At 30.8% G+C, this 57,671-nt stretch carries 50 protein-coding genes (1 of these 50 cut by a window edge); 38 read left to right on the top strand and 12 right to left on the bottom strand.

Going from position 1 to position 57,671, the window contains the following annotated elements; all coding sequences use genetic code 11:
• Positions 1-345: the 5' end (the start) of a multidrug effflux MFS transporter gene (locus tag D1815_RS05540; protein ID WP_035084096.1), read on the bottom strand. 858 nt of this gene lie to the left of the window's left edge; the window shows 345 of its 1,203 coding nt (coding positions 1-345); its start codon is at positions 343-345; its stop codon lies beyond the left edge, outside the window.
• A gap of 118 nt (positions 346-463) precedes the next feature.
• On the opposite strand from D1815_RS05540, the gene D1815_RS23565 reads away from it, so the two are divergent.
• From D1815_RS23565 to D1815_RS05530, 3 genes are all read left to right on the top strand, one after another.
• Positions 464-637 (top strand): hypothetical protein, encoded by a 174-nt coding sequence (locus D1815_RS23565; RefSeq protein ID WP_158594447.1) that lies wholly within the window; start codon positions 464-466, stop codon positions 635-637.
• 117 nt (positions 638-754) lie between these two features.
• A complete protein-coding gene (locus D1815_RS05535) occupies positions 755-1,180 on the top strand; it encodes a hypothetical protein (RefSeq protein WP_120650368.1) in 426 nt (141 codons plus the stop codon).
• Between the two features lie 90 nt (positions 1,181-1,270).
• Positions 1,271-1,840 (top strand): DUF4251 domain-containing protein, encoded by a 570-nt coding sequence (locus tag D1815_RS05530; RefSeq protein WP_158594448.1) that lies wholly within the window; start codon positions 1,271-1,273, stop codon positions 1,838-1,840.
• A 69-nt stretch (positions 1,841-1,909) separates the two neighbouring features.
• Here D1815_RS05530 and D1815_RS05525 read toward each other — a convergent pair whose 3' ends face one another.
• Genes D1815_RS05525 through D1815_RS05515 form a run of 3 tightly spaced genes read right to left on the bottom strand, consistent with a single transcriptional unit; the run spans position 1,910 to position 4,793 of the window.
• Entirely contained in the window at positions 1,910-2,755 is an 846-nt protein-coding gene (locus D1815_RS05525; protein ID WP_118386256.1) for a tetratricopeptide repeat protein, read from the bottom strand.
• Positions 2,727-3,854 (bottom strand): hypothetical protein, encoded by a 1,128-nt coding sequence (locus D1815_RS05520; protein ID WP_118386255.1) that lies wholly within the window; start codon positions 3,852-3,854, stop codon positions 2,727-2,729. The genes D1815_RS05525 and D1815_RS05520 overlap by 29 nt, the downstream gene beginning before the upstream one ends.
• 39 nt (positions 3,855-3,893) lie before the next feature.
• A complete protein-coding gene (locus D1815_RS05515; RefSeq protein ID WP_118386254.1) occupies positions 3,894-4,793 on the bottom strand; it encodes an EamA family transporter in 900 nt (299 codons plus the stop codon).
• A 331-nt stretch (positions 4,794-5,124) separates the two neighbouring features.
• On the opposite strand from D1815_RS05515, the gene D1815_RS05510 reads away from it, so the two are divergent.
• The 5 genes from D1815_RS05510 (at position 5,125) to D1815_RS05490 (ending at position 11,051) form a co-directional block, all read left to right on the top strand.
• On the top strand, positions 5,125-7,326 hold the full coding sequence (locus D1815_RS05510) for a T9SS type A sorting domain-containing protein (RefSeq protein ID WP_118386253.1): 2,202 nt from the start codon (positions 5,125-5,127) through the stop codon (positions 7,324-7,326).
• 158 nt (positions 7,327-7,484) lie between these two features.
• Positions 7,485-8,543: an AraC family transcriptional regulator gene (locus tag D1815_RS05505; RefSeq protein WP_120650570.1), complete on the top strand. Its 1,059-nt coding sequence runs from the start codon at positions 7,485-7,487 to the stop codon at positions 8,541-8,543.
• Between the two features lie 116 nt (positions 8,544-8,659).
• Positions 8,660-9,073 (top strand): nuclear transport factor 2 family protein, encoded by a 414-nt coding sequence (locus tag D1815_RS05500; RefSeq protein ID WP_118386251.1) that lies wholly within the window; start codon positions 8,660-8,662, stop codon positions 9,071-9,073.
• Between the two features lie 159 nt (positions 9,074-9,232).
• The gene (locus tag D1815_RS05495) at positions 9,233-9,805 is read left to right on the top strand and encodes a TetR/AcrR family transcriptional regulator (RefSeq protein ID WP_118386250.1); all 573 of its coding nucleotides are present in this window, start codon (positions 9,233-9,235) and stop codon (positions 9,803-9,805) included.
• 103 nt (positions 9,806-9,908) lie between these two features.
• The gene (locus tag D1815_RS05490) at positions 9,909-11,051 is read left to right on the top strand and encodes an MBL fold metallo-hydrolase (protein ID WP_233557672.1); all 1,143 of its coding nucleotides are present in this window, start codon (positions 9,909-9,911) and stop codon (positions 11,049-11,051) included.
• A 16-nt stretch (positions 11,052-11,067) separates the two neighbouring features.
• Here D1815_RS05490 and D1815_RS05485 read toward each other — a convergent pair whose 3' ends face one another.
• Positions 11,068-11,679: a DEAD/DEAH box helicase gene (locus D1815_RS05485; protein WP_118386249.1), complete on the bottom strand. Its 612-nt coding sequence runs from the start codon at positions 11,677-11,679 to the stop codon at positions 11,068-11,070.
• A gap of 298 nt (positions 11,680-11,977) precedes the next feature.
• On the opposite strand from D1815_RS05485, the gene D1815_RS05480 reads away from it, so the two are divergent.
• The 5 genes from D1815_RS05480 to D1815_RS05460 all read left to right on the top strand — a co-directional run bounded on the left by D1815_RS05480 (position 11,978) and on the right by D1815_RS05460 (position 17,329).
• Positions 11,978-12,832, top strand: a complete 855-nt coding sequence (locus D1815_RS05480; protein ID WP_118386248.1) for an AraC family transcriptional regulator — start codon at positions 11,978-11,980, stop codon at positions 12,830-12,832.
• 102 nt (positions 12,833-12,934) lie between these two features.
• Positions 12,935-13,270: a nuclear transport factor 2 family protein gene (locus D1815_RS05475; protein ID WP_027391428.1), complete on the top strand. Its 336-nt coding sequence runs from the start codon at positions 12,935-12,937 to the stop codon at positions 13,268-13,270.
• Positions 13,271-13,290: 20 nt separating this feature from the next.
• A complete protein-coding gene (locus tag D1815_RS05470) occupies positions 13,291-14,142 on the top strand; it encodes an enoyl-CoA hydratase/isomerase family protein (RefSeq protein WP_027391429.1) in 852 nt (283 codons plus the stop codon).
• Positions 14,143-14,216: 74 nt separating this feature from the next.
• Entirely contained in the window at positions 14,217-15,170 is a 954-nt protein-coding gene (locus D1815_RS05465; protein ID WP_118386247.1) for a 2OG-Fe(II) oxygenase, read from the top strand.
• A gap of 233 nt (positions 15,171-15,403) precedes the next feature.
• Positions 15,404-17,329, top strand: coding sequence for a hypothetical protein (locus tag D1815_RS05460; RefSeq protein WP_118386246.1), 1,926 nt, complete (start codon positions 15,404-15,406; stop codon positions 17,327-17,329).
• A 161-nt stretch (positions 17,330-17,490) separates the two neighbouring features.
• Here the strand turns inward: D1815_RS05460 and D1815_RS05455 are convergent, their stop codons facing one another.
• A complete protein-coding gene (locus D1815_RS05455) occupies positions 17,491-19,059 on the bottom strand; it encodes a lytic polysaccharide monooxygenase (RefSeq protein WP_158594490.1) in 1,569 nt (522 codons plus the stop codon).
• Positions 19,060-19,757: 698 nt separating this feature from the next.
• Here D1815_RS05455 and D1815_RS05450 point away from each other — a divergent pair.
• The 3 genes from D1815_RS05450 (at position 19,758) to D1815_RS05440 (ending at position 22,837) form a co-directional block, all read left to right on the top strand.
• On the top strand, positions 19,758-20,783 hold the full coding sequence (locus D1815_RS05450; RefSeq protein ID WP_118386245.1) for a sensor histidine kinase: 1,026 nt from the start codon (positions 19,758-19,760) through the stop codon (positions 20,781-20,783).
• Between the two features lie 14 nt (positions 20,784-20,797).
• Positions 20,798-21,556 (top strand): LytTR family DNA-binding domain-containing protein, encoded by a 759-nt coding sequence (locus D1815_RS05445; protein ID WP_118386244.1) that lies wholly within the window; start codon positions 20,798-20,800, stop codon positions 21,554-21,556.
• 114 nt (positions 21,557-21,670) lie between these two features.
• On the top strand, positions 21,671-22,837 hold the full coding sequence (locus D1815_RS05440) for an aspartyl protease family protein (protein ID WP_118386243.1): 1,167 nt from the start codon (positions 21,671-21,673) through the stop codon (positions 22,835-22,837).
• A 162-nt stretch (positions 22,838-22,999) separates the two neighbouring features.
• Here D1815_RS05440 and D1815_RS05435 read toward each other — a convergent pair whose 3' ends face one another.
• Both D1815_RS05435 and D1815_RS05430 read right to left on the bottom strand, forming a co-directional pair.
• Complete coding sequence (locus D1815_RS05435) at positions 23,000-23,695, bottom strand: LytTR family DNA-binding domain-containing protein (protein WP_027391435.1); 696 nt, start codon at positions 23,693-23,695, stop codon at positions 23,000-23,002.
• Between the two features lies 1 nt (position 23,696).
• Complete coding sequence (locus D1815_RS05430) at positions 23,697-24,689, bottom strand: sensor histidine kinase (RefSeq protein WP_118386242.1); 993 nt, start codon at positions 24,687-24,689, stop codon at positions 23,697-23,699.
• 176 nt (positions 24,690-24,865) lie between these two features.
• On the opposite strand from D1815_RS05430, the gene D1815_RS05425 reads away from it, so the two are divergent.
• The 4 genes from D1815_RS05425 (at position 24,866) to D1815_RS05410 (ending at position 31,283) form a co-directional block, all read left to right on the top strand.
• Positions 24,866-26,107, top strand: a complete 1,242-nt coding sequence (locus tag D1815_RS05425; protein WP_118386241.1) for a serine hydrolase — start codon at positions 24,866-24,868, stop codon at positions 26,105-26,107.
• Between the two features lie 63 nt (positions 26,108-26,170).
• On the top strand, positions 26,171-28,156 hold the full coding sequence (locus tag D1815_RS05420; RefSeq protein WP_118386240.1) for a serine hydrolase: 1,986 nt from the start codon (positions 26,171-26,173) through the stop codon (positions 28,154-28,156).
• A gap of 107 nt (positions 28,157-28,263) precedes the next feature.
• Positions 28,264-30,567, top strand: a complete 2,304-nt coding sequence (locus D1815_RS05415; protein ID WP_118386239.1) for a S41 family peptidase — start codon at positions 28,264-28,266, stop codon at positions 30,565-30,567.
• A 116-nt stretch (positions 30,568-30,683) separates the two neighbouring features.
• Positions 30,684-31,283 (top strand): DUF6642 family protein, encoded by a 600-nt coding sequence (locus D1815_RS05410; RefSeq protein WP_027391439.1) that lies wholly within the window; start codon positions 30,684-30,686, stop codon positions 31,281-31,283.
• A 79-nt stretch (positions 31,284-31,362) separates the two neighbouring features.
• On the opposite strand, the gene D1815_RS05405 is transcribed toward D1815_RS05410, so the two are convergent.
• On the bottom strand, positions 31,363-32,274 hold the full coding sequence (locus D1815_RS05405) for an NAD(P)/FAD-dependent oxidoreductase (protein WP_118386238.1): 912 nt from the start codon (positions 32,272-32,274) through the stop codon (positions 31,363-31,365).
• 210 nt (positions 32,275-32,484) lie between these two features.
• Positions 32,485-33,042: a TetR/AcrR family transcriptional regulator gene (locus D1815_RS05400; protein WP_118386237.1), complete on the bottom strand. Its 558-nt coding sequence runs from the start codon at positions 33,040-33,042 to the stop codon at positions 32,485-32,487.
• Between the two features lie 330 nt (positions 33,043-33,372).
• Here D1815_RS05400 and D1815_RS23890 point away from each other — a divergent pair, with 330 nt between their 5' ends.
• Entirely contained in the window at positions 33,373-34,305 is a 933-nt protein-coding gene (locus tag D1815_RS23890; RefSeq protein ID WP_233557610.1) for a nuclear transport factor 2 family protein, read from the top strand.
• A 276-nt stretch (positions 34,306-34,581) separates the two neighbouring features.
• Here D1815_RS23890 and D1815_RS05390 read toward each other — a convergent pair whose 3' ends face one another.
• Positions 34,582-36,666, bottom strand: coding sequence for a helix-turn-helix domain-containing protein (locus tag D1815_RS05390; protein ID WP_118386236.1), 2,085 nt, complete (start codon positions 36,664-36,666; stop codon positions 34,582-34,584).
• A 226-nt stretch (positions 36,667-36,892) separates the two neighbouring features.
• Here D1815_RS05390 and D1815_RS05385 point away from each other — a divergent pair, with 226 nt between their 5' ends.
• From D1815_RS05385 to D1815_RS05335, 11 genes are all read left to right on the top strand, one after another.
• Entirely contained in the window at positions 36,893-37,480 is a 588-nt protein-coding gene (locus D1815_RS05385; RefSeq protein WP_118386235.1) for an ankyrin repeat domain-containing protein, read from the top strand.
• Between the two features lie 74 nt (positions 37,481-37,554).
• Positions 37,555-38,652, top strand: a complete 1,098-nt coding sequence (locus D1815_RS05380) for an acyltransferase family protein (RefSeq protein ID WP_118386234.1) — start codon at positions 37,555-37,557, stop codon at positions 38,650-38,652.
• Positions 38,653-38,721: 69 nt separating this feature from the next.
• The gene (locus D1815_RS05375; RefSeq protein WP_118386233.1) at positions 38,722-39,189 is read left to right on the top strand and encodes a thioredoxin family protein; all 468 of its coding nucleotides are present in this window, start codon (positions 38,722-38,724) and stop codon (positions 39,187-39,189) included.
• Between the two features lie 38 nt (positions 39,190-39,227).
• Complete coding sequence (locus D1815_RS05370) at positions 39,228-39,815, top strand: hypothetical protein (protein WP_118386232.1); 588 nt, start codon at positions 39,228-39,230, stop codon at positions 39,813-39,815.
• Between the two features lie 92 nt (positions 39,816-39,907).
• Positions 39,908-40,510, top strand: coding sequence for a hypothetical protein (locus D1815_RS05365; RefSeq protein WP_118386231.1), 603 nt, complete (start codon positions 39,908-39,910; stop codon positions 40,508-40,510).
• Between the two features lie 180 nt (positions 40,511-40,690).
• Positions 40,691-41,254 (top strand): hypothetical protein, encoded by a 564-nt coding sequence (locus D1815_RS05360; RefSeq protein ID WP_118386230.1) that lies wholly within the window; start codon positions 40,691-40,693, stop codon positions 41,252-41,254.
• 83 nt (positions 41,255-41,337) lie between these two features.
• On the top strand, positions 41,338-42,018 hold the full coding sequence (locus D1815_RS05355) for a DUF4386 domain-containing protein (RefSeq protein WP_118386229.1): 681 nt from the start codon (positions 41,338-41,340) through the stop codon (positions 42,016-42,018).
• A 155-nt stretch (positions 42,019-42,173) separates the two neighbouring features.
• Positions 42,174-42,875, top strand: coding sequence for a DUF4386 domain-containing protein (locus D1815_RS05350; RefSeq protein ID WP_118386228.1), 702 nt, complete (start codon positions 42,174-42,176; stop codon positions 42,873-42,875).
• Positions 42,876-43,114: 239 nt separating this feature from the next.
• Positions 43,115-43,789, top strand: coding sequence for a DUF6624 domain-containing protein (locus D1815_RS05345; RefSeq protein WP_118386227.1), 675 nt, complete (start codon positions 43,115-43,117; stop codon positions 43,787-43,789).
• Positions 43,790-43,794: 5 nt separating this feature from the next.
• Positions 43,795-44,757: an NAD(P)-dependent alcohol dehydrogenase gene (locus tag D1815_RS05340; RefSeq protein ID WP_118386226.1), complete on the top strand. Its 963-nt coding sequence runs from the start codon at positions 43,795-43,797 to the stop codon at positions 44,755-44,757.
• Positions 44,758-44,789: 32 nt separating this feature from the next.
• Positions 44,790-45,647 carry an alpha/beta fold hydrolase gene (locus D1815_RS05335; RefSeq protein ID WP_118386225.1) on the top strand — a complete coding sequence of 286 codons (858 nt, stop codon included), beginning with the start codon at positions 44,790-44,792 and terminating at the stop codon, positions 45,645-45,647.
• 1,496 nt (positions 45,648-47,143) lie between these two features.
• Here D1815_RS05335 and D1815_RS05325 read toward each other — a convergent pair.
• Positions 47,144-47,440: a hypothetical protein gene (locus tag D1815_RS05325; RefSeq protein WP_205486655.1), complete on the bottom strand. Its 297-nt coding sequence runs from the start codon at positions 47,438-47,440 to the stop codon at positions 47,144-47,146.
• 186 nt (positions 47,441-47,626) lie between these two features.
• On the opposite strand from D1815_RS05325, the gene D1815_RS05320 reads away from it, so the two are divergent.
• The 6 genes from D1815_RS05320 (at position 47,627) to D1815_RS05295 (ending at position 57,596) form a co-directional block, all read left to right on the top strand.
• Positions 47,627-47,851 (top strand): helix-turn-helix transcriptional regulator, encoded by a 225-nt coding sequence (locus D1815_RS05320; protein WP_118386222.1) that lies wholly within the window; start codon positions 47,627-47,629, stop codon positions 47,849-47,851.
• Complete coding sequence (locus tag D1815_RS05315) at positions 47,851-48,924, top strand: DNA cytosine methyltransferase (protein WP_199726781.1); 1,074 nt, start codon at positions 47,851-47,853, stop codon at positions 48,922-48,924. Before D1815_RS05320 ends, D1815_RS05315 begins: the two co-directional genes overlap by 1 nt.
• Positions 48,914-51,814 carry an ATP-binding protein gene (locus D1815_RS05310; RefSeq protein WP_118386221.1) on the top strand — a complete coding sequence of 967 codons (2,901 nt, stop codon included), beginning with the start codon at positions 48,914-48,916 and terminating at the stop codon, positions 51,812-51,814. Before D1815_RS05315 ends, D1815_RS05310 begins: the two co-directional genes overlap by 11 nt.
• A gap of 1 nt (position 51,815) precedes the next feature.
• Positions 51,816-53,366, top strand: a complete 1,551-nt coding sequence (locus tag D1815_RS05305; protein WP_118386220.1) for a response regulator receiver domain — start codon at positions 51,816-51,818, stop codon at positions 53,364-53,366.
• 1,235 nt (positions 53,367-54,601) lie between these two features.
• Complete coding sequence (locus tag D1815_RS05300) at positions 54,602-56,878, top strand: lytic polysaccharide monooxygenase (RefSeq protein WP_233557614.1); 2,277 nt, start codon at positions 54,602-54,604, stop codon at positions 56,876-56,878.
• A 211-nt stretch (positions 56,879-57,089) separates the two neighbouring features.
• Positions 57,090-57,596, top strand: coding sequence for a hypothetical protein (locus D1815_RS05295; protein WP_118386219.1), 507 nt, complete (start codon positions 57,090-57,092; stop codon positions 57,594-57,596).
• Positions 57,597-57,671: the final 75 nt, after the last annotated feature.

The raw sequence follows: 57,671 nt of genomic DNA, 5'->3' as shown, positions 1-57,671 counted from the left end.
TGCGGAGAGTCCTATACCTTGTAAAATCCTACCCGCTATCATAACAGCTAAATTAGTTGCGTTGATACACATAAAACTCGCTATTACAAATAGTAATAAGCCGATATAAACTATTGGTTTTCTTCCTAAGCTGTCTGATATTGGCCCAAAAATAAGAGGCCCTATACCGAGGCCTAAAAATATCATAGTAATTAATAGTTGATTGTCTGATAGTTCTGTAGTACCAATATTAATACCTATAATATCTAATGCTGGTAATAGCGCATCTATTGCTAAAGCAACAATAGACATGAGCGATGCCATTAAGACAATAAATTCTAATTGCGCATATTTTTTAAAAAGCATCCGGCAAAAGTAATTTATTTAGTGATGTAGTCTCACATTTAATACCGCTATTTAACCTTTATTTAGGAGCATTTTTTCTATTTTCTAATAAGGTAGAATTTATTGTATATTGGTTTGTATGAAATTGTTTAACGCACAACGTAAAAATCTAATGACAGGTAAAGGGATACAAAAATATTTAGTATACGCTGTAGGGGAGATTATTTTAGTAGTAATTGGTATACTAATCGCAGTGAGTATCAACAATGCTAATGAAATTAGAAAAACCAAAAACAATCTAAATAATATTTAAATAGCCTATCAAGAAGATTTAAAAATAGACACATTAACGGTAGGTCGTGTTCTGGATTTATTAGAAGCTAGGAAACAAACTTTTGATCAATTTCTAAGCGATACGGTAACTATCGAAATGTATAAAAAGAATCCGTCTGCTATGGGGTTAGTTTTGAATTACAGTCCATTCGAACTACAACAAAAAGGTATCAGATTACTTGAAAAGTTCGAAAGCACATCCGAAACTGATAGTCTCGTAACTATGATAGTTGCTAATCACAATGGTTTTGATACTTTATTAAGGGAAACACATATACGAATAGGTAGTGATGTAACTGACAATATGGATTTTTTAAAATATAATCACCCTTGGATTGGTGATCTGTTACAAGGTAAATTAGAAAATATCGAAATGTATAATTATTATATAAGTGATACTTACAAAGCCAGATTGGCTATTCATAATGTACTAGTGTATGGAAATTTAAAACCTATTCTAGATCAATACATGAAAAGTTCAAAAACAATTCTAAGTAAAATAGAAGAAAGGATAAAGGATTAGTGGATATTCTATTGTTGAATTGTAGTTTAAAATTCGTAAATTACGGTATAGATTTTGATGTTAATTTATTGTAAAACAAATAAGTATATTATGAGGGCTGTAGTTTTTTTGTTAATGTTAGGAGGTTTTTTGATAGGGTGTAGTAGTTCAAAAAAAACTGTAGAGTCGACTGCTCAGAGTAAAGCTTTAGAAGCACTGATTGCTAAAAAGTCATTTAATATTCAGTCGGACTGGATGTATCCTTTAGCTACATCTAGTATGAATGTTATAGCTAATAGTGGATTGTTACCTCCAGGAAGTACAGTTAATGGGATTAGTTTAATTGGCAACCCCAATCATATAAAATTTCATGGAGATAGTATTTCTATGGACTTACCATTTTATGGAGAGCGTCAATTACCTGGTCAGTATACACGTAATGAAGGTGGTATTGTGTTTAATGGAGTTCCTGATAGATATGAGGTTACAAAAGATGAAAAACGGCAAAGACATATAATTAAATTTACTGTTAAGAATAACAGGGAATCTTATAGAGTTATGGTAACATTATATCCAAACTGGACTTCCAATATAAATATTAATAGTAGCCACCGCACATCTATCCGGTACAGAGGAGATGTATCTACTTTGGAAAAAGATAATGGATTGGTTACCAATTAAATTATACAGTTTTTAGATAAGGGATTTGGTAATTATTCGAAAGTATTATCGTACTATTGTTTTTTTGGACTAGATATTAGTTAGTAGCTCCTCTATATCTTCTTTATATGTTTGATAAAACTCTTCTACATATGGCCTTCTGCTATTATAACCTTGAGCTAAAAGTTCCCTTGACTTATTCAGTGTTTTTTTTATTTCTAATGAGTTTTTTCCTAAAGCTTTAAGAGTCTTTGCTTTCCAATACATTAGATCTGCATTTTTATTATATTGGATACCTAGCTCAAATTTCCCTAAAGCTTTTTCTAGTTCTCCTGTTTCAAAATATGTAATTCCATAATACATAAATGCTCTGCTCTCTATATAATTTATATCTCCAGATTTTGATTCATGATCAAAGAATTTTTTAAAATACTCTTGAGCTTTAGGGTACTCCTTTTTCATCAAATAAGCGACACCTCTCATAAAATCAATATTTTCAGACTGCGGATAATCTACAAAGTTGGGAGTTAATGCGTCTAGTTCATCAAAGTCCTTAATTGCATTATCATAATCTCTATAAAAGTATAAGTATAAATATCCCCTATATCCTTGCCAAGATTCTGGATCCAGCTCCACGGCTTTTTTATACTTCTTCATAGTCTCAGTATTAATACCACGTTTTACTCTGGGAGCACCCATTTCTCTATGAGGATCAGAGAAGGTAGTGTCTAAAATAATAGCTTCTTGGATATGAAAATGTTCTTCTGGCGTGCCTTGATAATATCCTCCTTTTAAGCCTTCTATAAATTGTTTTGCGTATTTCTGAGAAACCGTCTCAGAAAACTCTTTTTTATATAATTTAGGTGGTTGACTACAAGAACTAATAAATAGTGCTAGACAAAATCCACTAAGGTAAAATATCTTGAATCTTTCCATTGTTTAAAATAAAGGTTATATAAAAGTAAGAATCTCTTTTTTTGTTTCTAATAATACATGGTTTCCATTCTTTTACTTCAGAAAGGATATTATATAGGTGCATACTAGTTTCTTCGGGAAACTGTTTTTTATTGTATTCGAAATCAGCAGATTGATCTGTAGTAAATTTACCAGCTTCTCCTTTACAATTAATAACAAACCTAAAAGTCAAGTAGCCAGATTGGTCCCTTAGCTTGTTAATATCTAGTTTACTAAAGATCAATCTTTTTAAACTTCCTTTTCCACCAATAAATCCAGCTCTATCATTTCCTCCATTATAATAATCTGCTATGAATTCTTGATCAGTACATAGTTCTAACTCTTTATCTTTATCTATGGTTTTATTAAAATCAATATAACCAACACGCTTTATGTTGTGTTTAGAAAGAACGTTAAATTCTGAAGGTAATAATTGCTCTACCAAAACTCTTTCCATCTTAAAAGCATCCGTTGTTAATGTGGAGGAATACAGGCCTAAATCCTGAACGTAAATATTACGAGAGTGAAAATTTGTAACGCTTTTTTGGTTTTCTCCATATACGGTAGTATCTATAATATTCAATGCAATAATTTTAGCAGGTTTTGAAGCTATCATAGTATCTTTGACCATAGTGATGGTTTTGCTCATATCAACATATCGGGACTTTTCATTCACAAGTTTTGACCTATAGTGGACAGTGTCTTTATCAAAAGTGAGGTAGAAATTCTTGTTTTGTTCCGGATATACAGCTGTAAGTGTATCTTTACCATAAATACGTTCTGCACTAACTTCTATCATGTGATTTCCTTGAATATTAAATTGGTTAGAAGATTGCATTTTAAAAGAAGGACCGTATATTTCTCGACTATAGGTACTATCGTTAATTTTTTTGGTTACAGAGTAGTCAATATATGTTCTTACGTTTTGTTGATCTTTTAAATATAAATTTCTATAATATTTATTTACGACACCCGTATTTTCAACTCCTTTCGGAATAAAAAAACGTTCATTAGTAAGTGAAGTTTTATTACAAGAATAACATATAACGCATAATAACAGCAATAAAAGCTTTTGGTACATTGAATTGGTATTGGTTGATTACTAAAGGTAGGTCTAATTTTATGAATACAAAATTAAAAATACACCAATCATAATACCGAATAAAGGGATTAGTTTTTTTCTCTTATTTTTTTCTTTAAAGACAATACCGCCAATAACAACAGCGATTAGTATTTGGCTTCTTTTTATAGCGGATAATAACATGATCAACGCCTCTGGATCTTGTAATGCTTTAAAATAAAAATAATCTGCTGCTTGTAGCAATATTCCAACAGCTACAATAGTCCATCGAAAAGTGAATTTCTTTCGTTTTTCTGAATTATTAAACCAAGTAAAGGATAAAATTACCAATAAAATTATAACAGTATAAAAACAAAACCAAAACTGTAAAGTTTGAGGTGTTAGTATTAAATCCTGAATTAAAAATTTATCATACAAACCACTAGAAGCTCCTAGAAATGTAGCACCGATAATGGCAAAAATCCATTTATTTCGTTTAAAATTAATCCCTTCCTTTTTACCTATTTTAGAATATAAGATTACTGAAAATATAATTAGAAAGAAACCAATCCATTGCAAGAAATTTGGGCGCTCTTGATAAATTAGAATGGCTCCTATGAAAGTAAAAAAAGGTCCAGCAGAACGTATTGGAGTAACGATGGTGATAGGTAGGTGTTTTAAAGCTTGATATGCCAGAATCCAGGAAGAAGCCATAATCATGGATTTTATAAAAATAAAACCATGGATTTGCCAAGGAATGCTATTAATATAAAAGCCTATCTGTTTCGTGAAATTTGGATAAAACTGTGAACCAATAAAAAAAGGTAATAACACTAAAAAACCAGATCCAATGGTACCAAGAAGCACAGGAAAAACCTCATTTCCTTGTACTGCGTGTTTTTTACATAAGTTGTGTAAACCTAAAAATAGTGCTGCTAATAAACCTAAATACATCCACATGCCGCGAATATAAGTTATTAGTAAATTTTATGAATAATTAGGTTTATATATTTCAAATTCCTTTGATTAATACTAAGAATTATTTCCTTTCATTTTTATTCTTTTTTCGATAAAATCGAAAAATACCATTAAACGACAATCGTTAAAATAACTGTAGGAATTATACTTCTGTTATTTTTTATATAACATAATTATGAATATTGTATTTTTTTAAGAATTATTTTGATATTTATTCAATTTAATGAATATATTTGCGGCATCAAACCAATTTATTATTCACGCATAATACTTTTTAACTATTTAACACAAATCAATTAATTAAAACCTTACAATGAAAACTCAACTAAGCTTTACAAAAAGAACGTTATGGCTATTAGTCATAACAATTATGACTACTATTGCACTACAAGCACAGCAAGTCATTAATGCTACATTACAAAATGACGGTAGAACCAGACAATATCGTTTGTATATTCCTGCGAGCTATGATGCCAATCAACCTGCTCCTTTAATTTTAAATTTCCATGGTTTTACTAATAACATTGATACTCAGTACAATCAAAGTGATTTTAGACAATTAGCCGAGGATAATCAATTCATTTTTGTCACTCCTCAAGGTTTAGGAGGCTTTTTCTCTGGATGGGCTATTAATAATAACTTTGGTGGTAATGAGGATGATTTAGGATTCTCAGATGCCTTGATTGATGTAATTCAGCAAGATTATAATATCAACGAAAAGCGAATTTATGCTACAGGATTCTCCAATGGAGGATTTTTTAGTTACAGACTTGCTTGCGAATTAAGTCCTAGGATCGCAGCTGTTGCTTCGGTTGCAGGAAGTATGACTAGAAGCTGGATTACCAATAATCAATGTCAACCACAACATCCAACTGCAGTATTACAAATTACGGGAACGAATGATAATGTAATTTCTATAAATGGTAACGGAACGAATGAACCAATACAGGATGTTATGGAATATTGGTCTGCAGTTAATAATGGAGATAGTACACCAGATGTGATTCAATTAGGAGGAGGATCTACTCGTTCTATCTGGGACAACGGTGATAATGGGGTAACGGCAGAATTTATTAGAGTCCAAGGAAAAGGACATAGCTGGAACGGTGGAAACGTAAATACATCTCAAGAAATTTGGGATTTCTTTTCTAGATTTGATATTGATGGAGCAATTGATGGTACGCCACCACCTCCGCCTAATGATACCTGTTCTGGTGATGTAACTTCTTTTCCGTTCAACGAAAGTTTTGAAAGTAATTTTGGCGAGTGGAGTAATGCTACTTCTGGAGATGATATCAACTTTACCAGAAATTCAGGAGGAACTCCTTCAAATCAAACGGGGCCAAGTAGTGCTACTGATGGAAGTACTTATATCTACGTAGAAGCCTCTGGTAATGGTACAGGTTTTCCTAATAAAAGAGCAATACTAAATTCACCTTGTTTGAATTTTACTAATGTAGATTCTCCAACCCTTAATTTTGAATATCATATGTTTGGTAGTCAAATTAATAGCTTAACAGTAGAAGCAAGAACAAACAATACTGGAAATTGGTTACCAATATTTAGTAGATCAGGAGATCAAGGTAATATATGGAACGAAACAAGTATAGATCTAACGAGTTATGCAGGTAATCCAAGTGTACAATTACGTTTTAATGTATTGACAGGAACTGGCGCTAGTGGATGGCAAAGTGATATTGCTATTGATGCTGTAAGTATCCAAAATGGTACAGGAAATCCAAATCCAACCTGTGATAGTATTGACTTTAATGACTTTGCAATCACCTCTTTTTCTAACCAAGATAGTGCAGGAAATTTCGCTATACAGAATGGAGGAGGAGCTTTATCATTAACTAACAATACTTGGAAATATATTGGTCTTAATTATACCGTTACTGCAAATACAGTAATCGAATTTGATTTTAGCAGCACATCGCAAGGAGAGATTCATGCAGTAGGTTTTGAAGATAATAATTCACTAACATCCTCACGTTATTTTAAGGTACACGGTACTCAAAGCTATGGAGTAACGAATTTTGATAATTATTCTTCTGGTACAACTACTTATGTAATTCCTGTTGGGAATTTTTATACCGGAGCTATGGATAGATTGGTGTTTATCAATGATAATGATGCAGGATCAGGAAATAATTCTATCTTCTCTAACGTAAAAATATATGAAGGGTCTTGTAACGGTTTATCTGCAACAGAGGTAATTGCTAATTTAGATGATAAAAGACCAATTATGGGAACTGATAAAGAAGGTATCGAAGCAATAAAAATGTCTCCGAATCCAACATCTGATCAGTTCTCTCTTCAGTTAAGTTCTCAAAGTACCGAAGATGCTATTGTGCATATATATAATACATTGGGGCAGAAAAAGTATGAAGCTTTATTAACCCCAGGAATCAATAATTTCTCTGCGCGTAGTTTGTCGCTTAGTTCTGGAGTTTATATTGTAAAAATTAAATCAAAGGGTAGCGAAGAGATTACTCAAAAATTAATTGTTAGATAATTCATAACAAACTATCAAACTAATAATTTACAAAAGATGCTTCGGTAATTAATACTGAAGCATCTTTTCTTTTTATACTTTGTGAAATTTTTGAGTAAGTAAGATTGTTAATAATCTGAAATAACATTTCTTATATTTGTTATACTAACAGTCATCATTTGGAATTCAGTAAAAATTTATTGTTTTTTTTTAGTGCTTTAGGAGCCTTTAACGGACTCTTTCTTAGTCTTTATTTTGGGTTTCTAGTTAAGAATAGGAGCAGAGCCACTCTTTTTTTAGCAGCTCTTTTATTTGTAATAAGTGTTCGTGTTACTAAATCAGTTTTCTTAACGTTTTATCCAGGTACATCTTCTGTATTCGTTAGTATAGGTTTAACAGCCTGTTTTTTAATTGGCCCATTTTTATATCTATATACCAAAATTGCTATAAACCCTCACAAAGTTCATAAATGGAATTGGTTATTTCATATTGTTCCGATACTTATATTTATGATTATCATTAGTATTGAATATCCCTATAGAGAATACAAACACTTGTGGTGGCTTAGTCCACCAAGAATATTTGGTTCCCTTTTATTTATCCAATGGACAACCTATACAATCGCAGCTATATATCAATCTAGGAATAGGTTTAGGAAACTTTGGAGTAAAACAGAGAAGATTACTACGCTAGATTTTTGGATCATTAATATCGTTACAGGTGGTTTTATTATTTGGTTAGCATATAATACCACAACATATACTTCTTATATTGTTGGAGCACTGTCATTTTCATTTACCTTTTACATTACTTTGGTTATTTGGATTATAAAACGAAGAAATAGTACACTTACGTTTCTTACACCTATAGTAAAATATGCTAATAAAAAGATAGACCAGGAAAAGGCATCTTCTATTGCCGATAGATTAAATATCTTGTTTGAAAAAGATGAAATACATCGTGACCCTAATCTAAAGTTATCTGATGTTGCTAGTAAGCTAGATATAAAACCGCACGAACTATCTCAGTACCTTAATGATAATCTTGGCTTAAGTTTTTCTAATTATATAAACAACTATCGCATAAAAACTGCCACAGAACTAATTCAAACAAATACACTACTTACTTTAGAAGCAATTGGTAATGAATGCGGTTTTAAATCGAACTCTACTTTTTATACCGCTTTTAAAAAACAAGAAGGAATGACACCATCTCAGTTTAAAAAATCGTGTAAATGATATGTGTATTTTTCTGCGGAATTATAAATCCGTAGAACATCAACTCGTTTTGTATAATGATTTTTGAAGTTTTCAAATAGATTAGCATACTAAATCAATCTTTTAAAAATCGAACAATGAAAAAATTATTGCTATTATCTGTATGTTTAATTAGTTTTTACATAACCTCTGGGCAATCAGACAAAGATCAAATCACTGAAACTCTTCTACATTATATAGAAGGAACCGCAAATGGAGCACCAGAAAGAATAAAAAAAGCCTTTCATAAAGATTTAAATTTATATTCTATATCTAATGATACTTTGAGTATTAGATCTGGTAAGAAGTATATTAGTTATTTTAAAGAAGGTAAAAAACGGGAAAGAGTTGGTAAGATAGTTTCAATAGATGTTGTAAATGATGCAGCTATTGCAAAAGTAGAAATCGATGTACCAACTAGAAAAAGGCTATATACCGATTATATGATGTTACTAAAGGTAAAGGGTACTTGGAAAATTATCCATAAATCATATACTCATATTAATTACTAAGCAGGCCTTAGTCATGTAATTGTATCTCTATAGTTTGATGGTTGTTTTGTTTTATGTCTTCAAGTATATTATTATATAAATACGATCCAATTATTAATTAAATCAAATCTATAAGGTAATAATCGAATATATATTCGATTATTACCTTATATTTGCATTGTGAGAGTAAAAGATGAGCATAAACGAGAGGCAATTATAGCACACACCTTGGATATTGTTTCCGAAAAGGGATTTGCTGGTATAAAAATGTCTACGTTGGCTAACAGAATTGGTATTTCGGTCTCCACATTGTATGTCTATTATAAAAACAAAGATGATCTTATAGTATCCATAGCAAGCGAGTTAATAACTAATATTACTAAAAATAGTGTTCAAGATATTACAGAGGATATACCTTTTAAACTTAGAATGAAAGCTGTTTGGTTATACTGGATTAATTTTAGTATAAATCACAGTAAAGAGATGAATTTTATAACACAAGTAAAAAAGTCGCCGTACTATGAAAAAATTCCAACGGCAATAATAGAAACCAAAAACAGAATTGGAACTAATTTATTTGAGTTAGGTAAGAAAGAAGGACTTATTAGGGATATTGATAATGAAGTTTTGGAAGCTACAATTGGAGCACTGTTATATGAAACTGTTAACCTAATTATAAATAAGAAAATACAGTTAAATAAAAAGGACACGGATATGATGTTTTCCTTTGTTTGGAATGCTATAAAAAGTTAATTTTTTTGTTCATAAAAGAATATTTATTCGATTATAAAGAATCTTTTACATACTTAAAAATTAAATATCCAGCTAATGAAAGATAAGAATCTTAAAACAACTAATGAAAAATAATTTTTTTAAATATTTAAAACGGATGATTGCAGGTATAGGAATTCTTGTTGGCATAGTGCTACTAATAGCTATTTTGTTTATTAATTTAAGTCCTGAGTTTGGAGGTAAGGCAACAGATGAGCAACGAGATTCATATACTTCTTCAAAAAATTATAAGGATGGAAAATTTATAAACACTAATGAGGTAAAGCTAGATATGAGTCTAAGTGATATGGGTAAGAGTCTTATTGGATATTTAAAATCTCAACCGAATACAGTACCCAATGATAATTTACCTATTAAAGAAGTGGATTCTTTGGATATTGTAGAGTTTAAAAAAGAGTCGAGTCTTATTTGGTTTGGCCATTCGTCATTTTTGTTACAGGTTAATCATAAAAACATATTGATAGATCCTATGCTTGGAAATGTACCAGCACCACATCCTATGTTAGGAGGAAAACGTTTTAGTAAAAGCCTTCCGATAGAAATAGAAAAAATGCCTAAAATAGATGCTGTTCTTATTTCTCACGATCATTATGATCATTTAGATTATGGTTCTATTCAGAAACTAAAAGATAAAGTAACTATGTTTTACACACCATTAGGAGTTGGGGCTCATCTACAAAAATGGGGAATAGAAAAGGAACGAATTATAGAATTAGATTGGTGGGAAGAAATTATGTATGAAGAAATAAAATTCATATGTACACCTGCACAACATTTTTCTGGGAGGGGCCTAACTGATAGAGCAAAAACATTGTGGAGTTCTTGGATAATTCAATCGGATAAAGAAAATATCTTTTTTAGTGGTGATAGTGGATATGCGGATCATTTTAAAAAGATAGGTGAGAAGTATGGCCCATTCGATTTTGCTATGATAGAATGTGGCCAGTACAACGAAATGTGGCCAGATATACATATGTTCCCAGAAGAGACTGCACAAGCGGGATTAGATGTTAGGGCAAAAGTAATAATGCCAATTCATTGGGGTGGTTTTAAGTTGGCAATGCATACTTGGAAAGATCCTATAGAACGAGTTAGCAAGAAAGCTAAAGAATTGAATATTAGTATGGTTACTCCAATGATTGGAGAATCAATTTTTCTAAAAGAAAACAACAATCTGAAAAAATCTTGGTGGGAAAATATTGAGTAAATACTATAATTGAGTGTTATACAAATATTTTTTTAGAATACTCCATAAAACTATTTTCAAAACGCTTTAGTTTAGGATCAAGCTTTTCTGAATATAAGACGAATTGACATTTTTTAATACCACGAGTAATAGAAAGGAGTGCAGTATACGCTGCATTTTCAGTCAAAAAACCTGCATCATCAACACTAAATATTTTTAATTGCGAAACACTTAATCCATTAGCTAATAGTAACTTATTTAGTGTTACGGGTGTCGAAATAAGGATATCAAGTCCTTCGAATATTTCTGATTTTTGAAGATCAATATGTAATTCCTCGTGACTTAAATATACTCGTAAAGAGTTATGCTTGGTATATTTTAAGAACAAATCATACAATTCTGTGGCTTTTTCTTTGTTTTTTACAAGCACGATTGCTCTAGGTGCATTACCAACAGCAGTACATTTTAGTTTATGTAAAATAGTAAGAATAAGTGTAGTCGTTTTACCTATATCCGTTGGACCACTGCAAAATACATTAGCGCCACTTTTTATTACAGGAATAGCTTTAGTTTGAAAAGGTGTCGGCAAAGTTATATCTAAGTCCGAGAGCTTTTCCTGTATATCAGCGTGTAATTTTTTAAAAGGCATAGAATTATAAGAGATATCTTTTTAATATAATTTCTCGACAAATATACTACCAACAAACCGAATAAATTAATATTATTACCTGAACTGTGGACTGGTTTCCAAATAGCTATAACTGAGAATTTACAATAAAGATAGTGTAGATGCTAAAATCCTCGTTTTTTACTAAAATCACAAGTGTTTTTACTAATTAGAGCTTTTTTATCTAACTATATTTGTTTTACAAAATGAGTAAAACGCTAATTTCGAAATGTTTGATTTTTAAATTAGTTGTAATGCAAAAATTATAGTTAGTAAAATAATGCCTAGAACTATATTCCAAAATATTGTAATTCAAAAATTTGAGGAAGCAACATCTTTAGCTTTTTGTAAATACACTCCCATACGTTTTTTCGAAATTCTACATATAGAAAAGGGTACAGGAACTATTGTTATCAATAATCACAAAGTTAAGTATAGTGATAATCAACTATTCATCTTAATACCTAGTGATCAATATAATTTAGAAATTGAAACCCCGACAACAGTTTCTGCTGTAAAATTTCTAAATAGTTTTTTTAGTAGCTCTAGCTTAGAAGAAAATGAATTACAACGAAAAGAGTGGTTTAGAAGAATAGAAATAATTTTACATAGTGCAGATAGAACATCTAATTTAAGGCTAAAGTTCAATACTGATCAATATAGTTTAAACTCTTTGTTTTCAGTATTGTGCAATGAATATAATGATGAGAATTTAAAAAATGAAGTCGTACTAAAATCAACGATGCATACTATTTTACATATTATTTCTAGAAATGTAAATTTTATATCTTCAAAAATGTCTAGTTCTAAAATTCAGGACATTATTAATTATATCCATAGTAATATTCATGATTCTGAAAAACTAACAAAAAAGGAATTAGCAAATCAATTTCATATTTCAGAAAATTACATTAGTCAATATTTTAAAAATAAAATGAATATTGGTTTAAAGAAATACATTCTTAATTACAAATTGAAATTAGCAGAAACTCGCTTAAAATATACAGATTTAACAGTTACAGAAATTTCTCAAGAATTGGGTTTTACTGATAGCAGTCACTTAGATAAAACCTTTCTTTCTTATAAAGGAATAACGGCAAAAAAATATAAAGCTAGTTTGAGTACTACCCTATAATTATAGATTCCTCATTTTTTACTAAATCATCTTTTTTTCTTACTAAATCTAGGCTCTAGACTCAGCGTAAATTTGAATTATAATTCATAAACAATAGTTATAATGAAAAATTCACAAGAAGTATTTGAGAGCCATATGAGGGCTGTTGACACATTAGAACCTTCTAAAGTAGCTGAAGATTATACGGATGATGCAATCTTCATTACGCCGGAAAAAACGTATAAAGGAAAACAAGCAATTTTCGATTTTTATAAAGAGTTCCTTCCAAATTTTGATGGTTTTAAGTTTAAAATTATCAAACAAGAAGTCCACGATAATGTAGTGTATTTCGTTTGGAACGGAAAAAACACACATCTAGATATACAACTTGCTACAGACACTTATATCATCGATAATGGAAAAATAAAGCAACACACATTTGCCGCAATTAATAATTAACACTTTTAAATATATACACAATGGACTACAAAAATTTTCAAACATTCACAGCAGAACAAAAAGGCGGAATTTTAACAGTAGATATCAACTTTGGACCTGTAAACGTACAAGGACAAGAAATGTTAGCGGACTTAAGCAGTTTATGTCTTCGTTTAGAACGAGATAGAAGTGTAAAAGTAGTTGTTTTTCAATCTTCTAATCCAGGATATTGGGTATGTCACTATGATACAAATCTCCTAAGGGATATGTCTGAAGAAGCTGTACCAAGAAACGAAGTAAAACTACTTGATTTACAATCAGTATTAGAGCGATTAAGTAATGTGCCACAAGCTACTATAGCAAAAATAGAAGGTTTTGCACGTGGCGGTGGTCACGAGATGGCATTAGCTTTAGATATGCGTTTCGCAGCACGTGGCAAAGCAAAATTTATGCAAATGGAAGTAGGTATGGGGATTTTACCATGTGGTGGTGGAGCATCTCGTATGGCAAGACAAGCAGGATTGGGTAAAGCACTAGAAATTATTTTAGGAGCAAGAGATTGGGATGCAGACGAGGCAGAAAAATTTGGTACAATCAATAAGGCTTTAGATGCAGATGAAATAGGAGCTTATGTAGATGCATTAGCAGAACGTATTTCTAAATTTCCAGCTGAATCTATCGAAGCTTGTAAAAGAGCTGTTTATGCTTCTATCGATTTACCTATCGCTGAAGCATTACATGAAGAAGCCTATCAATTGTTTCAAGCAACTAGCAAAACACCAGCAATAAAGCGATTTACAATTGCAGATGAAAATGGAGCACAATTTGACCACGATAATCAAAAGAACTGGGAAAATATGTTAATTGATTTACAGGAAATCCAAAGAGATTAAGAATTGATTTTATTCAATAATTACAATGGATGCTCAAAAATACCGGGCATCCATTATAAAAAAATAGTATTAAAATGAAAAAAAATAATGCACTCGCACAGGCTCGTGCGCTCACTCTACCATCTCGTGAAGCATCGTTAAAACGTGAAGTATCTGTTTCTCAATTTTGGAACAGCAACCGAAAATTGCTCGAAAATGCATGGGCAGAATGGGAAATCGAAAATAAAGATCATTTACTTATTCCGGATGAAACATTACTCGACCCAAGCTTGCTACAAGCTATTAATGACGCGTGGGAAAACCCAGAAAAAGAAAATGTTGTTGCCGACTTATGGAAAGAAATTATTCCAGGTGTTTATTCTGCGCAATTTTTTAATCTTGATCGTTTAACAGAATTTCGTGATTATCTAGAAGCAGTGATAAATTCACAAATTCCTAAACGTCCACCATATGGTATCCAATTAAATCGTTATGGAGTTATGCTTGACCCACGCTCCGAAGGACATCTCGCTGCACCTAATTTTCAGGCATTTTACAATGATATAATGAACCGTTATATGCGTCCGATTGCTCGTTTGTTATTAGGTACTTATGGCTATGATAGCCAAACATTTGGTTTTTCCATTCAATACAACCCGGATAAAGATAAAGATTTGCATGCGCATACTGATGCTTCAGCTGCTACTTTGAATATCAATATTAACTTAGCTGATGAAGAATTTACAGGTTCACAAGTTGATTTTCATGATAAAACTACTGGAAAAATTGTACAGACTATTTTTGAACCGGGTAAAGCAATAATCCATCGTGGTGATGTCCCACACGCTACACACCCTATTACCAGTGGACAACGCAGCAATTTGGTTGTTTGGTTATATGGAGATCATATGCAGATCCCTAGAGGTAATACAAGCAGTTATGGTAATTCTGATAATTCGATATCTAAATTTGATGAACCAAAAAATATAACAGCTCATCAACGTTGGAGTATACCGGACGCACCCAAAGATACTTTTGCGCCATTTTAAAAAGTCTAGTTAATATCTACTTGTATCAAGCGCTATATTGAATTATCAAGTTATCGCAGAAAGGTATAGGAGTGAAGTGGAAGTATATCAAAAAAGGTTATTTTTTCTCGTAGTTTTCGTTTTTCTAGAACCATTTAGTTTTTCATTAGTTCACCTTATTGTTTGCTTTATTATTATTTAGAAATTAATAACTAACTTGCTAGTAACTAATAAACTAATTAACTACCTAAACGATGAAAAGTTTTTTAATAGCTTCTCTCGTCCTTTTTGTATTATACGGATGTGAGCAAAAACAAAAAGCCCCAGACTCAACGCCAACAACGGATACTTTCGTCAAAATGACTAAAGCCGATAGTATTGTTAGTAGAACATTCCCAGATCCTGATAGTCCTGATCCAAAAGTCATGCGGGTGTATGAAAAATTAAACTTTGGCAATGGATATAATAGCTCTACAGGACAAGAGTATTTCGGTGTTTTTGATTTTGATGGTATTGTTAAGGGAGCGGAAATATCGGCAGGAGCCAGAGGAAACACAGGACAAATTACGGTAGATCGTGTTAGCACACAAGAAGAGTTAAAAGAATCATTAGATATATCTGCAAAGGCAGAGTTGGATTTTACCTTAGGTAATTGGAGCTCTCAAAATGAGCTTAAGGTCAATGTGCTTAATGAAACAGAGTTTAGTAGTTTTTCTGATCATTTATTAATTAAGGCAGAATATGTAAATGAACCACTGGTCTTGATCCAACCGAAAATAAAACCAGCTCTCATAGAATTGGCAAAAAATGATCCAGAAGCTTTTATACGTACCTGCGGTGATATGTTTGTTAGCAGAATTTATACTGGAGGTGAGTTATTTACCTTATATACTATGCATACTCGTAATACTAGAGAAAAGGAAAAAGTTGATGTGTTTTTTAAAACTACAAATCAATACCTAGGCGTAAAAGTCAATGGAGAAATTAATGTGGAAAAGGTTAAAGAAAAACAAGAAAGTACAAAAAGTATTAATACTACAATTATTTCTAGAGGTGGTGGTCCAACACCTCGTGATCTAAATATAGAATCATTTTTAGAATATGCTGCACAATTTAAAGAAGATGTAAGTGCAGACAAGCGCGCGGTTATTTTATATGTAGAAATGAGTCCATATGAAAGTATTGCAGGTTTTCCTGATATTGATTTTAGCCAAATTAGAGTTGTACAGCGAAAGGTTTTAGAAGATGCGGGACATCTACTAGCATTAGTTAAAGAAGCTAAAGGTAATATAGAATTTGTAAGAAATAATCCGGATTTGTTTTCCGAAGAGGATTTCACTCAGTGTGATATTGAGGAAGATTTAGCTTCAAATTATGAATCATTATTACAAAGAATGATAAGAGATTGTCGAGAAGATCCAAATTCCTGCTATATAGACGATTTATCCATTTTTAGGGACTACGAAGGATTTAAACCTGACATCGAACTTCCTGAATGGGACGGAGAGACAACACCTCTACCATTGGCTACAGATCAAGGTTGGACAACCGTTTTTTCAAATACTCAAAATGATGCACTTATTTTGTCAATTCAGGGTGATATGGAAATAAAGAGAAATGATAAAACTACAGAAATAGATTGCAGGCAACCCACCCATAAAATAGATAAACGTTTGGTTTCTTATTATAACGAAAATGACACTTTCTGGAAATTTTTATTTGGTGGAGCGCATTATGTACCAGTTTATGAAGAATATACATATCCCTATTACCAAGTACAATATGTGAGTAAAGAAACAAACAAAATAATACAAACATTAAACTATAATGGACCGCTGAAGCCTATTAATGATGTAGAAATCAGAATACGATTAGTTAACCCAAACACGCGGTTATTATTTAAAAAAGGCAATGAATATGTTGCTGTAAGTCCAGATATTATAAATAAAATAGGTTACAAAGCTTCTCCTTTTTATAAAACTATACGTTCTTGTCAGATGGCACTTCCAGTTTCTGCAGTTATTGCGGATGAAAATACAAAACCTAGAAAAGAAAAAAGAACTCCCAAAATGATGAGTTCAAATATGCAAACAGTAGATAGAAATATTAACCGTCCTGCAGTAAAATTAATAGATGGCGTCTATCAATATGATTATTCTGAATACTGGAAAAATAACTAATATTAAAGGTTCTTGTAAAGTTAAAAAGTATGATTTTTATATTAATAGAGTAACATCCATAAGAATAAATAAAGGCAGCAATACTAAATTGCTGCCTTTATAAGTATATAAAATGCTGTAATGAACATTAAGAACCTTACAGTGGGATTCTAATTTGATCCTTACTCATTTACAATAACTTTGGTCATTGATTTCTCTCCTATTTCAGATTCTAAAGTAATTATATATAAACCATTAGAGAGATTACTTACATCAATAGTGTAAGTAGACTCATTGTTTATACGATGCGACTTCAATACTGCACCTGTTGGACTTAATAGTTTTATGATAGCTCCATTAAGCTTAGAAGTTCCTGAAATATTTATCACTGAATTCGAAGGATTTGGAAATGCGGTAAGCCCTAATTCATCAAAAGAAGTTACCGATAACGTAGTTGCACAAGAGGGTTCGTTCGGTGTTAAACTAAAATATATTGTAAATCCTTCAGTTTTAGAAACCATCACAAAATTACCATTATCAACTGTTACAAAATACGAACCATCTAATCCTGCTATTCCACTATTAGTAAAGGTAACTTCTGGATTATCATCAGCAAAAGTCTGTGGCATTTGTACAAAAGATGTATAAGTACTTGTAGTTTGATAATCAAAATTATATAGTCCTTGGTTGTTTAAATCCCAGTTGATGAAAAACTTATAAATATCACTAAAATCAGGTCCATTATCACCAATCACATATACATAATTATAGGTTTCGTTTAAGGAAGGTAAGGCTGCTGCTCTTGGAGTATCAAAAGGACAAACAGTTTCTTCACATTCTGGATCTACTGTTAAACTAATTGTTTCTGTAGCTCCACTGCTAAACGTTCCATCACTAACAGTTAAAGTAACTGTAGCACTGTTTAAATTCGAATATGTATGAGAAACTTCAAGACCTTCTGCAGTGGTTCCATCTCCAAAATCCCAAGAATAGGTCAATTGATCTCCATTAGGATCATAAGAATCTGCTGCACTGAAAGTAACATTAGAGCCACCACATCTTCCATTATCACTTGTAAAAAGAGCTACGGGCGGTAAAGGTTCTGTTGTTGCTCCAAAATCAATATCACTTGTAGAGTAAAATGCCTCAGCGGTAAGTGATCGTTGCCAGATACTATAAAGGACGTGTTTACCTGTTCTTTGCGGTAATATAACATCTATATCATCAACAGATGCCGCTGGTCTTGGATCTGTTTCTACAAGGAGTTCTAGACTATCCCAAGTTAGTGGCTGATCTGGTGTCCAATCTGCCTTTGTTATATACACTCGGTAGTATAAGGTTTCATGTGGAGCAGTGTTGGTCCAGGTTACAGTAAGAGGGCCTGGAGTAACAGGTGTTACTACCCAATCATTTCTTACTTGATCTAATCCGCCATATTTGTCTGGACGTCCGGCACTGGCAAGATTTCCATCCATAATGATATCCATATGCATTCCGCCGGCATCCATTCTGGCAACTTCGTTCCAATCGTATAAAGCTTGTGTACCCCAACCAATTACAGCATCTTGGCAAGCAGGAGAATCTGGGCTTTCAGGACCTTCCTGAAAACAAGCCCAAACACGACTCGGTGGACTGGTTACTGTCCCATGCGGAGAGACAGGTTGTACAGAAGTTAATACTAGGCAGAGACAAAGCCAAGTTTGCCAATGCTTTCTTTTTACATGTAGGTTTTTTAGAGTATTTCTATTCATGACGAGTTAATTTGTGTTACACGATGATATTGTAGTATTACAATAATCATAATGTCTTCGTAACTTAAATTTTAAGAATTTATTGTGAATAGGTTTTGGATGAATCGAAATAGAAGGTTATGATTTCATACGCCTAGTATATTATATAAAGTAAAAACCACTTTAATTTACGATACTATCATTGACATTGACTTTTTTTTGAAGGCTCTTCAATAAAGTTACTGTTTTATTTAATGATATATAAAACGGAAAAAATGCAGATGTTATAAATTATTTTATAAAAAACAATCGAATACAATAAATAGTTACAGTGTACTAATTATTTTCAGGAATAAGGGGTGTTTTTAGATTTTAGTTTATGGAATAGGAGAGTAGGGGAACTCACTTTAGCGAATAATGATTTCAATTAAATAACAGAAAATAACGAATGCTTTATATGAAATCGATCTTATTAAGATACCATTTAAAATGGATTTTATCCTATTTGATCTTTTTTCATTTTTTTAGATTTTCATTTTCAGATAATATTGCAAGAATATATCAATAACTCACAAGGCTCTCATTAATGGTTTTAGATAGAGGTATAAACAATTAGGTCTTTTCATGGCTAAAATTATTGGAAGAGTTAGAAAAGAAAACAATCATTTAAAGATCGAAAGTATATTAATTTTTTATCTTACTAGTCATTAAAACCTTTGATGAACTCTATTAAATTTAACAAAACAGATTATCAGCTTTTGGCAGTCTACTTTTTAGTCTACTGGGTTTGGAATGGTTTTCATCATTTTTATGATACAAATACATTTTCTTTTACAGAATATTTTATTAGTATTCCAATAAGGATCATTCAGATGATTGTATTGTTATGGTTTATTAAGTGGGTCATAGAAACTTTCCTAATTAAGTATAAAAGTTACGTAGGTTTATTTGGAATTGGTATATCTGGTTTGTCTGCTATTGGCTTTTTTTTCTTCTTGTTAAACAAATACTACATTCCTTTTGGTTACATAAAGTGGGAAGAGTTGCCTTCTATTGGTAAGACTATTCTTTTTAATGTTGAAGATTCTATTATTAATGTTTCTATTCCTTTAGTGTTAGTATTCGGAAAAAAATATTATAACTATCGAGAAGATCAACTCAATCGAATTAACTTACAAAAAGAGCTTGAGTTAAAAGTGTTACGTGCGCAATATGATCCACATTTTTTATATAATAACCTCAATACTATTGATGCTCTAGTAGATTATTCTTCTAAAGAAACTATTAAAAAATATATTTCGAATTTAGCAGCATTATATCGCTATCTTATTCATAAAAAAGATGAAGAAGTTGTTTTACTTAATGAAGAATTATCTCTTATAAATAAGTATTTTTTTTTAATAGAAACTCGCTTTGAAGGTGATTATAGTTTTGAAGTTTTTAGAAATGCTTCTAATAAAAATAAATATATACTAAATGGTGCTTTATTGACGTCTATTGAAAATATAATAAAACATAATACTGCGGATAATAAAATCATAATTAGAACACAAATTCATATCGAAAAGGATAAAATTAGAATTGAGAACAACAAATCTAATGCGATCAACATAAAAGAATCTTTAGGTACTGGTTTAGAAAACTTAAGAAAACGCCACGAGTTATTAGGAGATAGAACCATAGAAATAATAGAGGATAAACAAAAGTTTATTTTAGAAATACCTTTACTTAATGTAATAGATTAATACGGCATATTATAATGACTATTTTAATTATAGAAGATGAAAAACCCGCTTATAAAAAGCTATTAAGTTATTTAGTAAATTATTTAGGTGATAACTTTATGCATACTCATGTTCGTTCTGTAAATGAAGGTATTGAAGCGTTAACAAACTCAAATACTTTTGATCTAATTTTTGCTGATATTAAAATATTAAAAGGAACTTCATTTGATATTTTTAGTCAAGTGACTTTTTCGACACCTATTATTTTTTGTACAGCCTATAATGAACATTTATTCAAAGCTTTTCAAACAAATGGGATTGCTTATGTTTTAAAACCATATTCTCAAGAAGAGTTAAATGAAGCAATTAAAAAGTTTGAAACACTTTTTAATACAAAACCTTATAATAAAGACATTTTTAATGACTTTAAGTTATTATTAGAAAGTAAGGAGAATGTATACAAAAAGCGATTTGTTGTAAAGAAGAAAGACGATATAAAACTTATTGATGTTGAGACGATATGTTTTATCGAAGTGTTTGGGGATTTGTGTAAACTATACGACACTAAGGGCATGTTTCATATCATTTCTAAGAATCTAGGAACAGTATACGATGAATTAAACCCCAATCAATTCTTTAAAATTAACCGAAGTCAAATTGTGAATATTAATTTTATAGAAAGTATTTCGCCTCACAGTAAAAATAGACTGTACCTCAAAATCAGTAATATAAAAGATTTAGCGGTCACAAGTACATCTACAACTAAAGCATTTAGGATATGGTTAGAAAACTAATAATTAATCGTCATTTTATCCCTTTTCATTCTATCATTATATAGCTTCACCTTTTTTCTGTTTTTTCGCGCTCAGTAATGCTGCAATTTAGTATCACAACTAAAATGTACATCAATGAAAACGTATTTTACAATCACTTTAATTTTATTTCCTTTAATAATTTTTGGACAAGACAAACCCATTGATCAAATTCCATTTACAATAAATGATAGCGGACTTATAATTATATCATTAAAAATAAATAAAGTGATGGTTTCTGATTTTGTAATGGATACTGGTGCTTCAGTCACAGTTATTGATAATAGTGTCGTTAACCAATTAGGATTACCATTACAAGATCAACCTACTCAAATCACTGGGGCATCAGCCGTTAATAATGATATAAGAAAGACACAAAAGCAGCGAGTGTCATTAAGTAACAATATTGTACTAAAAAATTTAGAAATGTATGTCTCAGATTTATCTCGTTTGGCCGATATTAAAGGGATCATAGGATATGATATCTTCAAAAATTACGTTACTGAAACGAACTTCGACACAAAAACAATTTATTTTTATAAACGAAAAGGGAAACCTGACACTAAAGGTTATAAATCGATTCCTTTTACTGAAGCATTTTGCACACCTGAAATAGATATTTCCGTTTTACTTTCTAATAATGAATCATTGTCTGGCAAAGTGCTTTTCGATACAGGTAATGTGGCATCACCATTTATATTTAACGAGCCGTTTACAAGTAAGTTGAATATGGTATCGAAATTTGAAAAACTCATTATTAAAGAATCTGAAGGGATTAATTCCAAAGATAAAACTAAACAAGGTATTGTTAAAAATATTAAAATTGACAATTATACTTTTTCAGAAATACCAGTATCTCTTTCAAAATCAAAAAAGGGAATGTTATCTAAAGAAGCTTATATGGGCATCTTAGGATTAGAATTCATAAGTAAATTTAATTTTATATTAAACTATAAAAAAAAGAAAATCTATTTAAAACCAAATAAATCATTTAAGGATCGTTTCGATTTTCCATTGAGTGGTATTATTCTGAAATCAAAAAGAAAATCTATATTTATTAAATCCATTTATCAACCTAGTATGGCCTATGATAAAGGTTTAAGAGCTGGTCAGCAACTAATTTCTATTGACGGTATTAAGGAAAAAGACAAACAATTTTACCAAAAAGCGTTACGCAGTGAAGACAAAGTGGTGTCCATAACTGTGCAATTAGAAGATGGCACATTAAAGACAGTACAAATTTTATTGAAACGATTAATTTGATTTTAGAAGCTATAGGAGATGTATGTTTATTAGTTCTGTATTTTCTTTAAAAGTTTACTAATTAAATACCAAAGAATACCTTTTATTAAAACGAGAATGTATTTAGCCGATTAGAAATGTAGGAGGGAAGCATTCTATGATGTGAAAAGGGAATTAGCTATTTCATGATTTCGCTAAAACTTCTAATTTTTCAAATACAATAACCTTATACATAGCGCTTACAGGCACTTTTTTATCTTCAATTAATAAATTGGTTTTAGTAGCTTTTGAAACTCTGTTTAAATTAGCAATGTATGATTTATGTGTGCGTTGAAAATCTGTAGATAATAAAGTAGTGATATTAATGAGTGTCTCTGAAATAAGATACATTCTAGAATCAGTAAAGATTTTCAAATAATTTCCAAAACTCTGAATGTATAAAATTGATGTAAATGAAATATTAACCGGTACACCATCATGTTTTATTTGAAGTTCTTTATTTGGACTATTCTTTTTAGGGGCTGTTATTTTCGATGCCGAAACTTTATTTATAGCTTTTAAAAAGCGTTCAAGCTTTATGGGTTTCAGTAAATAATCTACAACGCCATAATTATAACTTTCTAACGCATACTCCGAATAAGCTGTGGTAAGAATCACTTTAGGTGGTTTTAATAGAGAACGCAAAATTTCCATCCCAGTAAGTTCAGGCATTTTTATATCAAGAAAAATAAGATCAACGTGATTTTGTTGAATGAAATTGATAAATTCAAGAGGATTTCCAGTATTAACTACAATATCAAAATTCTCAATTTTAGAGCAGTACTCTTCTAGTACATTACGTGCTAATAATTCATCATCAACAATACCTATTTTTATCATATTACACCGTTAGATTAATAGTTAAATTTACATGATAATCATTTGCGTTATCAATAATATCCAATGTGTGAGCATTAGCGTACAATAAACCCAAACGTCTTCTTACATTTTCAAGCCCTAGGCCATTTCTATTTGATATTGGAATCATAGTAGGCTTTGAATTAACCACATTAAAATGTAGCGTAGTGTTTTTTATAGTAACAGAAATATCAATTTTACTCCGTTCATTGGTGCTTTGTGCACCGTGTTTAATAGCATTTTCAACAAAAGGGATCAATAACATTGGTGAAATTTTTAATCCAGAAAGATCACCTTCAATCAAAAACTCAATAGTACATCGTTTACTCAGCCTTTTTTCTTCAAGCAATAGATAATTTTCTATAAACTCAATTTCTTCTTTTAATAAAACCGCTTCTTTTTTAGAACTTTCTAATTGATAACGCATTAATTCTGAAAGCTGCATGACAAGATCAGGAGTTTCTAGAGATTGTTGTCTAGAAAGTGAATAAATACTATTCAATGAGTTAAATAAGAAATGAGGATTCACCTGCTCTTTTAAATAAATGAGTTCCATTTCTTTTTGCAATTTTTCTTTCTCAGCATTTTCTCTTTGGATGATCATATTTCTTCTTAAAAAAAAAGCAGCCATACCAGTACCTGTCGTATAAAAATGGAATAAAAAAGTTTTAGTAACACCAGGCCAGCTATTGTTAGCAAAAGCTTCTACATAGGCAATAAAAAATATACTCCCAATAACTAAGAGTACGTATATAATATATCTTTTCTTATCAAAAAAGTAAGGAATAAGAATAAAATGATTTATCCAAATAGCTGCCATAATATTAATGGCATATTTAAGTGCCCATAAAAAAAAAGAAAAAGTCGAATCATATCGATCTATGATCATCCATCCACTTAGTAATTCAAGGATGAGCACCAATACAAAAGCTCCTATGTTAAGGAGTATTGTACGCTGTAAGGACTTTTTAATCATAAACTCATTTAAAAGCTAATAAAGATAGTATCTATAAATGTTAATCATCTTAATTTCTTTATAAAACGGGTATATCAATGACGAAATGGTTTTGTCATTTAATTGTTGTGCTGATCCTTTTAAGCGATTAAAGCAGAGATTTTGATATAGATTTATTGAACATTTATAAATAATTTATGAAAAACAGTATTCTAATTCTCTTAACTATAGTTTTTTTTATCGCTTGTAAAGACGAGGAAAAAAAACATGCTAATACTATAAATACAACAAGTCCAAAATATGAAACGTATAATTATGTTGGATTTACAAAAGAAGAAATTTATGGATTCCATAAACGTATTTATGAAGGAGGCAATTGGACAGAATATGGTGATCTGGAACGATATTATTATTTAAACTTCTCCGAAATAAAAGAACACTCGCGGATACTTAGGTCAGATGTACCAAAAATACTAGAAGAAACACCAAGAGATGATGTAAAAAATTTTATTACACCAACAGATTTGAAAAAAGGCAGTGGGCTATCATTAAATGACTATGTACAGCAAGTAGAAGTGAATGGGTTAATTATAATTCATAAGGGCAACATCGTCTTTGAAGGTTATCCGAGAATGTTCCCAACTGATCTACATATTAATATGATAATAACTCAAGTTTTTGTGAGTACTTCAATAGCCATCTTAGAGGATAACCATTTAATCGATACTAACCAACCTATTGATTACTACTTTGATGCCCTTAAAGGTTCTGGTTGGGAAGGAGTTCCAGTAATAGATATTCTTTCTATGAGCTCCGGAATTGATCGTGTACCATTAGAGAACTATGAGGTTAGTTTTGATCCAATTAAAGATTTAGCTACTGCAAAAGCATCAAAACCTTCTGGAACAGAGTATCAATTTAGCAATGCCGATACTATGGTATTAACATTACTGGTTGAAAAAATTAGTGGCCTTACCTTTCGCGATTTTGTAGAACAGGAAATATGGAAAAAGATAGGAGCAGAATCTAGTGCCCTTTTAGGAATCAATAAAAATGGAACCTCTATTTCATATGCGGATGGTATGTCTACAACACTTAGAGATCTTGCTAGGTTTGGTCTTGCTTTTACGCCTAGTGGTAGAAAGAGCGCAAACCCAATGATTTCTGATGCGCACTTATTTAAAATTCGAGATGTTAATAAAAACCTCAATAAGTCAAAGGATCCAGAGGAAAAGAAATATAGTAGTTATCAATGGGGTGCAGTGTACGAGGATGGTGATTTTTATAAAGGTGCCCATGGAGGTCAAGGTCTTTATGTATCTCCTTCTAAAGATTTGGTTATTGCATTTTACGGAACATCAAATACTGATCGCCAGAGGAATCAACTGGATGTCATTTCGCGACAGCTTTCCAAATCCGGACTGTTTGATCTTGAATAAAACAACATATAAGAGATAGTGTGTCAGTTATTTAAGCTTTAGTTAATTATTAAAAGAATAAACATGAATACAACGAAGTTATTAATATTATTATGTATCATTTCGATACAAGTCATTGTTGCGCAAGAAAATAATGCAAATGGAAATTCAGAAATAGTGAAAGGATCACCCTTAGTATCACCACAAATACAAGTAATACCAATAAAAGACTCTAAAAATAACAGACAATATGAGCTTTATATAGAATTGCCTGAAGATTATTCTGAGAACACTAATAAGACCTATCCTGTCCTTTATTATACAGATGCTGTGTGGCATCGCGAAATACTATCTACTTGCCAAGAATATATTCTTGAAGATGTTATTCTAGTTGGAATTTCTTGGCAATTAGACATAAACTCAGCCCTAAAAAAAGAGAGAGGAGCGCATGTGAGTAGGTTTCGTGATTACTCGATAAGCAAACACAGCAATCCAGAAATTCAAGCAAAATACCAAATGGGTCAAGCCAAAACACATTTAGGCTTTATTCGTGATAATGTCATTAAATATGTCGAAAATACCTATCGTTCTGACCCAAATAGTCGTACGTATTTTGGGTATTCACTGAGTGGTGAATTTGGTGCATATATACTAATGACTCAACCTGATACCTTTAACAATTACATTATTGGTAGTCCAACGATTAAAGATGAAGTTGATTATTTATCTGAACTTAATGCTGAATTTGGACCTTTTGAGACGTCAAATAGAAACTCGAGTCTGAATGCTAATGTTTTTATTTCATATGGTTCCTTAGAAAAAGAGATAGAACCCATCGACACATTTGTTAAATTATTAAAGGATAGAAGAGATGGCGGTTTGGCCGTATTAAAAGAAGTGATTGATGGTACTCATGGAACTGCATTCCCTACAACAGCAATTCGCAGCGCCACTTGGTTGTCATCAATAATTAATCCTATTTCAAGTGATAATTATGACGTCTCATTCTGGGATATGGCGCATCTCAATAATGCATTTGTTACTACAACTCCAGAAGATAGAAAAGACGGGGTATTAGTGGACACATTAGCTGTGAATACTAAGGATCGAAACGCAATTCTTACACTTTCTCAGGAGATTTTTGAAGGCATACATGGAAGCTATGACGCAGTCTTGGTTTCTCACAAAAACAAATTAGTTTTTGAATCTTATTATAAAAAAGGACGTATTAACATGCCTCATGGACAAGCATCAGCAGTAAAAGCGTATACTAGTTTAGTTCTAGGAAGAGCGATTCAAATGGGATACCTATCCATGGAAGATTTAAACAAACCTTTGATTAGTTTTCTAAAAGATATTAATCCTAAAAAAATCACTAAAGGAGCCGAAAAAATTACACTTCATAAAGCATTGACTATGCATGGAGGATTAGCTATAGATAACGATACTTGGAAAGATATTGAGAAGGATTCCATACGATTAAAAGGTCAAGGATTGGTTCAGACGCTTCTGGAGCAAACCAAACCAATAACGTCAGAATCTCAGACATATTTGTATGGTAATTTTAACCCAATGCTAGTCATGACTGTTATTGATGCAGTCGTCCCTGGAACCGCTGAGAATTTTATTAAAACTGAACTACTTGATAAACTTGGTATTACAAATTATAAATGGTCTAATCATATTAGTGGATTGCCAGAAGCAGGTTGGCGCGTAAGTATGATGTCGCGGGATATGATTAAATTGGGTAATTTGGTTCTTAATAAAGGGAGATTACGTGGCGAACAGCTTATTTCTGCAGAATACCTTGCTACAGCCACTAGTGGTATTGTGAAGCCCACAGAGGATTGGATGCCTAAAGACTATCGTTATGGATACTTTTGGTATCAAACACTCATAAAGGTAGGTGATAAAAGTTATGATGCCTCATTTGCTTGGGGTGGTGGAGGACAACGTGTAATAGTCATAGCAGCACTCGATCTAACCATCGTTATATCTGGCCATGATAAAGAAGACAATATAATGACACCAATTTCTGAAATTATTATCCCTGCATTTGATTCGAAATAAATATAATTGCCATAATATTAATTATTTATGTTGATGAATATTAATATAAACTAAAAACATAGTTCAAACTATGTTTTTAGTTTATATTTGCATAAAACTCATCAATCATGAAAAAACGTCTATTTCTTTTCTTCTTAGTTTTAGTAGCACAAGTAGCAGCTCAATCTGATACGATTAAATATTTTAACCATTTAATTTTTCGAGAAACACCATATTCAAAAACAGAAGGTAGGATACCTATAACCCAAGACGAAAGTAAAAACACCAATCATTTTAAGTTAACTTATGATGCTTCAAACCGACTTATTCTTATTGAATATCTATATAAGAATAAGCTTATCGAACTAAATAGGAGTGGTATACTTGATGGCAAAAGAGCTTTAGCTCCCAAAACCAAAATTGAATACATCGGTAATGAAGAAATAAGAACATTTTTTAATTCAGATGGTGAATCCACAGCCAACGGAATGGGAGTGTTTAAAGAAGTTTATGCCTATAACAAAGAAGGGAAGCGAGTAAGCTTAAAATTTTATGATAAAAATGATGCTCCTATTAATAATACTTGGAAAATATTTGAATACAAATGGAAACACATTAAAACGAATACCGTATTAGAGACCAGAAAAGATATCAGTGGAGCTAATGTACCAATGCGTCCTTATTATAAGTTTTATAATGTAGTATATAAGTTCAATGCTAATGGAATATTGTTAGCCATGAATAATGTAGATAAAGACCTAAATTTAATAAATGACGAAACAGGAATAGCTATAGATAAAGCTACATATGACGAGTATAATAATTTGGTTAGTTTCCAATTTTTTAATGCAGAAAATAAACCTGTTATCGGTTCGTTTTTAGGAACTGCAGGAGGATTTGCCACTTATGATAAAAAAGGAAATTGCTTAAAATATGCTTCTATTGATCTAGATGGAAATTATATGTTGGATAAAAGAAATAATGATGCCTATTCAAGATATAAATTTGATACTACTGGTAATTTAATTGAGCGTAGTAGTTTTGACATAGATAGTAAAATACAAAAAAAACGAGGTGTAACCCGTGTAAAATATGTTTATAATCAAGATGATTCGGCAGCATTATTAAAAACAGAATATCATCATACTATACCTATTGCAAAGATTAAAGATTCGGTCTTTATAAATCTCGATAGTACCATTGAAAGAGAAAAATTAGTAACAGATTATAATCAACTATTAACAACCTTAAAACAGCATCCCACTCAATTTGAGTTTATAGATAAAGTGTCTTATACTAATTTAATAGATGCACAACGGAAAAAACTAAAAGACTCAATGACGATAAATGAATTCTATCAAGTAGTAGCTCCCATAGTTGCAAGTTTAGGATGTTTACATACGCGCATAGTTGATAATCGATTTTTTAGCGTACCATATAAATATTGGTTACCGTTGATCGTATGGTTTGAAGATGGTAAAATGTATGCTATAAATAATTGTATCGAAAATATAGCAATGAATGTTGGTTCCGAAATAGTAGAAATTAACGGAGTTGCTGCAAAAAATATATATAAGAGTTTAAAAACAACGATTTCTGCAGACGCTTTTAATGAGCACTTTTATAGAGGAGATTTAAACATCAATTTTTTATATTATTATCACAGTTACTTCGGTTTTAGTAGGACTTATAAGATAAAATTTAAACCTTACAATACCGAAAAAGAAATTACTACTACATTTTTTATTGATGAACCTGCGCCAGGTTATAAATCTAAAATAATAAATACACCTAGGTTAAGTTTAGATGTAAAAAAAGAACATAAGACTGCTATTATAAGAATTAAGAATTTTAGTTATTTTCCAAGAGGAAAACAAAATATTGATTTTTTCAAAGAGAAGATTGACGTTTATATGAAAAAAATCATAGAGGAAAATATAGAGAAAGTAGTTTTAGATTTAAGAGGGAATAGAGGAGGAAACCCTGCTTGCACGAATCACTTATTGTCATATATCACTAGTAAGGAAATAAACTTTTATGAAGATAATGAGTTAAATAAAAGAAGAAATAGACCTGCAATTGTAAAACCAAAAACAGATAATACCATAAGTAATAAAAATATTTTTGTCATAACCAATGGTCGTTCCGCATCTGCTACTGCTCAAATGTTAGCGGTTATAAAGCACAATAAGTTAGCGACTATACTAGGAGAAGAGACCGGAGGAACGTACAGTACACATCCCGGAAGAAGAGTAAAACCTTTAGAAAACACAAAACTAGTTTTACAAATCGGGACAGAAAGAGAATCAGTGAATGTGCCAAAACTACCACTTAATAAAGGAATAATTCCGGATAAAAAAATAGAAATGAAAATGGAAAATATTTTAAAGGATAATGATTTAGTATTAGATTATATTTTTAATCTTAAGTAATACAATAGATATATAAAACACTTATAGTTTATAGGTGTTTTATATAAATTAACTAAAAAAGATTAAAGAGATCTACTATTTTTGTGATTCGTATACATTTCGTAAATCCTAAAGATTTGTTAGAAAAAAGAGAGCAATTACCCCAAGAACCATTAATCGATGCCGATTATTTTATTTACTGTTTAGAAGCAGTTAATGATATAGAAACGAACGAGATTACTGAGGCACAAAAAAAATTAGAACAGTTGACCTCTCAATATGGCGTAGCCAGTATTTATAAAACCTGCGACACTATTGAAGGTTTAGAAGCTAGTTTAAATACATTAGTGCTGGATGATCATAATTTTAAAAATTATGAAATCATCTATTTGGTGATAACGGGCGAAGCAAATAGTATTTGTTTAAATGATTACTATTATAGTTTACAGGAAATTGCAGAAATTTTTGAGGGAAAATTAAACGGAAAGATTTTACATTTTTCTAATGCAAAAGTGCTGGATTTAGACGAAGAAGAAGCACAATATTTTCTGGATATCACAGGCGCAAAGGGTGTTTCTGGATACGGAAATCCATATAATGGAGTCACTAGCTCAAATCTTGATATAACATTTTTTAACTTGTTTAAAGAAGATGATAACATGTTAGATGTTGTAGAAGAGCTGCATCAAAGACATTACAAAATCTGTAAATTCCTTGATTTTAGACTGTATTATTAAATTACAATCTTATATCCTTAAAACTAACGTATTGTGAACTCCTTTATGGTAATTATAATCAAATAATTACCTAAATTATTTATAACCATTCTTCATCAATAAGTTCTTTGTTTAGCATTGCTGCGGTTTTGGCACCCATTCCAACAGCATTAGCTACAGAACGAATTAAGGAAACGTTATCACCACAAGCATAAATACCTGGAACAGTTGTTTTTTGAAAATTATCTACTGTTATATACCCCATTTTATCGATTTCACAGCCCAGTATTTTTGGAATATCTGAGTTTTGAACAAACGGTACTCTTGCATATAACGCGTCAATTTTTATTGTAGTTCCATCTTTAAAAATAATATAATTGAGGTGCCCATTATTTTGATTAAAACTTATAATCTCTTTTTCAATGATAGGAATTTGATGAAGCGATAATTGTTCAGTTTGTTCCTGTGTAAGCTCGGATTTCCCATTGGTATATAACGTTAAATCTTTTGTCCAGTTACTTATAAGCTTAGAAAAATCAAAACCGTAGTCACTATTTCCTAAAATTCCAGTTGCTTTATTTCTTACTTCATAACCATGGCAATATGGGCAATGAATTATAGAAATACCCCAACTTTCTTTAAATCCTTCTATATCAGACATTATATCTTTGATACCGGTAGCAACTATTAATTTTTTAGAATTAAAAATCTCACCGCTTTTTGTGGTTATTTTAAATCCTTTTTTAGTTTTATTACCATGGGATGCGAATCCATTATAGAAAAAAACCGTATCGTAAATTTCGAGGTCTTTTTTTGCTAATCTATTTATTTCTGAGGGTATCATACCGTCTTGAGTAAGAAAATTATGCGAATGGGGAGTTTGCCTATTACATGGTTTACCATTATCAATCACAAGTACGTTACGTAAAGCTCTTCCTAATCCAAGCGCAGCGGATAATCCAGCATAACTTCCGCCTATTATAATTACATCAAAAAGTTTGTCTTTGTTCATATTTTGAAGTTTTTAAATATTAATAATAGAGGAGGAGATGCAATAATTTTAATTGATGCAAAGACTCTATTACATAAATTCTAATAGATTATCTTTTATTTAAATTAAATTATGATGTAATTCATGTATTGCTTCTTCTATTACTGCCATATTGTATTCTATTATCATTTACACATGTCTCAATTATGAGACATAGGTTATTAAATTTTTTTAAGGACTAATTCCTTTTATAAAAGATTTCCAAGCAAATTCTTTGATGTGTAATTTTTCGGTTTCGGTAGTCGTACTAGCATTAACCGTACTGTTTATTATACCAGCATGTAGATTTTGAATCCAATCTATGGTCATTTGCCTGCTAATTATGTTTTTCTTTTGCAAGTCTCTAATTATTTGTGCGAAGCTTTGATAAATATAATCATAGTCTGCGCAGTCTTTATCGCTTTGAGAATGTTTGTGACCAGTTCTTTGATGAAGTTTATAAAAAAAAGAATATTTGGCTCCGCAGTCGATGCCTGCGTGTAAAATATTTTTTAACTGGATCAATGGATCATCAGAACTATTAATTGCTGCTATCATTGCCTTTTTACAACTCATTTCCATTTGACGTTCACAGGTAACAATTAGTTCATCTCTATCCTTAAAGTAACGATGCAATGTTCTTCTTGTAATATCTGCATTATCTGCAACCTTCTGTAATGGTGCAGAAAAATCTTTATTAAAAACTTTAATAGCAGCTTCAATTATTCTTGATCTAGTTTCAATATTCATCCGAATACAAAAGTAATCTTTTTTTACAAAATGTCTCAAATATGTGACATAAATTATTTTAATTATTTTTTTTTCTGAGACAACAGAGATTATCTTCTTTCAATATGCAACAGGTATAATATCACAATCACAATTCTTCAGAGAAAATATAATATTACTTATACGTTTCATGCTTTTGCAAAAGTGCCACATATCCCTTCATAATTTTATTCAATGCATACTCCAAAATAGGTTTTTTCATTCACTTTGTATGCCAACATCGTGATGTAAGTAGGAAACAGTGTCTAAACCTTAGACATTTGCCACGTATTAATATTAAAAACAGTCAATATGAAAAATTACATCCTAGTAGTAGCGATGCTGCTTACAATTCAATATACAAATGCCCAATCTAAAATTGATAAAGATGTGAATACATCAGTTATTAGTTTAGTTATTCTTAATGATAACGGAGATGTTTTAATAAAAAAAGCAACAATTGGTTGGATAACAATGGGTGCATTTTATGAGAAAAGACAAACTATAAATGAAGTTATCGATAGTATCTCAAATAAATATGGAGTATCTATTACAAAACCAAACCTTAAAGGTGTTTTTACTTATAAATTTGACTTTAATAATTCGTTAAGTGTACGACAGGTTTATGTCGCAAAATCTACGACTAATGATTTGCCAACAAATAAAAATGTAGAATTCCGTTGGGCTCCAAAAGATGAGGCCATAGAAAAGTTTAAAGCTACCATTCCATCTTTAGGCGAAATGATAGCGCAAGTTATAGAGTATCCTCAAGTAGTTTGGGGAGGGGCTTTTTTAATTAAAAAAGAAAACAATAAAAAGACTTCTACTGTAATAGAGGATTTTTATCCTATAAGTGACGCTGCTACATACAGAACATCATCATATAATCCTTCAGTTGTAAAAACACTTCAGAAATATATGGAAGGGAGTTCTTATAATAAGAAAGAAATGTTATTAAGTGCCTTTGCAGACAATGCTACACTATATCTAACAAACAGAGATGGAGATTTCAAAAAATACTCCCCAAGTGAGTACGCTGATTTTTTTAAAAACGCTGAAAAAGGGAAGTTTAATGGGAGAGAGGCCAAAATTTTAGATATTAAGATTACAAAAGATATAGCAACAGCAAAAGTTGAAATCGCCGGTCCCAATCGAGCGTGGGTATATATTGATTTATTCTTACTTAAAAAGTTTAAAAATGATTGGAGAATTATTAGTAAAACAGCAACAAGGGTTGATAAATAAGATAGAGAAGAATGCTTTATAAAAGATAATGGAACATCTTTCTCGAAACGACGTTGCCTCTGAGCTGCTACACTGAGCCTTTCGAAGTTTTGTCGAAGGGTGGGAAAATAAGGGAAGCCGATCTTAGGAGATTTGCGATTTCCATAATCTGAAATAGGAGGTAACGGGGAATGTGTGAGGAATTGGATTAATAAACAAAAATTATTTATATTAAAGAAAATCCACAAGAAACGAATCAAATAATTTTGAATTGGTTGAGAATAAAATTTCAACTATTTATAGTAGTTTTTCTTTTTCTAAATTTTCCTTAAGCTTTTTATGTTTTTCCCAAAACTTAATTTCTATTTTCTCAATAGTTTCCTCGTATTTTGGGTGATTTTTCAATTTCTTCAGTAGTGGGTCTTCATTCATGAACAAAATTACCCAATATTGAAAACCATCTTGTAAACTAAATTTATCATAAGCTTCTATAGCTTTATCTGGCATATTTTCATAAAGATAAAGCATGGCTAAACTTGCCTCTTTGTAAATTGACTCATCTTTTTCCAGATAATCTTTGTATTTACTTAAGTATTGTTCAGCTTTCTTAGAAAACCCCATTTTATTGAAAGTGTGCGCTATTTTTATATTTTCTGCAGGATATAGATCAATTTTATTGGTGGCAAGTATGTTTATATATTTTTCATAATAAAATAATGCATTATCATAATCTTCTTGAAAATAATACATCTTAGCCAATTCTTGAGTAATATCAGTACGTGTAGTATCTTTTTGCCACTCTATAAGCATTTTGCTTGTTAAGGTTTTTAAATCCTTGTTATTGGCATAATTTATAAAGTTTTTTAAATAAGTAGAGTAAGGGTTTCTAGGATTATATTTCAAAGATTCTTCAATGTATTCAGAAGCTTTTTTTGTAAACCCATTTTGAACTAAGGCATTACTCAAGTTCAAATAAATATAGCTCTTGGATACAGAATCATTAGCCTCTATATTCAGTTTGATTCCTTGTAATGCATAAGTTAGGTATTTACTAGTATTAGGAACAACTCTAGAATATAAAACAGATAAAAATAATACTACAGAAGAGGCATTAGGATTATAATCGAGTGCTTTTTCCAAATAAGGTATCGCTAACTTAAACTCGTTTACATTTATATAATATAGCGCTTTTGCAATCAGAGGTAATTCTGAAGTAGCATCATACAACAAAGCATTGTCTGCATACTCATTTAATTTGTCTACATATTTTTTTTCAATTTTATTTTCATCAAGATAAAAGTAACAAATGGCAATTTGGGCATAAGCATCAGCATATTTTGAATCTTCTTCTATCGCTTTTTCAAAATTCAAAATACCTTTACGTAATCCTTCTTCACTTTGTTCATTTTGATGTTCTAATCCTTTTAGATAAAAGTCATAAGCTACTAGATTTTCAGTAGGTTTTTTAGCAATAAGTGCAAATTCTTTTGGTGTTACATTTGCTTCTATAGCAAGGGCTATCTTCTTCGCGATGTTATTTTGAAGTTCAAAGATATCATCAAGTACATATTTATATTGTTCAGACCAAATAGGGCTATCTTCATTTGCATCTATCAATTGAATGCTTAGAAGTACTTCATTTCCTATCTTTTGTCCGCTGCCTTCAATCAAATAGTTGACTTGTAATTCTTCGGCGATTTCAGAAACGTTTTTAGGATTGTTTCTATATTTTTCAGTAGATGTCCTACTGATTACTCTTAAATCTTTAATTTTTTGAAGATTATTAAGTGACGATTCCATGACTCCATTAATAAAGTACAAATTAGAATTGTCTTCACTTAAATTTTTGAAAGGTAAAAAGGCAACCGACTTTTCTTTATATGCTTTGGATTCAAAAGAAGTGAACTGGTCTTTAAAAAAGTAAATGATAGCAATGATTGATATAATCGTGATTGCAATAATATATCTATTAATGTTTTTGTTTTTTCTAACGGCTTTTTTGGTTTCTTCTTCCTTATTTGTTTGTTCTGGATTCGATTCTTCTTGTTTTTTGGTTTTTGTTTCACCAGGCGGATATCCATAATATTCACGATAACATTTTGTAAAATAGGACGGATTGCTGAAGCCAACTTCAAATGAAATTTCTGAAGCAGTCAATTCAGTCTCTCGCAACATTTCTGCAGCTTTCTGCAAACGTATCTCTCGGATAAACTGACTGGCAGACAAATTGTTTTGCTTTTTTATTTTCCTCAGTAAACTCGAACGACTCATATTCATTTTAGAAGCCAATTCAGAAACACCAAATTGCTCGTTAGAAATATTTTCTAAAACTGCGGATTTGGCTTGCAATAAAAAAGAATTTGAAGTAGAGTCTTGAGTCATTTTTTGATTAATTAAAACGAAGATAAGTAAAATTTAAACACAGATTTTTAAATCAGCTTTTTCTGATTTTATTATGATTTGCATCATAATTTATAGTCTTGCTACATAATTTATAAGACTGCATTAAACTTCATAACTCTTGATTCATAACTGTTTACTGTTGCTTCAACGTTGATTGCATCTTTGTGTCATCAAATCGAAATAATAATACTTAAAATTTAAAATCATGAAAAATTCAATTAAAATTCAATCAAGATGTTTAGCTATACTTATATGTATTATGGCAATTGCATTTACATCATGTTCACAAAAAAGTGAAACCAAAAACACAACAGCCACTTCAAATGAGAAGATTGCTAAACCTAGTCAAGATATTCATGAAGCGATAATCTCAAATAATTTCGAGGTTGTAAAACAGCATATTGAAAATGGTTCGGATATCAATAAAATAGAAAACATGAGTGGGTCTACACCTTTATTAACTGCAGTGACTTTTAATAGACCTAAAATAGTAGCTGAGTTATTGAAAGAAAATGTTGATTTATCCATAAAGAACAATGATGGCAGCACAGCATTACACACTGCAGCATTTTTTGGAAGAATAGATATGGTTGAACTATTGTTGGATGCTGGAGCAGATAAAACTATAAAAAACAATTTTGGTGCAACACCAAGAGAAACTGTATTAGGTGAATTTTCGCAAATGAAACCTATTTATGAAATGTTAACTCTTCAATTGCAACCTATGGGCTTCACATTAGACCTTAACGAATTGGAAAAGGCAAGACCTGTAGTCGCTATGATGTTGCAATAAAGCATACATATGATTGCTTATTGCATTATCAATCTAAGAATAAACATTAAATACATCAACCAAATTCCCATAGTATGAAAATTGAAAGACGTTATGATATCGATTGGCTAAGAGTTATAGCTATAGCACTTTTATTAATATACCATATTGCTATTGTGTTTCAACCTTGGGCTATGCTTATAGGCTTCATAAGAAGCGACGAAATCTCTACTACCATCTGGCAACCAATGACCATGTTAAATGTATGGCGTATACCTATTCTTTTCTATGTGTCTGGTATGGGTGTTTATTTTGCTTTAAGAAAACGCAATAACATAGAATTACTAAAGGAGCGTGCAAAAAGAATATTACTACCATTTTTATTTGGCATTGTGGCTATAACTCCATTACACATGTTTGTGTTTCAAGATTACTATAGTATAGGTTTAAGTTACTATCCGCATATGGGACATCTTTGGTTTTTAGGAAATATTTTTATTTATGTGCTTATTGGACTTCCCGTTTTTTACGGCATACAAAAAGGTATGTTTTCAAAACTCATAGCTTTTTCAAAACGACTATTTAGCAATCCACTAGGCTTATTATCCGTTAATGCATTTTTTGTTGCAGAGGTATTACTATTACAACCAAAACCTTTTGCAATGTATGCGCAAACCTGGCATGGTTTTGCAATTGGTTTATTAGCATTCTTTTTCGGCTTCCTTTTTATGAAAACAGGAAAAGTGTTTTGGAATTCAGTAAAACGATGGAAATGGCTTTTTCTGGGATTGGCAGCTATACTATATACGGTAAGATATGTTTTATTCGGCGCCGAAGGACCTTTATACTTAACTTCTATTGAGAGCAATAGTTGGATCTTCTCAATATTCGGTTTTTGCCATCAATATCTTAATAAACCGAGTAAGATTTTATCCTATTTAAGTAAAGCCGCATATCCTGTTTATATCATACACATGATTGTATTGTATTTAGCAGCAAAATTTATATTGCCTTTAAACTTGCCAGCACCAATAGCATTCGTGCTGATTACACTTATTACGTTTATCGGCTGCTATTTACTTTATGAGTTTCTGATAAGAAGAATCCCTATTCTTAGACCATTGTTTGGTTTAAACTGGAAAGTAGATATAAAGAAAAAAAGGAGTGAAACTATTGTTGTAAATAAAGCCTAATGCATTGGCTCAAACCTACTTCGTATTTAGAAGAATCATCCTTGAAATTATAAATAAAAGAATCGAAAAATGAAGACTAAAAAAATAAGTTCAAACGTAAAATCATCAAAAAAGAAAACACATCCATTTTGGAGCTTTTTCTGGCTTACTTTTCTTGTCGTTTCGCTCTGGTACGCTTGGTATTCTTTTTACGCACCATCTAATGAAATTGAGTGGGTGACTCTTTCTAATCAAGAATCACTCATCAACAATTCCAATAAATACGCAATAGTGTTTTTTACAGCAGAATGGTGTTCACCATGTCGTATAATGAAACGAGAAGTATTTGCCGACCAAAAAGTTGAAGAGACGATTAATTCAAAATACAGAGCTATCATGATTGATATCGATAATCCAGAAACCAAGGACATTGTAAATCAATACAAAGCTTATGCGACACCAACCACGATCCTTTTAGATCCAGAAGGGAAAGTGGTTAGGCATATTGTCGGCAAAATTGAAAAGGATGAATTCCTTCAAATGCTTCTAAATATTTAATCTGCTCGAAAATTTTAAGTAAAAAAATAAAAGACAAAATGAAGAATCTAATTATTGTACTATTTGCTTTGACGATTCTTAGTGCGTGTAACAACAAAACCAAATTAGGTATAACCCAACAACCAACATTAACCGATTATACTATTGGTGAAAAATGGGTATGGAAGTATAAAGGTGTAACTACCGGAGGAGAAGTTCGCTCGGATGGAACAGATACAAGGGAAGTAGTGAAATTTGGAGAGTTCATAGGTATGACTATCGGCAAGGACACTATTCTTGTTAGCGATATTGTTAAACCAGAGATTAGCGAAACACCAAAGTATGACTGGCCTCTCGAAGTGGGTAAAAAATGGAAGTATGAAAACAATTGGACAAGTCAAGATGGAACTACTGGAAGCCAAAGTCAGAATGCCGAAGTACTATCCTACCAAAAAGAAACGGTAGAGGCTGGTACATTTATGGCTTATACAATCAAATACACTGGTAAAACCACAAATTCCAGAGGATATAGCGCAGATGAAACGGAAGTTTGGTTATATGCACCATCTATAAAAAATTTCATAAAACTTACTCAAAATCAAGGTGATTTTCGGTATGAAGAGGAATTAATTGAATATTCAAAATAAATCAAGGACAACATTAAATAAAATAGAAATTATCAATCAAAACAATCATAAAACGAACAATCATAAAACGAACAATCATAAAACGAACAATTATGAAAACAATCAAAAAACAAATCTTATCAAAACTGGCTTGTGTTGCCTTTGCATTAGTATCTAGTATAACATACGCACAAAACACACATTCAGAATCAACAACACAAAGAGATGGATTCATATTCGAATTCATAGCAGGTGGCGGTATTATTAGTTTAGAAGATAGTGCAGGTATTCAAACTTTTGACCAATCTCAAGGAGCATTTGTTTTTCCAGATTTAAAATTTGGCTACATGTTAAACGACAAACTCGCCATTACAGCCTCTTTACCTGGAAATATATACGAATTTCAGGATATTGACAGGCATTTTGGAGGGCTCATTCCTTCTGTACAATATTGGGTAAAAGATAGATGGTGGATTCATGGAGGAATTGGCTTAGCAATAGATTCGCCAGCGCTATATGATATTAAAGACGATGTAAATGACGATTGGAACTTTGGTTGTGCTGTTATGGCAAGTACAGGGTATGAAATTTACAAAAAGAAAAACTTTGCGCTTAATGTACAGTCTAAACTAGTTCTTGGTCGTGCTTCTTTAGATGGAGATGCATATAGAGATGCAGTAATCTTTAATGTAGGATTAGGGTTTAGTTGGCTATAAGCTTTCACTCGAATTATGTATTAGAAAGTCACATATAAACTTTAGCATTTACAGTATTTCTATACTGAATTGGATTTTGTATTACATAATTCGGGTTTGATATTACTTATTAATAAAATGAAAACATTAAGAATTTATCTACTTACATATACTCTAATGTTAGCACTTATTTGAGAAAAAATGAAACGATTAACAAAATTTATAGATAAGAACATTTCAGGAAAAAAAGTTTTAGGCCTTTTTATCTTGACAAATGTTGTTTACACCTTTATGCTTACTGTTACAATTCCTAAAACAATGGAATTCTCTAAAGGAATGAAATTACTGGATATGATGCCTACAGGATATGATCTGGATTATGTAAGAGAATTATTCAGTTTGCTTGGAGAAAATGGACGTTTAACCTATCTAAACAACCAAATACCTGTGGATATGATTTATCCACTACTATTCGGACTTTCTTACTGTTTGCTTTTGGGGTATTTATTGAAAAAATTGAACAAGTTAAATTCTGTATATAATTTTCTCTGCCTACTACCAATAATTGCAGGAATTGCAGATTATTTGGAAAATATTGGAATTATAGTAATGTTAAAAAACTATCCTGAATTAACAGAGGTTGCTGTAAAATCAACAAGTTCTTTTTCTCTAATAAAAAGTATTTCGACAAGTGTTCTTTTTATAGTCTTGATAGTAACGCTAATTATATTTGGAATTAAAAGAATTAAAAGCAAAAGGTATTAAATATCAATTAATTACAATGTTATAAAAGTAGAGAAAATTAAATTTCTTGAAATAATCAGAAATTTAAATTAATTCAAAAAAATATGATAGACACTCAAACACAAAAGAAAATTCAGAAGCAAGTCAAAATAGTTGGCTTCACCTATTTGGTAACCACATTAATTGGCTCTATAAATATTTTTTTCGTTAAAGCGGGTATTCATAAACCTGATATACTGTTAGAATCAGAATTTCAATTTAGGATGTCTATACTTTTAGACATCACAATGTATGCACTTGTAATGTGGATGGCTGTTGCATTGTATATACTAACGAAGTCTATTAATAAAAATAAGGCTTTGCTTGGTTTTGTCTTTAGGGCAGCTGAGGTAGTTATGGGTTTTGTAATGGTACTTTTATATACTTCACCGTTAATCATTTTAAGTAAAGCAGAAAGCTATCAGTTTAATAATGACACTTTACATTCACTAGCTGAAGTCTTTTTTGATATATATAGAATGGGATCTAATCTTCATCTTATTTTAATGAGCGTAGGTGCTTTTATATTTATAAAGTTATTAAAATGTGCTTCTTATATCCCCAAATGGTTGAGTTATTGGGGGCTTTTTACTTATGCAACAGTATTTATAGGTTTTATATTACAAATCCTATTTCCAGAGACTTCAAAACAGTTAATGGTAGTTATGGTCCCAGGAGCATTTTTCGAACTCATTTTTGGAATTTGGCTTTTGACAAAAGGAGTAAGAATTAATAAGGATTTCTAAAAATAGTGATTAGTAAATCAAAAAATATTAAAAACAGATGCAGAAAAAGTTTCTTGTCTATTGCTTTATACTAATTTGATTTTGAATAGAATCTTGAAGAGTAAATAGAACGAGCAGAAGAATTTGAAAAAAGAAAACAGAATAACTGATAATCTATGATTGATAATAATGAACATAAAAATTTAATTAAGACCGCTAGAATAACTGGCCTATGGTATTTAATGATGGCTATTACAGGAATTTTAGGGTTTATGGTCTTTCATTCTCAAATATTTGTGTCTGGTAATCCTGAACAAACACTGACAAATTTAGTAGAATTAGAATCTACAGCAAGAATTAGGTTGCTATTAGAGTTTGCTATCGTAATATCACAAGCACTTACCGCAGTTTGGTTCTTCAAATTATTTAAAGATAATTATGAATGGGAAGCTTGGACTTTAGGTATATGGGGAATGGTAAATGCTTTAACCATTATGATAAGTGCAATTTCAATAGCTTCAGCAATAGGTATAGCAAACTCTGATATAAGTGCTATGGAAGACCAAGTTTTACTAATTCAGTTGCTACAACATATAATTTCAAATGCTTGGGGAATTGGTGGTCTATTTTTCGGGTTATGGTTATTACCCATGGGATATATAGTTGTCAAATCTAAAAGGTTGCCTATCTGGTTAGGAAGAGTTCTTATTTTAGGTGGTATAGGCTATTTAGTTTCTACAATTATACGCTACGCCGGAATTGATTTTAGTCTCAATAGATTTCTTACAATACCTGCAACCATTGGTGAATTTTGGATGATTGGTTATTTGCTAATTTTTGGAATAAGACGTAATATAAAATCAATAAGAAATCAGTAGTTTATAAAAAAACACGGTTCACCAAATGTTCTCAAAACAAAGGACATAGCGAAACCTATATAGACAAATCATTTAAACTTGATGGCATAGAAAAAGTCCACAAGTATGTTGAAACAGGACGTAAAAGAGGAAATGTAGTCATAGAATCTCTAAATAAAATGATCTGATAAAAATTGGTTACACCAGTTTGCATTGATAGCATCAAACGGATTAAACATAGCAATAAACACCTTTTAAAAATGAAGTATATCTTATTATTCAGTTTAGCTCTACTACTCAATTGCTCTAATAAAACTAAGGCAGAAGAGCATGTATTGGTAAAAGAGGAAGAGGAAAATGAAAATTTAATTTCACTAATAGACCAAATATGGACTACCGAACAAACGCCAATTAGATTAAGAGATTCATTAATAGTTATATACGGTGTAGATTCAGAGCTAGCTAAAGAGCAACAGGTAATTATAGATAAAAATCATATAATTAATGAAAGTAGAGTGAAAAGTGTCCTTGAAAAATATGGCTGGCCAACAAAAGAAATGATAGGAGAACGTGGTAATTGGACCATTTGTAATGTTATTCAACATTCAGATAATGAAGTTCGAATACAATACCTTCCAATGATGAGACAAGCTGTCAAGGATAAAAAGTTAGAACCTCGATTCTTGGTAAGGGCAGAGGACAGAATAGCAACTGAGAGAGGTGATTTACAAATCTATGGTGGACAAATGAAATACTACCCAGAAACCAAGAGTTTTAATTTATGGCCAGTTTTTGACCCAGAAAATATAGATAAACGAAGGACAGCAATTGGGCTGGATTCAATCGCCATATTTCTTAAAAATAGATTTGATTTTGAATGGAATATCGAAGAACAAATAAGAAGAACAAGAGAATTTGAAAAAAGAAAACAATAGCACTTATGAAAACAGCAATTTATACATCTTATGGTTCTCCAGAAGTTATCCAGATAGTTGATCAAGAGAAGCCATTACCAAAACCTAATGAAGTTTTAGTGCGAATTAAGGCATCGTCCGCTACGCGTGCCGATACAATGATGAGAGCAGGAATACCGAAATTTGGCAGGTTGTTTCTCGGTTTTTTTAAACCAAAGAATACGTTTCTAGGAACAGGTTTTTCTGGAGTTATTGAATCAGTTGGTACAGAGGTAACTCAATTCAAATTAGGAGATGAAATTTTTGGAGAAAAACTATTTAGTAATGGCACTAACGCAGAATTTCTATGCATTGCTGAGAATTCAATAATTGCTTTTAAACCCAACAATTTATCACATCAAGAAGCTGCACCTGTTTGTGATGGTTTTCTAACCTCTTATAATTTTTTAAAAGACATCGTAAACATTCAACAAGGACAACATATTTTAATAAATGGCGCTTCGGGAAGCTTAGGAACTGCTGCTGTTCAAATAGCAAAACTTATGGGTGCTACTGTCACAAGTGTTTGTAGTACTAAGAATATTGAGTTGGTCAAATCCTTAGGAGCTGATTTTGTGATCGACTATAAAAACAATGACTTTACAAAAAATACCAATACATATGATGTTATCTATGATTCGGTAGGAAAAACCAATTATAGTAAGTCCAAAAATGCTTTAAAACCTAGTGGAGTATTTATAACGCCAGTTTTAAGTTTAAATATCTTGTGGTATTCAATGAGTAATCCCAAAAGAGTGAAGTTTGCAGCTACAGGTCTAAAAAAAACTGAGGAATTAAAACGATTATTTTTAGAATTAGTAGACTTTTTTAAACAAAAAAAACTTAATACGGTTATTGATAAAACCTACAACCTATCAGAAATTATAGAAGCGCATCATTATCTCGAAACTGGGCGAAAAGTAGGTAACATCGTTATCATAAATCAATAATAATAATTTATCAATCAAAAAACGAACATTGTATGTTTTTTAAATCAAAAGAAGGAAAGGAAAAGATACTAAACCTATATCATCAAAAGTTAAACGGCTTATCAATAGATTATTCTGAAAAATTAATAGATACCAAATTTGGTATAACGAATGTAATACGTGTCGGAAACACTAATTTACCACCTCTTGTATTAATTCATGGTACAGGTGGCTGTGCACCTTTAATTTTAGAATCATTTCCTAATTTATCTTCTAAATACTGTGTTTATGCCATTGATGTGCTTGCTCAACCTAACAAGAGTGCAGAACAAAAGTTAGATATGAAATCTCTTGATTATGGACAATGGTTGTTGGAAGTCATCATAAAACTAAGAATTAAAGATGTAACGTTGGTTGGCTTTTCTTTTGGAGGGTTAATTAGTCTAAAGGCGCTAGAGTTTAGTGAAATATCTATAAAAGAAGTCTTTCTAATAGCACCGGTTTATATTGTAAATGGAAATCCCTTTCTAGGCTTAATTAAGATGTTTATACCACTAAAAAAATTCATAAAAACTAATGATCAACATTACATTAAAAAAGTAATGGATGTCCTTTTTTCTGAATATGACGATTTTGCAGTAGCGTATATGTCAATTACTTTTCAAAATTGTAATATGGACTTTTCATCATTACCTGTTATAGCTAAAAAATTTGCTCAACAAATAAAAACACCTATTACCATTTTCGCCTGTGAAAACGACATTATATTCCCTGGTAAAAAAATGATAAGAAGAGCCAAAAAGATTTTCCCTTCTTTAAAAGAGACCATATTATTAAGTAGGTCTAAACATGTACCAAATGCAACAAATTTTAATAAAATAGAAAAGATAATTCTAAATAAAAATAAGTAATTAGATGGAGATATTTAAAGTAAGTTTCTTTACTTGAGGGAGCAAAAGTATTTATTTAGGCTCTATCAGAACTAATTAATGATTTGTATTTTTATTTGGAAACCAACCTGTGCTCATCGCAGTCGAAGTAGCAGGAGGGGAGTGTAATGTGTGCGGATAAAAGTAGATTTTAAAAGCAGTCTTTTAATTTTTTTAATACTATTTAGTATACCAAAAATAATAATGCTGCAGCCAAAAATTAGCTCTAGCCACCAAAAGAAATCAGTATTTCTAAAAAGAATTATAGATATTCTGATCACTAGATAAGCCATCAATAAATAATTAATTATAGTTTTATTCTTTTCTTTTATAGAAAAATAAATAAGGTTGCCAAGTATTAACAATGCGCTAATTATAATTATTCCTGTATTGTAAGGCCAATGCATTACACGCATTAGTATGGCCATAGTTAATATAGCGCTAAGTATCCAACCAAAAATACCAGGATATTGTTTTTCGATTAAAGTACTTTCCATAATACATATAATCGCTAATAAAATTAATTTTATGTTAGTTATAGGAATCATACTGAAATTTATAGTTTCAGTATGTAATACACTAAACAATATAGTATTTATCAAACTTGGTATATAAACTAAGCTAAAAAAAATTGTAACAATTAGTACATATGTGTTTCTAGACAATCTTTATTTTTTAGTATTTAAATATAACATTAGCTAAAATCTAATTTAAGTAATTAATAACAATAAAAACGACTAGGTTTTAGTTTATAAAGCAATTTATATTATGTAAAATAGAACCTCGAATTTCAAATCGACCTCAGAAAACTTTGGAGAAAACAACCCTTCGGCAAGCTCAGGGTAAGTAGGTAAAGGAGCGTCCATATTTTAGACGAGTTTATAAAATTGATCCTGTGAATCAATTTTGTAAAGCTGCGAGATGGTGTGGCTGGATAATGTTAGCAGTAATAAGAATCATAAACGCTAAAAATGCTTATGCGGAAACTTACATAATGGCAAATTATAGCTACAAATTTCAAACGTGAGGTTTAATCATAAACGCCTTAAAAGAAATATTAATGACCCCAGTAGCTAATATTGCTATGAAATAGAATTACTGTGGGATATTTTACATAGTATTACATTATAGCTACTAATAATAAACAAGCGTGTCGTAAAACGGCTTTGACATAATATCTATCGATATAATACGCTGGCGCGTACTTATATCTGATATTATATGAAATACGCGGTATCCGCCTTTTTACTCATATAAACATATTTGTACTATAATGTACTTGCGTTATGTCACTTTGCTTGGGTAAAGCAAAGTTTTTATACCTCTACAGTTTATTTTAAAAGTTTTCTAACGAAAATCCTCTTTAAAAAAGGTAATGGAACACTTATTACCCGAAACGACAATAGGAGAGTAGGGGAATGTGTGTGGAATGGATACTTATCTAAAAATGTTAAAATTAAGAGTACAAAGTTAAATGTCTACAAATCGATAAGATATTTTAATCGACAATAACATTCTTTTGCTAAAGGTTTTAAAGATTGCCCATCTGGTGTAATTTTATAATCAATAGATCTATTCATAAAAGAAGCATATGTTTCTGCCAAATAATCATTTATTTTCTCTTTTGGAATATTCATTAATTGGTAGATAATCTCCAAAATTGCAAGATGATGAGTACTTAATCCGTCTAATCCTATACTTTCTAAACCGTATAATAATTGACTATGTTTAAGGTCTTGATGTATTAAATCAATGATTAATTGTTCATTTTTCATAGAATTATTTAGTATTTATAGTAGTTTATTTGTCGATTATTGAAAATAAAATCCACTTTTTAAGATAAAATATTCCGATTATAAGAACAAATGTAAACAAAAACGGATAAAAATATTTGTAATCATTTAGAAAACCGGAAAATAATAACTGAATAACTAATTTTATGTTCATAAAATCAGATAATAATGACAGATTTAGGTCTCTACTTATCAAGGAAATCTATAAATAGATCAGATGTTTCTAGAAAGACAGGAATAAGTAAAACACGTCTTAGTGAACTGTCAAATAATAGAAGAACAAAATTACGCGTGAGTGAGTTGTATCTTATTGCACTAGCCATAGAAGCTAATCCTTGTGAAGTATTAAATGAAGTTTGTAAAGATTTAGAAATCAAAAAAAATAATAGTTAGTGTCAACAATTAATAAGACTAAAAAAATAAAGGCTGTTGATTTCTTTTGTGGAGGTGGAGGGATGAGTTATGGTATGCAAAAATCAGGTATTCAAGTGTTGGCGGGCATAGATTATGAAGAAAAATGCAAAGAAACATATGAAGCGAATATTAAAAATGCCAAATTCATAAAAGCTGATGTCTTTGAACTTAAGGTGGAAGATTTAGAAACTGAACTGAACTTAAAGCGTAATGATGACGAATTATTATTAATTGGCTGCAGTCCTTGTCAATTTTGGAGCATCATAAATACAGACAAAAAGAAATCAAAGAAATCAAAAAATTTATTAAAAGAATTTGGAAAGTTTGTAAAATATTTTAATCCAGGTTATGTTGTAGTTGAGAATGTACCTGGAGTACTTAGAATGAAGGGAGAAAGTGGATTAGGTGCTTTTATTAAATGGCTTAAAAAGAATAATTATAAAGTTCATTTCGATGTACACAATACTGTTGAATACGGCGTTCCTCAAAACAGAAAGAGATTTACTTTAATTGCAAATAGAATTACTGAAAATGAATTAGAACCTATTAAAGCAAGAAGAACACTTACCGTCAAAGATATTATTGGTAAGGCAAATGGTTTTCCTGAAATAAAAGCAGGACATATCGATAGTTCTGATTTTAATCATACAGTTCCAAATATTAGTGATATTACACTAAGGAGACTAGAAAAAGTAGAAAAGGATGGTGGTAATCGATTAAGTTTTGCTGACGATCCAGAATTACAATTAAAATGTTTTATAGGAAGAGATTCTTCTTTTAAGGATACATTTGGTCGATTGTGGTGGGATAAGCCATCTCCTACAATTACAACAAAATTCTTCAGTGTATCTAATGGTCGTTTTGTACATCCAGAAGAAAATAGAGCTTTATCACTTAGAGAAGGAGCTTCTTTGCAGTCATTTCCAAAAAGTTATAAATTTATAGGCACCAGTATGGGAAGTATTGCAAGATTAATTGGAAATGCGGTTCCTCCTGAATATGCAAAAAGAATAGGAAAAGCAATCATTAATAATCATAAGAATGCAATTTAGAACTAAAGCTAGGGCAGTAGATCTGCTTGGAAAAGGTCAAATTGCAGATTTACCAACAGCTATAACGGAGTTATGGAAAAATGGATATGATGCTTATGCAGATGACCTAACTGCCGAAATATATTTAGAAACATATAAAGATGTTAATTCTCCTCTATTTGTAATGACAGATGACGGTAAGGGAATGTCTAGAAACGATATTTTTGAAAAATGGTTGGTACTTGGAACTGACTCTAAAAGTAGAGCAACTTTAGAAGACAAAGAAAGTGAAGAAACACTTTGGAAAAAACCTAGAATAAAAGCTGGGGAAAAAGGAATTGGAAGATTATCAGTGGCTTTTCTTGGAAATCCAATGTTAATGTTTACTAAAAAACAAGGTCATCCGTTACAAGCCTTATTTTTTGATTGGAGATTATTAGAAAATTACAATCTATTCTTAGATGATGTAGATATACCAGTAGAAAATATTGAAAATACTACTGAATTTTCAATAAAATTTGAAAAATTAAAAAAGTCTTTTCTTAATAATTTTTCGAAAGACGAAGATTCAGAAGGAAATCCAATTTGGGAAGAAAAACAACTTGAATTAAAAACTGAAATTGAAAACTCAATTGAGAATTCGCAAATTCCAGATTTTTTATCAAAGAAATTACTTAATGACTTATTAAATATTGAAAATGATCACGGTACAAAGTTCGTAATTTTTGAACCTATTGATCAAATAGTAGATTTGACAAATAGTGATGAAGATGGACTTGTTGATAAGCAATTTGTTATTTCCAGTTTATCTGGGTTTACAAATGATTTTAAAGAACATAATAAAATAGTAAAAACTTCTATACCTGTTTTTAAAGAAGAAAATTTTGAATATGATTTTCTAACATCTCAAGGAAATTTTTTCACAGCTGAAGATTATAAATTGGCAGATATTATAATTGATGGAGTTTTAGATGGTAAAGGAGAATTTAAAGGAAAAATCAAAATTTATGATGAAACTATTGATTATTCCAATTTGAACCCAAGAAGAAATGATAGTCGAAATCATTATGGCTCTGTCCCTTTAAAAATAGGTTATTCTCAAGGTCAAGAAAAAGATTCTAAGTTTGAAGGAACTGGATATCAAAAAATTAATCAAAAGGTTACTGAATATGGAGGTCTTTATGTATACAGAGATAATTTCCGTGTTTTACCATATGGAAGGCCAAATGCGGATTTTTTGAATATTGAAGAGCGGAGAAATATTAGAATTGGAACCTATTTTTTCTCATATCGAAGAATGTTTGGTTATATAGATATCTCAAGAGATAGAAATGGTGATTTAAAAGATAAATCAAGTAGGGAAGGTCTAATAAATAATTCTAAATACCGAGCTTTTAAGAGTGATCTAGAAAGTCTATTAATTGATTTAGCTAAAACTTACTTTTCAGATAAAGCAAAGGAATCAATATTTTTAGACAAGAAAGCTGAGTTCAATGAACAAGATGAAGCAATTAAAAAAGACAATAAAAGAGCAATTGAGGAAAAGAAAGCTTTTTCACGATCTTTGAAAGATTGCCCAAAAAAATTTGAACAATATCAAATTGAATATAAATCTATCTTAGAACAATTAGAAGATAAAACAAACGCATCTAATATATTATATTCAGATATTGAAAATTTATTAGATAGACTTCATACTCTTGATATTGAATTTAAAAATTTAATACCAAAAATACCAAAACGCTATAAGCCAACCGATACGCAATTAGATCGTTTAAGTAAATATGAAAATAAGTTATTAAAGTTTAATGATACAATAAAGAATGATAGCGCTCAATTAATGACTAAGGTTAAAGAAAAACTGGAAATCAAAGAATTGAAAATGGAATTCACCAAGAACTATCAAAAATATAACGGCACACTTGAAAAGATAATTACTGAAAATCGAGCACAATTAAAAAGTCAATATGATAACTTACTCAAAGATTTTTCTTTTCGTTCAAGAAGAATTATCGATGAATTAAATTTTGATAAAGATAAAATTGTTAATTCTATAGATTCTAAAGAAAGTGTTTTAATTGAATCTGAAAAGCTAGGTACTAAATTTGAATTCCTTCGAGAACAAATTAGCAAGGAACTATCACCTTTAGTGGATCACTTAAGTAAATTAAGTTTTGATATTGATGAAGAATTAGTTCAAGGTGCTTATAAAGCTGAGTATGAAACTATAAAATATAAGTGGGAGCAAACTAGAGAAACTGCTCAATTAGGTGTTGCTGTTGAAATCATAGATCACGAATTCAACCAGTTATATGCTAAAATAAATAATTCTTTAGAAAAACTTAGTAGTGATAATCTTTTTACAGATGCGGAGCAGTTTCAATTTTTAATTCAAAACTTTAAGCAATTAGAAGATAAATATGAACTTCTTTCTCCTTTATATAGGATTGCAGGAGTTGTACCTAAAGAAATTAGTGGGAAAGACATACACGCTTACTTATTAAAATTTTTCGATAGAAGAATCAAAGATTATAATATAGAACTGAAATGCACACCTACCTTCATCAAAAATGTTTTAAATATCAAAGAACCAGTAATTCATACTGTTTATATTAATATAATAAACAATGCTATATATTGGATGAGAAATAAAGAACATCGAAAAATTTTATTGGATTATAAAACTGATACTGATGAAATTATTATAAATAATTCAGGATTAAAAATTGAAGAGCATCGTTTAGAAAAAATATTTGATATGTTCTATTCTAATAAACCTAATGGTAGAGGGATAGGTTTGTATCTTTCTAAACAAAGTTTAAATGAAAATGGTTTAGATATTTACGCCACAAATGATAAGAACTATAATCAATTAAATGGAGCCTGTTTTGTTATAAAACCAATGTTATAGTATGACTTTAAATCAAAAGACAAAAGAAATAATATTGGATTCTATTAAATCTGCAATTTTCATAGATGAAAAAGCTTTAGAACCATACAAGGTTAAACCTAGAAATCCATGTCCTGAAGTAAATTTATCAATTAATCTTCTTAAAAAATTTAAAGAGAAAGGTATTTCTTTAGCAGTACATAAATTTTCTCCTAATGACCTTGAAAATGAAGAACGATTAAAGTATTTTTTTAAAAGAAGAGATTTGGTACTTTTAGACTGGCGACTTGATGGTAATGATGGAGAAGAGCATTCTTTAAATTTATTATCAAAAATAGTTAAAGAAAAACACATTCATTTTTGTTCGATATTCACTTCAGAGGTAAATATGGATGAAATTATTGATAACTTATCAACTTATTTTTCAGGTTATAATATAGAATATTATCAAAACATAATTGATGAGCTAGATATTTATAGAGATGATAATTTAGCTACTTTTAACCAAATATCATTCAATGATGATAGGTTTAATGGAACCCTTTTTAATGCTTTTAGATTAATTGATGTAGGATTACCACAATTAATAAAAGATTGTACGGGCTTGTCTAAATTTGGAGAAGCACTTATTCAAGTTAATTATGCATTTTCTAATTTACATAAATCTATAATATCGAATCCAAAGTTATCTCATATAAATAGAACAAACTTTAGTTTAAACATTAATAATACTATTATAACTATTATTCCTAAATCTGAAAATAGTGCAATTAAAATTTTAAACAGATTGGTAGACCAAGTAAGAAAGTCAGAAAATAATCTTTCTCAATTATTAGGTTTAGATATGCAAAATAGCTTTACCAACAACGCTTCTTTTATTGATGAAAATTTATTGAATACTAGTATTGATACATTAATGTATCACCGGAAGCAATTAAAAGCACATAATTTGGATTTGGAATTTAATAATTTCATAAAATCAATTTTATTAGAACATTCAAAATTGAAATTAGAAGATTCTGAACTAAAAATACTTGAAGAAGAGTTTCTAGATAAAATATCAAAGCAAAAATATAAAGTTTCTGATGATGAAATAGCGGTACTAAATGCGTTTTATAATGGTACTGTTTTAAAAGAAAAGAAATTATTAAATTTTGGAGATATCTTCAAAGGAGAAAACACGACTTATTATTTATGCATAACAGCACTCTGTGATTGTATTCTTCATAATGGTGAGAGTAATATAGACTTTAATTATTATTTTGTGAAAGGAAATTCTATTCCTTTAGAAGAAGGTATAAAAAAAGGTGATGGTGGTTTTATTTCTTATGTAAATTCTACAACCTGTATTTTGTGGGGAAATGAATATGTAAAACCAAAACAATATTATGTTGAAAACCCTGAGTTAGTTGATAACAAAATAAGAATAGAGTACAGAAATAAACAAAGAGTTTTAGTTCAAAAAGATATTGAATATGTCTTTACGTTAAAGCAAAATTATGCTCAAAGAATAACAAATCACAGTTTTAATCATCCAATAAGAGTAGGTGTTGATTTTGTTAAAGTTGATTAACTGTATGAAAGCTATTAAGTTGTTATATTATGTAAAATAGAATCGAAAAGTTAAAAAACTGGCCTCAGAAAACTTTGGTATAAACAATAGGTAAAGGAGCGTCAATATTTTAGAGGTTTACTACTAAGGTTTAATCAAAGCTATAGATATTCATTCTATTTCTAAGCGATCTTATGAGTTAGAATGCTTTCTAAAATATAGCGACTGCGCCGTACATTGTTTCCAAAGTTTTGGGAAGCCTTGATTTTTTGTTTCTTTTTCATCAAGGAAAAAGATAATGCAAATCCTAAGAAAAGTTTAATCTGTGTTCTGCATATAGCATGTGCATAGAAATTATCTCGTAGAGTAATTTTATGCTTATGCGGGAACCTTCACGAGAATCGCGTAAAAACTTTTTTCACGTGTGATTGTTCAAATACGCAATTTATAAGTTACCTAAAAGTGTTTGCTTTTTTTTGGTGTGGCCAAGCGTTGGCAAATTGTGTGTAGAGAAAAATGTATTGAGCATTTTTGTTTACAAAACAATAAAGCGGTTGGGCGCGGCAATTTTACATAACGGCAAATTATAGCTACAAATGTAAACGTGAGGCTTAATCATAAACGCCTTAAAATAATTTTTAATGACCCAAATAGCTACGATCATTATGAAATAGAATTATCCTGGGATATTTTACATAGTATTACATTATAGCTACGAATGAGCTTAACGTTTCGCAAATTGGCTTTTACATAATTGCTGACGATATAAAACACCTAACGGTGTCGTTATATCTGCAATTATGTAAAATACTACGTATGCGCCAATTTGCTTCAATAAATACATTTGTACTATAATTTATATTATGTAAAATAGAATATTTTATACCATACCCTATATCAATTTCCTCATCATTATGTACGGTTTATATATAAATTCATCAATTAGTATCAATATTCGTAATTCTCATAAATCGATTATTCCGTACAATCGTACAAGAATTTTCAAATACGCGATTCTCAGCGATTAGGATTTTCTACATCTTTATACCTATATAATTCTTCTTGTAGGCATTTCTATATACATAAAATGAAAACTGTTAAACACAATCCTCAACTAATTCTGATTTATGTTAAATATGAATTTAAAAAATGTTAATTAGTTGACAACAACAATCCTAAATAGTAATTTCATAATTGTTATTGAACCACCCTGTTTTTTTGATACGTAAATTCAATACTAACAATTCAATAACAACATGAAAAAAACAAACTCTAAAACCAAAACTTTAGGTTGGATGATTTCCTACCTAAGAAAATGGTCAACGCCTTTATTGCTGTGCGTTGCCTTTATTTTCCCAAGCCTTCAGACTATTTTTCCGCACGGTACTGTAACAAGTCCTCCTAGTAGAGTCTGGATTTGTTTTCAAGAAAATCCCGAGAGTCCCGATTCGCCCGCCTGTATTGATGCTGTAGCTATGTATGGTACGCAAGCATTATATGACTGGAATGAAGTTGCACGTATGGATGCTAATGGTATGCATCAAGCCATTATTGCAGATGGTAATCTTGCTAGTGCAGGACGTCCTGATAAGTATGGAGGCCTTGATCAAGTACGTGGTGATTGGGTTACCACGCCGGTAACTCCTGGCCCATTTACGGTAACATGGACAAATTCTGCTCCCCATCAAACATTGTATTATAGAGTATATATTACGAAAGCAAGCTGGACTCCGGATCAACCTTTAACCTGGGATAACCTTGAACTTCTGGTAGAAACAGAACCGCGAGAAGCATCTGCCACTGACAATATAGATGTTGTACTTCCTGCAAGAACTGGTAAACACGTTATTTATAGTATTTGGCAACGATCGCTTACAGAAGAAGCTTTTTATTCTACTAGTGATGTTGATTTTGGTCTAACAACAGAACCACAACCTCCTGTAGCATTGTTTACTAGTGATAATGGTCCATGTGGCGGCCCAGATGTGGAGTTTGATGCCAGTGATTCCTTTGATCCTAACGGAGATACGTTGACTTATTCTTGGGACTTTGGAGATGGTACAACTGCAGAAGGTATTACCGTTTCTCATAGCTATACCAATCTAGATAGCGCTACAGTAACCTTAACAGTTAGCGATGGTGTTTTTAGTAGCGGTGTCGTACAAACAATTGACTTAGTAATAGATACCGATTGTGAAGAAATAATTTGTCCTTTTGATACACCAAGAGCCTCTCCTCTACCTTCTGTAAATAGTTCGTATTCAAATATTTATGTATTGGGGGATAACGGCCCTAATTTAGATAATATAGCCAATTGTTCTATCAATTGGGATTTAGGAAACAATGGTTTATACCAATTTTCATTTAGTACCAATAACGGTATTCCGAACTGGTATAATGATTTAATCGAAATATCTACACAAAACTTTAATGCTCCTGGATCACAACTTACCATTGCTGGTTCTAGTTTTGTAGGATTAGATGGAAGTTATTACGTAACCTTAGACGGAGATAATCTGGTGTTAGTTTCTACTACAGGAGATTTTACCATTTATTGCAGTAATTCTGATATAGCTCCGCAATGTGGTGATATTATCGATCCAATAAATACTGCTCCTATAGCTATGCTAACTGCTACACCAACAACTGGAGTTACTCCTTTGGATGTAGTATTAGACGCTTCTGGATCAACTGATGCAGATAATGATATCCTAACTTATAGTATTGATTACGGTGATGGAACTCTTGGATCGGATGCTATTTCTACACATACATACACAACAGGTGATTATATTGCTACTGTTACGGTTAGTGACGGAAATGGTGGTACTGATACTGCTTCTGTTATGATTACAGTTACAGATGATATTATAGATCCACCTACTGGTGATTGTTCTTTTGGTGCGCCAATCGAAACCTCTTTGGTAAGTATAAATACATCTTACGATAATGTATACGTTTTGGGTACTAGTGGTCCAGATTTAAGCAATATTAATTTGTTTACACTAAACTGGAATTTAACTAATAATGGTTTATATCAATTTTCTTTTAATTTAGATATAGCTCCTTGGTATATTGATTTCTCAGACGCTGTACAAAACTTTAATCAACCGAATCCTCAAATTTCTTTGGTAGGTACTGGTATTCCAGGTTTGGATGGAGATTATTTTGTTACTACAGATCAGAGAAACTTTGTATTAGTAGCTAAAGATTACACTATTTATTTTAGTGATTCTACTACAGCACCAGTGTGCGAAACTGCTATAAATAGAGAGAATGAAATAGAAAACACGCTCTTCGAAATGTTTCCGAATCCTGCAACTGGTAGTGTTTCAATAAAAAACACAACAGATTTAAAGAATAGCATCATTATGATTTCTGACCTGAGCGGAAAGAAATTAAAATCAGTAAGAGTACCAACAAGTACTACCGAAATGATAATTGATATTTCTGGAATTAAATCTGGATTATATTTGGTTAATATTTTGTACAATTCTGGTGGTAAACGTAGTTTAAAACTAGTTATCAACTAAGGGCTTGTTCTCTTAGAATAGCATAAATTTTATGAACAACCTTCTAAATTTTAGAAGGTTGTTTTTTGTTATTACATTAAAAAAATTGAACGTTCGTCTATAGGTTTTAAACCTTTATAAAAAAAATCAGGTAAACACATATTATTATTCTACCTTACTAAGCAAGGCGGTCATTCATCATTTATTAAACCTTATAAATCCTTTTTTATCAATGAGATATCTCTTAATCTTTATATGTATTATTTTTTATAGTTGTTCTAATAAAACTCAGAAAACAGATACACCAATACCTATACAAGGTGAATTCAATGAAAAAGATGTGGCATGGTTTTACAAAAATGGAAATTCTAGTATTAAAGGAATAGCAAAGTTTAGATCAAAAGATGGAGATGTTCGTTTTGGAAAACAATTTAGACTAGAACTAAACCCGTATTCACCATATACAAAGGAACGGTTGAATTATATATACAAAAACGATGACGCTGGTTTTGTATATGTCGAAGATGGCATTCCTAAATTTACTCCAGATCCAGAAGGATATCATAAAACCAGGAAAATAATGTGTAATGAACAAGGAGAATTTGAATTCAAAAATTTACCTCCAGGAGATTATTACATCATTGCTTTTATGTTATGGGATGAAACAGGTGGAGGCATTATGAAACATATAAAACTAGGTGATAACGAAACAAAAGTTGTGGAAATGGTTAATTTCTAAGAGAATACAATAATTAGACTAAAAAAAAGAGCATTCAAAAATGAAAAGGAATATACTCACACTTAGGATTCTATA

The sequence above is a fragment of the Aquimarina sp. AD1 genome (assembly GCF_003443695.1).
Classification (GTDB): Bacteria; Bacteroidota; Bacteroidia; order Flavobacteriales; family Flavobacteriaceae; genus Aquimarina; species Aquimarina latercula.
Note: the sequence above shows the minus strand (reverse complement) of the source record. Positions and strands in the feature narration are given on the sequence as shown.

Excerpts from the sequence above, each read along its gene's own strand:
- D1815_RS05320 (WP_118386222.1), top strand. The coding sequence starts at position 47,627 with ATGACAGATTTAGGTCTCTACTTATCAAGGAAATCTATAAATAGATCA.
- D1815_RS05450 (WP_118386245.1), top strand. The coding sequence starts at position 19,758 with ATGAACTCTATTAAATTTAACAAAACAGATTATCAGCTTTTGGCAGTC.
- D1815_RS05425 (WP_118386241.1), top strand. The coding sequence starts at position 24,866 with ATGAAAAACAGTATTCTAATTCTCTTAACTATAGTTTTTTTTATCGCT.
- D1815_RS05350 (WP_118386228.1), top strand. The coding sequence starts at position 42,174 with ATGATTGATAATAATGAACATAAAAATTTAATTAAGACCGCTAGAATA.
- D1815_RS05470 (WP_027391429.1), top strand. The coding sequence starts at position 13,291 with ATGGACTACAAAAATTTTCAAACATTCACAGCAGAACAAAAAGGCGGA.
- D1815_RS05435 (WP_027391435.1), bottom strand. The coding sequence starts at position 23,695 with ATGATAAAAATAGGTATTGTTGATGATGAATTATTAGCACGTAATGTA.
- D1815_RS05345 (WP_118386227.1), top strand. The coding sequence starts at position 43,115 with ATGAAGTATATCTTATTATTCAGTTTAGCTCTACTACTCAATTGCTCT.
- D1815_RS05365 (WP_118386231.1), top strand. The coding sequence starts at position 39,908 with ATGAAAACAATCAAAAAACAAATCTTATCAAAACTGGCTTGTGTTGCC.
- D1815_RS05500 (WP_118386251.1), top strand. The coding sequence starts at position 8,660 with ATGAAAAAATTATTGCTATTATCTGTATGTTTAATTAGTTTTTACATA.
- D1815_RS05295 (WP_118386219.1), top strand. The coding sequence starts at position 57,090 with ATGAGATATCTCTTAATCTTTATATGTATTATTTTTTATAGTTGTTCT.
- D1815_RS05405 (WP_118386238.1), bottom strand. The coding sequence starts at position 32,274 with ATGAACAAAGACAAACTTTTTGATGTAATTATAATAGGCGGAAGTTAT.
- D1815_RS23565 (WP_158594447.1), top strand. The coding sequence starts at position 464 with ATGAAATTGTTTAACGCACAACGTAAAAATCTAATGACAGGTAAAGGG.
- D1815_RS05455 (WP_158594490.1), bottom strand. The coding sequence starts at position 19,059 with ATGAATAGAAATACTCTAAAAAACCTACATGTAAAAAGAAAGCATTGG.
- D1815_RS05415 (WP_118386239.1), top strand. The coding sequence starts at position 28,264 with ATGAAAAAACGTCTATTTCTTTTCTTCTTAGTTTTAGTAGCACAAGTA.
- D1815_RS05340 (WP_118386226.1), top strand. The coding sequence starts at position 43,795 with ATGAAAACAGCAATTTATACATCTTATGGTTCTCCAGAAGTTATCCAG.
- D1815_RS05490 (WP_233557672.1), top strand. The coding sequence starts at position 9,909 with ATGAAAAATAATTTTTTTAAATATTTAAAACGGATGATTGCAGGTATA.
- D1815_RS05530 (WP_158594448.1), top strand. The coding sequence starts at position 1,271 with ATGAGGGCTGTAGTTTTTTTGTTAATGTTAGGAGGTTTTTTGATAGGG.
- D1815_RS05510 (WP_118386253.1), top strand. The coding sequence starts at position 5,125 with ATGAAAACTCAACTAAGCTTTACAAAAAGAACGTTATGGCTATTAGTC.
- D1815_RS05460 (WP_118386246.1), top strand. The coding sequence starts at position 15,404 with ATGAAAAGTTTTTTAATAGCTTCTCTCGTCCTTTTTGTATTATACGGA.
- D1815_RS05305 (WP_118386220.1), top strand. The coding sequence starts at position 51,816 with ATGACTTTAAATCAAAAGACAAAAGAAATAATATTGGATTCTATTAAA.
- D1815_RS05380 (WP_118386234.1), top strand. The coding sequence starts at position 37,555 with ATGAAAATTGAAAGACGTTATGATATCGATTGGCTAAGAGTTATAGCT.
- D1815_RS05430 (WP_118386242.1), bottom strand. The coding sequence starts at position 24,689 with ATGATTAAAAAGTCCTTACAGCGTACAATACTCCTTAACATAGGAGCT.
- D1815_RS05400 (WP_118386237.1), bottom strand. The coding sequence starts at position 33,042 with ATGAATATTGAAACTAGATCAAGAATAATTGAAGCTGCTATTAAAGTT.
- D1815_RS05480 (WP_118386248.1), top strand. The coding sequence starts at position 11,978 with ATGCCTAGAACTATATTCCAAAATATTGTAATTCAAAAATTTGAGGAA.
- D1815_RS05300 (WP_233557614.1), top strand. The coding sequence starts at position 54,602 with ATGAAAAAAACAAACTCTAAAACCAAAACTTTAGGTTGGATGATTTCC.
- D1815_RS05310 (WP_118386221.1), top strand. The coding sequence starts at position 48,914 with ATGCAATTTAGAACTAAAGCTAGGGCAGTAGATCTGCTTGGAAAAGGT.
- D1815_RS05390 (WP_118386236.1), bottom strand. The coding sequence starts at position 36,666 with ATGACTCAAGACTCTACTTCAAATTCTTTTTTATTGCAAGCCAAATCC.
- D1815_RS05525 (WP_118386256.1), bottom strand. The coding sequence starts at position 2,755 with ATGGAAAGATTCAAGATATTTTACCTTAGTGGATTTTGTCTAGCACTA.
- D1815_RS05385 (WP_118386235.1), top strand. The coding sequence starts at position 36,893 with ATGAAAAATTCAATTAAAATTCAATCAAGATGTTTAGCTATACTTATA.
- D1815_RS05335 (WP_118386225.1), top strand. The coding sequence starts at position 44,790 with ATGTTTTTTAAATCAAAAGAAGGAAAGGAAAAGATACTAAACCTATAT.
- D1815_RS05475 (WP_027391428.1), top strand. The coding sequence starts at position 12,935 with ATGAAAAATTCACAAGAAGTATTTGAGAGCCATATGAGGGCTGTTGAC.
- D1815_RS05515 (WP_118386254.1), bottom strand. The coding sequence starts at position 4,793 with ATGTGGATGTATTTAGGTTTATTAGCAGCACTATTTTTAGGTTTACAC.
- D1815_RS05360 (WP_118386230.1), top strand. The coding sequence starts at position 40,691 with ATGAAACGATTAACAAAATTTATAGATAAGAACATTTCAGGAAAAAAA.
- D1815_RS05370 (WP_118386232.1), top strand. The coding sequence starts at position 39,228 with ATGAAGAATCTAATTATTGTACTATTTGCTTTGACGATTCTTAGTGCG.
- D1815_RS05445 (WP_118386244.1), top strand. The coding sequence starts at position 20,798 with ATGACTATTTTAATTATAGAAGATGAAAAACCCGCTTATAAAAAGCTA.
- D1815_RS05420 (WP_118386240.1), top strand. The coding sequence starts at position 26,171 with ATGAATACAACGAAGTTATTAATATTATTATGTATCATTTCGATACAA.
- D1815_RS05465 (WP_118386247.1), top strand. The coding sequence starts at position 14,217 with ATGAAAAAAAATAATGCACTCGCACAGGCTCGTGCGCTCACTCTACCA.
- D1815_RS05375 (WP_118386233.1), top strand. The coding sequence starts at position 38,722 with ATGAAGACTAAAAAAATAAGTTCAAACGTAAAATCATCAAAAAAGAAA.
- D1815_RS05485 (WP_118386249.1), bottom strand. The coding sequence starts at position 11,679 with ATGCCTTTTAAAAAATTACACGCTGATATACAGGAAAAGCTCTCGGAC.
- D1815_RS05520 (WP_118386255.1), bottom strand. The coding sequence starts at position 3,854 with ATGTACCAAAAGCTTTTATTGCTGTTATTATGCGTTATATGTTATTCT.
- D1815_RS23890 (WP_233557610.1), top strand. The coding sequence starts at position 33,373 with ATGAAAAATTACATCCTAGTAGTAGCGATGCTGCTTACAATTCAATAT.
- D1815_RS05440 (WP_118386243.1), top strand. The coding sequence starts at position 21,671 with ATGAAAACGTATTTTACAATCACTTTAATTTTATTTCCTTTAATAATT.
- D1815_RS05355 (WP_118386229.1), top strand. The coding sequence starts at position 41,338 with ATGATAGACACTCAAACACAAAAGAAAATTCAGAAGCAAGTCAAAATA.
- D1815_RS05325 (WP_205486655.1), bottom strand. The coding sequence starts at position 47,440 with ATGAAAAATGAACAATTAATCATTGATTTAATACATCAAGACCTTAAA.
- D1815_RS05535 (WP_120650368.1), top strand. The coding sequence starts at position 755 with ATGTATAAAAAGAATCCGTCTGCTATGGGGTTAGTTTTGAATTACAGT.